Origin of the sequence: Neoakkermansia glycaniphila (genome assembly GCF_001683795.1) — a bacterium.
Lineage (GTDB): Bacteria > Verrucomicrobiota > Verrucomicrobiia > Verrucomicrobiales > Akkermansiaceae > Akkermansia > Akkermansia glycaniphila.
Genome location: NZ_LIGX01000022.1, coordinates 1 through 57,671, shown reverse-complemented (window position 1 = coordinate 57,671; position 57,671 = coordinate 1). Strand labels below are relative to the sequence as shown.

Genomic DNA, 57,671 nt, shown 5'->3' with positions numbered 1-57,671 from the left:
CGCGGCAAGGGTACCGGCATGTTCCAGTTCCTGCTGACGGTCGGCCTCGTTTTCGCGGCTCTGATCGGCCTCTTCACGGCGCAGCATGTGGATAGCGTCGTTGCCGATCCGGAAGCCACGAAGGAAATCGTGACAAGCACCAAGGCCCATGCGTGGCAGGTGATTTTCTGGGTGTCCATGGTTCCGGGCATCATTCTCTTCTTCGGCGCATTCCGCCTTTCCGAATCTCCCCGCTGGCTCTTCCGCCGAGGCCGCAAGGATGAAGCTCTGGCTTCCCTCGCCCGCAACAACGGCGAAGAAAACGCTCAGGCCATTTTGAAAGAAATGGAAGAGACGGAAGAAGAAGAACGCAGGCAGGCCGAAGCCAAAAAGGCAGCCAAGCAGGCTGCCAAGAAGGGCGGCGACAGCATCCTGCAGCGCAAGTACGTGATCCCCTTCATTCTTGCCGTCGTCATTCTCGCGTGCAACCAGGCCACGGGTATCAACTCCGTGTTGAACTACTCCGTGAAGGTCTTCCAGCAGGCCGGTCTTGAAGGTACCTACGGCAACTGGGCCGACCTTTCCCTGAAGATCGCCAACTGCGTGATGACCGTCGTGGCCGTCGCTTTGGTGGACAAGAAGGGGCGCAAGTTCCTGCTCAAGCTCGGTACTTCCGGCGTGATCGTCGGTCTTGCCGGTGCCGCTACGCTGTTCCTCACCGTCGAGAAGGAACGCAAGGACGTGACCGCACAGGTGCAGGCCATGTTGAAGGATGACGCCTCCAAACTCAATGTCGATCTGGCGGACACGGACGTCCAGAAGAAGCTCGGTCTTGATTCGATTACGCCCGGCACGCAGCTCATCGTGACCTACAAGTACAAGGAAGACGGTGAATCCCTGCTGACCGTGGGCGAATTCTTCGGCGAACAGAAATATGCCGATGCGAAGAAGACCCAGCACAACCCCGTCTTTGCCGTCTATGCCAAGGACAAGCAGGATCTTGCCATCAACAAGGCGACATGGAAAACCGTCGAAGGCACGGAAGTGGATGTGACGGAGCAACTGTCCAAGAAAGTCAAGGACGGCGGTGTCAAGGTCACCCTCAACGATGTGGACTTCCTGATGGAAATGAAGCTGGCGACCGACAAGAAGGCCGCCCAGAAGCTCGCCGAAACGAACGATACGGCCAAGGCCGGTCAGCATCCGACACTCGCCGTCAGCTACAAGCAGGGCGATGTGGAGAAAACGGAAGAAATCGCCGCCGCTCCTTTCCAAGGCGTCAGCGTGACTCCCGGCATTGTGCTTGAACCGAGCAGCTTCGGCAAGTGGTGGGACGATATGTGGGGCAAGAAGCAAACGGCCAAACCCGGCGATCTGAAGACCGTCGAAGTCGTGAAGGCTGAACTGGGCCAGAAGCCCAGCGCCACGACCGGTTGGCTGGTCACTCTCTTCTTCGTCGTGTTCATCGCCTTCTACGCCGTGGGTCCGGGCGTCTGCGTCTGGCTTGCCCTCTCCGAACTGATGCCCACCCGCATCCGTTCCAACGGCATGGCCATCGCACTGCTGATCAACCAAGGCGTCTCGACCGTCATCGCGGGCACCTTCCTGCCGTGGGTCAGCGCATGGGGCTACTCCGGCGTGTTCTACACGCTGGCCGGTTTCACCGTCATCTACTTCATCACGGCGGCGTTCTTCCTCCCGGAAACCAAGGGACGTACGCTTGAAGAAATCGAGGAATACTTCACCAACGGCAAGATGCCGGACGAGAAGAAAGCCTGATTCCGACATTGAACGAATAAGCCGGGAGAATCGGAGGAAGGCGAACCGCTCGGGCGGCCCTTCTTCCGGTTCTCCTTTCGCATCTCCCGAAAACACCGATGGACACGCATGCCATACCGATGGAATGGTACTTCTTCGGAAGTGCCGCCCTCATTATTCTGGGCATTCTCGCGAGCAAGATCTCGTCGCGGGTGAATACGCCCGTATTGCTGATGTTTCTGGCTGTGGGCATGCTGGCCGGAACGGACGGTATAGCCCGCCTGTCCTTCATCGACTGGGGCGGCATTTCCTTCACCAATTACAGAATAGCCAACTTCTTCGGCTCCGTCGCCCTGTGCTACATTCTCTTCTCGGGAGGCCTTGGCACGAACTGGCAGAGCATCAAGCGCTGTACCGTGACGGGCGGCATCCTTGCCAGCCTCGGCGTGTTGCTGACGGCACTCGTCGTCGCTCTGGCGGGCATGGCTTTCTTCGACCTGCAATTCGAATACGCCATGCTGCTCGGCGCGATCATTTCCTCGACGGATGCCGCCGCCGTGTTTGCGGTGCTGCGTTCGCGCGGAGTCAGCCTGAAAGGGCAGCTCAAGCCCCTGCTGGAGCTGGAATCCGGCAGCAACGACCCGATGGCCGCCTTCATGACGATCTTCATGATCGGAATGATCGGCAATCCCGGCGATTCCTATTGGACGGTGCTGACCAGCTTCCTGACGCGCATGAGCCTCGGCATCGCCTTCGGTCTGGCGATCGGTTATGCGGCGGCGCGTATCTTCGACCGCGTCGGGCTGGAATACGATGGCCTCTACCTCGTACTGGGAATCGGGCTGGTACTCTTTTGCTACGGCATCTGCGAGATAGCCGGCGGCAACGGGTTCATGGCCGTGTACGTCTGCGGCCTGATGATGGGCAACCGGAAATTCCTGTACAAAAACGGGTTCATCCACTTCAACGACGGCATTTCATGGCTGATGCAGGTCACTATGTTCCTGATGCTCGGCCTGCTGGTCAACCCTCGGGAACTGCCCGGCATCGCGGTGGAAGGCCTCGTCCTCTCCGTCGTACTCATGCTGGTCGCCCGCCCGGCAGCCGTGTATCTGTGCATGCTGGGCAGCCGCTACACATGGCGGGAGCGCACCTTCGTCTCGTGGGTCGGATTGCGCGGAGCCGCCCCCATTGTGCTGGCCACTTTTCCGGCCATCTACGGCGTGCCGAATGCGCATGAATACTTCACCGTCGTCTTCTTTATCGTCATCACCTCCGTACTGATTCAGGGATCGACGCTGATGCCCGTCGCCAAGCTGCTGAAGCTCGACAAACCCTTCGTCGTCCGCCGGAGGTCCCCGCTCCAGTTCGAGCAGACCAACACCATTGCCGGGGAAATGATCGAATACGAAATCGAAGCGGGCACAGCGGCGGAAAACTGTCTGATCCGCGACTTGCATTTGCCGAAGGAAACGCGCATTTTCCTCATACGCCGCGGCGACGGCTTCGTCGTGCCCGAAGGCAACACGCGCATCCTCGGGGGAGACGGGCTCATGTTCCTTGCCGAACCCCGGCAGTTCGACGCAGCCCGGCGCATCCTTTCCCACCGCAAGGAAGAAGAACCATCCTGATATTCCGACATGCTGATCGATACCCATTGCCATCTCGCCTCCCACCATTACGCACAAACATCCATGCAGGAACTGGCCGAACGCTCGCGCGAGCTGGGCGTGACGCACTGCATCTCCCTCGGCACGCACCGTCCGGACTGGGAAACCCAGCTCGAACTGGCGGCGGCGATGCCGGATTACGTCTCGGCCTGCCTGGCCATCCATCCGACGGAAGCCCATCTGGCTACCCCGGAGGATATGGAGCTGCTGCAGGCACTGGGCGGGAAGCATGCGCTGGCCGCCATCGGCGAAGCGGGGCTGGATTACTTCCATCCTGCGCCCGAAGGATGCGATGAAGCGGGCTACCATGCCCTGCAGCGCGATTTGCTGGAGCGCCACTTCGCCATTGCGGAAACGCTCGGGCTGAACATCTCCATCCATACGCGGGATCGCAAGGGCTCCGCCAGTTTCGACGATGCCGTGGCCATTGCCCGCAACTTTCCCCGCGTGAAGCCTGTATTCCACTGCTTCATCGGCGACCGTGCGCAGGCCGAAACCATCTTTTCGGGTTTGGACGGGATGATCTCCGTCACGGGTATCGTCACCTTCAAGAACGGCAGGCAGGTGCAGGACGTCGCCGCCTGGTGCCCTCTCGACCGCCTGATGGTGGAAACGGACGCCCCCTACCTCTCGCCCGAACCATACAGGGGCAGCCAGAACGAACCGGGGCGCGTGCGCTACGTGGCGGACAAAATTGCCGCGTTGCGCGGGTTGCCCGTGCCGGAAATCGAGGCGGCGACCACGGCGAATGCCCGCCGCTTCTTCCGGCTGCCTGACCATGTGTGAACACCGCATCTCCCGGCATGGAAAAAGCGAGGCTGTGACGCGATAAAAACTTGAGTTTGCAGCCTTCAGCTGTTATGGAATTGGCGACATGCGTAAAAAATTTTTACTCCTCGGCGTGAGCGCCTGCCTGGCTTTCGTCGTAACATCTTGCCAATCTACCCAAAATGCCGGAGAGTTTTCTCTGGACGATCTTGAAACGGCGACTCCGATCGCCAACGGCGAAATCCCGCCCTGGATGCAGGAAGACGGTCCGCAGGTGGCCGCCGGTTCCCGCACGCCGGACTACTTTGCCAACAACAGCGTGACCATTCCCGACGAGACGGGCGGCAACATTGATGGCGTCGTGAATACGGCGAAGACGCCGAGCGACCGCCAGCTCGGGCCGGCCGCCTCCACGGCGAACCGCGTTTCCGCCAATGGCTACAAGCTGTATCGCTACACCTTCCGCAAGGGTGACGACCTGAGCCGCATCGCGGCCTTGAGCAACACGACGGTGGACGACATCATGCGCCTGTCCAGCCTCACCTCGTCGCAGGTGAAGCCCGGCACCTCGATCATCGTGCCCTTCAAGGCGCAGAAGGCGGAATCCTCCCGCACCGAATCCCGCCGCACGGTCAAGAGTACGCGCACCTCGTCCTCCGGCAAGAGCAGGGTTTCCTCCTCCTCGTCTTCGCGCAAATCCTCCTCGTCTTCCAGAAAGACCGAAACAAAGCTCAAGCCTACGGTCAAGCATGCCAAAACGGTAAGCTATACCGCGAAGAAGGGCGATACGGTTGAAAGCATTGCGAAGAAATTCGGTTCCACCTCCAAAGCCGTCCGCGGTGCAACGGGGCTTTCCTCCAGCGCCAGGGTCAAACCGGGCCAGACCGTCCGCATTCCCAAATAACCATCCTTATCCACCCCCAAAAAATCCAAAACCAACATGAAAATGAAAAGAGCTTCCCTCCTGTGCCTGATGGGCCTGTCCCTGGCGCTCGTCTCCTGCCAGTCCAGCAAGGATACGGCCGGCATCGATGAACCGATTATCGAACTTCCCGCGGATGCAGTGCCGCCGTGGGTGAAAGGCGATGTCATTGCCTCCAACGACACGGTGCCTTCATATCTGACTGAAACGCCGGATGTCGGCTCCTATGACGAACCCGTCATCAACACGCCCAAGGTGAAATCGAACACCGGCGGCAAGACGGGTACGACGAAGAAGATCGGCTCGACGAAGAAGCAGCCTGCCAAGCCCGCTGTGTACAAGTACACCGTCAAGAAGGGCGATGTGCTGGAACGCATCGCCCGCAAGAGCGGCACGACCGTTTCGCAGATCATGAAGGACTCCAAGCTCAAGAACGACAAGATCTATCCCGGCGATGTGATCTATGTGCGCTACAAGGGTGATGCTCCTTCCTCCGGAAAATCGTCGGTCTCTTCCAAGTCGAAAACGAAGAGCGTGACGCACGCCAGCACGATGAGCTACACCGTGAAGCGGGGCGAAACCATCGAATCCATTGCCAAGAAAATGGGTTCTACACCCAAGGCCATCCGTTTGGCATCGGGCCTTTCCTCGAAGGCTCAGGTGAAGCGCGGTCAGACCGTGCAGATCCCCAAGTAACTGCCGCTGAACGCATAAAAGCGCCATGAACAACATTTTCTCGACTCTTGCCTGCCTTTGCATCGCCGCCATCGCGGCCTTTGGAGGTACGGCGTCCGGAGAGACTGCTGTTGCCGCGCTGCATGCGGGCAAGCAAAGTGGCGTTTCCGCAGCAAAGCCGAAACGCCACCTGCATACCTACGCTGTCAAGAGAGGGGAAACTCTCGAATCCATTGCCAAAAAATTCGGTACGACTGCGGATGAAATCCGCAAGGACTCCCGCCTGAACAAGAAAGCCCGTATCAGAACGGGGCAGACGATCAGGGTGCGCATGGAAGATACACATTAGGACCTGATGAATCAGCGTCCGCCTTTTGCTATGAATAAAATTTTTCTGAGCCTTCTGGGTTGCTCCCTGATACTGGGATCCTGTACGTCGGTCAAGCCGGAGAAAAAGGATGATGCGGGATTGCCCGCATCCCCCCGCTCCGTGAACAAGAGCGATCCCCTGTACAAGAATCCGTATCCGGCCAACACCTATAACCATTTCGTCGCACGCAAGGATTATCCGAAAACCTACGATGTATTTTATGACAATGCATTGCTGGCTCAGGCGAATGGCGGCAACTCCAAAGTCGTCGTCAGCCTGAAGGAACAGCGCGCCCGGCTTTATGTGAACGGCAAGGTGGGCATGGACTGGCCTGTCTGCACGGGCGTGCGCAGCCGCCCTACGCCCGCAGGCAGTTATAAGGTGCTGGGCAAGGAAGTCAAGCATGCGTCCAACCGCTATGGCCGCTTTGTCGATGCCTCCGGCAAGACGACGAACGGCGATGCCGATGCCTTCACCGAAACGCCGCCCGAAGGCGGAGCTTTCGTCGGCTCTCCCATGCCGTACTGGCAGCGGCTGACCAACTGCGGCGTCGGCCTGCATGTCGGCAAGGTGGGGCGTTCCCCCCGTTCGCACGGCTGCATCCGCATGCCGAAGGCTCCGGCTGAAAAGCTGTTCCGCATTACCTCCGTCGGTACGCCTGTCATCGTCACGAACGGCATCGAGGACAGCAGCGGCCATGCCTCTGCCTCCGACCTGAAGCCTGTGGCGGCGGTGAATCCTCCGGTGCCGAAGAAGAAGCCTGTCGCGCCGAAACCCGAGCCCAAGCCTGCTCCTGCGGAAACGCCAGCCGCTCCTGCTGCTAATCCGGCCGATGCGACTCCGGCACCTGCTCCTTCCGCCGTTCCGGCTGTTCCGGAAAAGGCTCCCGAATCCATTTCCGACCCGAGACCCGTTGTGCCGGCCGCCTCCCCGCTTGCCCCTGCGGCGGGAACTCCGGCTGCAGTCTGACGGCTCATCCTGCACATGGAAAGCAAAACCTACCGTGCGCCCAATCGCGCTTTCTTCGGCATGGCGATTGCCGCCATCGTTCTGATGGCCGTGTATGCATGGATGAGGGCGGAAGATACGGCGAGGCTCTGGCAGATCGTTCTGGGCAGCGGCGTCGTGCTGATCGGCGGATTGCTGTATATGACGTATGCCATCCGCGTTTCCGAACAGGGCGTGCGGATCACCGTCTGCGGCATGGTGAAAAAGGATTTGCCGTGGGAAGAGGTCGTCCGCGCCGAAGTGGACGACAGAACCCAGGGTGCTGCCGAAATCTTCACTCTCACTCTGTGGGACGGGAAGAACCGCGCCTGTAAATTGTCTTCCAGCGCGATTCCTTTGGAGGATCTGCACGCGATCGCCCGCTTCGCCAAGGAACGCGGTCTGCTGGGCGAAGAGTGATTCTCCTTCTGGCGGCGGTCTACCGGGCCCGTTTGGGCAAGCCCTACTCCGGGATTGACTTTGCCTGTGGCTCCTGCCATGATGTGCGCGCTTCCGCAGGACGGCAGCCGCTTTTTGTGTATGAAAATTTATCGCGAAACAGACGAGGATTATGATGTGGCGTTGAGCCGGATGGATCGCCGCGCCGTACCCGACCGGAATGTGCGGGAGACGGTAGAGAAGATCATTGCCGATGTGGAGGCCCGGGGCGATGAGGCTCTTGTGGATTACGCCGAACGTTTCGACCATGTGCATCTGACGCCCGATACTCTCCGTGTGACCGATGAAGAGCTGCAGGAAGCCCGCGCAGCCGTGTCGGACGAGGTGAAGGCCGCCATCGAGGCATCCCTGCACAATATCGCCTATTTTTCCAAAAACAGCATGCGCCAGGACTGGAGCGGCGTGAATGCCCAGGGCTGCGAAGTCGGCGAGCGTTTCGTTCCCTACCGGCGCGTCGGCATCTATGTGCCCGCCGGAAAGGCTCCCCTCGTTTCCTCCGCGCTGATGACGGGCGGCTTCGCTCTCGCCGTCGGCGTGCCGGAGATCGTCGCCGTGTCCCCCTGCGGGCCGGACGGCAAGATGAATCCCGCCCTGCTGTATGCCCTGCAGGAAGCGGGCGCAACGGAGATTTACAAGGTGGGCGGCGCACAGGCCGTGGCCGCCCTTGCCCTCGGTACCGAGACGATCAAGCCCGTCGAAAAAATCTTCGGTCCGGGCAACCGCTTCGTCGTCGAGGCCAAGCGCCAGCTTGTCGGTGCCGTTTCCATCGACCTCCTTCCGGGGCCGAGCGAAGTGATGGTGCTGGCGGACGAGACGGCCAATCCGGCCTTTGTCGCCGCCGATCTTCTGGCGCAGGCCGAACACGGGCCTGACAGCGTGATCGTGATGGTGACGACTTCTTCCTCCCTGCTGGAAAAGGTCGAGGAAGAGATCGAGAAGCAGGCGGCTACGCTGAACCGCGGCGCCTACATCTGCGAGGTGCTGGACGAACACGCCTTCGGCTTCCTCGTGCCGACGCTGAAGGACGGCGCGAAACTCGCCAATGCCTTCGCTCCGGAGCATCTCGTTCTCGTCGTCAACGAAGAAGACGAAGAGGAAACCCTTGCCGGCATTCATACGGCAGGTGCGATTTATGTAGGCAATTATTCGACGGTGGCTTGCGGCGATTTCCTCGCCGGGCCGAGCCACACGCTGCCGACGGGCGGCAGCGGCAAGTCGTTCTCCGGCATCCGCGCCGACCAGTTCCAGCGCCGCACGAGCATCGTGCGCATGGATAAGGCCGCCGCCGAACGGAGCGTGCCGTTCGTGAAAGTCTTTGCGGAAGTCGAAGGGCTGGATGCCCACGGGCGTTCGCTCGAACTCCGCGCCGAAAGCTGATGCGGCGGAAGGCGGGCGGCGGCAAGCCTCCCGCCTTTTTTGCCTTCCTGCGCCCATGTCCATGACGACCCTGCTTTCGCCGGAGGATGAGAGCCGTGTGCTTTCCCTTTTCGGCAAGCCTTCGTTCCGCCCCGTGCAGCGGGAGCTGATTGCCTGCGCCCTGCGGGGCGAGTCGTGCCTCGGCGTGTTGCCGACGGGCCACGGCAAGAGCCTGTGCTATCAGGCGGCCGCCGTGCTGTTCGGCGGTACGAGCGTCGTCGTTTCGCCGTTGATCGCCCTGATGCGGGATCAGGAGGATTCCCTCCATGCGTTGGGCATCGCCGCCCGCCGCTGGGAATCCGGCCTTTCTCCCGCCGAGCGGGCGGAGACGCTGGAGGCGCTGCGTGCCGGGGAGCTGGCGATTCTGTTCGTGGCTCCCGAGTCGCTCGACAATGCGGAGCTGGCGGATGCCCTGCGGGATGTGCCGAAGGGGCTGTTCGTCGTGGACGAGGCTCATTGCGTTTCCGAGTGGGGGCACAGCTTCCGGCCCGATTATTTGAAGCTCCCGGCGTGGGCCGAGCCGCACGGTTTCCATGCCGTGATGGCTCTGACTGCCACGGCGACCCTCCGCGTGCAGGAAGACCTGTGCCGGGCGTTCGGCATTGCCGCCGGGCATGTGTTCGCCCTGTCGCCGTACCGCCCCGGTATCGACCGCCGCGTTTGCAGCGTTTCCGAAGAGGGCAGGGACGGGCTGCTGGAAGGCTTCCTGCGCGAGCCGGAGCATCTGCCCGCCATCGTGTACTGCCGCACGCGCAAAAGCACCGAGGAGGTGGCGGACAGGCTCGGGAAAGCGGGTTTCTCCGCGCGAGCCTACCATGCGGGCCAGCCGACGGATGTGCGGGCGAGGATTCAGGACGATTTCCTTTCCGGGAGCTGCGATGTGCTCGTCGCTACCATCGCCTTCGGCATGGGGATCGACAAGCAGGATGTCCGCACCGTCGTCCACTACCATCTTCCCGCCAATCCGGAATCCTACATTCAGGAGTCGGGCCGTGCGGGGCGCGACGGCGGGCCGTCGTGGAGCCTCGTTCTCCTGTCTCCCGGCGATCTCGTGACGGCGCGCAACCGCATACGCGGCGAGGTGCCGGACGATGAGGGGCTGATGCGCTGCGTCCGCTGGCTGTTGCCCGCCGCCCGCCGCGTCGTTTCCCTGTGGGAGCTCGGCACCGAGTGCGATCTTCCCGAAGAGGTGATTCAGCGCATTCTGCAGCGCATGCAGGATGAGGGAATCGTGGAGGTAGCCGCACGCGGGGCGAAGTATTACAAGGCCCGGCCCCTGTTCCCGATCGGCACCATTCTCGACGGCCGCAGCGAGGAAGAGCGCAAGGTGCTGCTCTGGCTGGACGGCCATCGCGAGGGCGAGGTGGAGGATCTGGCGTTCGAGTTCGATATGGACTGGACGGAGGCTCGCGCCTGCCTCGACGAGATGGAGCAGTCCGGCGAGTGGAAGATTGCATTCAGGCAGAGCGCGCTGCAGGTCAGGACTCTCGATCCCGCGGCCTCTCCCCGCGATGTGGCGGATCTGCTGGCGGATTATTATGCGGGCCGCTGCCGCGCGGCGCAGGAGAGGCTGGATACCGTACTCGGCATGTTCACCGGGCATGATTGCCTGAACCGTGCGCTCGGTGCGTATTTCGGTTTTCCCGGCGAGGAGCCGTGCGGCCATTGTTTCCTGTGCAGGGGCGAGCGCATCGCCTGCCCTGAAGATATGGAATCGGCGTTCCCGGACGATTTGAGGGAGCAGCTCGACGAGCTGGCGGACAGGGGGCTTTCCGCTCTGAGCCGCCCTTCGCAGTGGGTGCGCTTTCTGCTGGGCATTTCCTCGCCTGCTTCCCTGCGCGCCCGTTTGTGGGCGCACCCGCTGTATGGAGCCTGTTCCGGCTGCGGCTGGGAGGATGTGGCGCGGTTCTGCGGCCGGAGCTGAGGTGCGGACAGACTCGGGGCTTGTCCCTTCCGGTGTGAGGGTGCATACTCCGTTGTACGCCATGCATCCGTTGCCTGCGAAACCAGAAGCCCTGCGGTGGCTGCCGTTGCTCGTGGCGGCTGCGTTTTTCATGCAGCTTCTGGATGCGACGATCCTGAATACGGCGATTCCTTCGATCGCCCGGAGTTTCGCCTGCGATCCTCTGCAGCTCCACTCGCTTGTGACGGCCTACATGCTGACGGTGTGCGTGCTGATTCCCGCTTCGGGCTGGGTTTCCGACAGGTTCGGCATGAGGCGCACGTTTCTGACGGCCATTTTCCTGTTCACTCTGGGGTCGCTGCTTTGCGCGCTGTCCACCTCCGTGGAGATGATGACGGCATGCCGCGTCGTGCAGGGGATCGGCGGTGCATTCCTGATGCCCGTGGGCAGGTTGGCCATTCTGCGCTCCTATCCTCGGTGGATGTTCGTGAAGGTGATGAACTTCGTGACGATTCCAGGCTTGCTCGGCCCGCTGCTGGGACCTGTGCTGGGAGGCATTCTGGTGCAGTACGCCACATGGCACTGGATTTTCCTGATCAATATTCCCGTGGGCATCGCAGGGTTCTGGGCGACGCGCCGTTTCATGCCCGACCTGCACGCCGTGAAGGCGCAGAAGTTCGACTGGAAGGGGTTTCTGCTGTTTTCGGGTTCGGCGGTGCTGTTGTCGGTGAGTCTTGAGAGCGCACACGGCATGCCGGACAAGCTGCACATGGCCGTGCTGGGTTCGGCGGGCGTGCTGCTGCAGCTGCTGTACTGGCTGTTCGCATGCCGCAGCGGTGCGCCGCTGTTCAGTCCGGCCTTGTTCCGCATCCGCAATTTCGCCATCGGCATCGCGGGCAATCTGGTTTGCCGCCTGGGTGGGAGCTGCCTGCCGTACCTGATGCCTCTGTTCTTTCAGGTTGCCCTCGGTTTTTCCGCGTTCAAGTCCGGGTTGTTCCTGCTGCCGCTGGCTCTCTCGAACCTGCTGGCGAAGACGGTGGCGACGCGGCTCATCAAGACGCTGGGCTACCGGACGATCATGATTCTGAATACGGTGACGATCGGCGCGATGCTGGTTTGTTTCGCCTTCATCACGCAGTCGAGCGACGATCTGACGCTGCTCGCCCTGCTGGCGGTGCTGGGCGCGGCAAACTCGGTGCAGTTCACCTGCATGAATACGCTGACCCTGATCGACCTGCCGGACGAGTACGCAAGCAGCGGCAATTCTCTACTTTCGATGATCATGCAGCTTTCCATCGCCATCAGCATTGCGGCGGCTTCTCTGCTGCTCGATGCGCTGGGAGGGCAGGATGCCGGGCGCAGCTCCGATGATGTAATGACGGCGTTTCATGCCACTTTCGTGACGATCGGCTGCCTGTGCGCGCTGAGTTCGCTCGTTTTCTCCCGCGTGGACAGGAACAAGGGCAAAGGCGGCATCCGTCGCAGCGCTTCCCCGGAAAAAGCGGACGGCACCGGGCCTGAAGAAGCCTGATGCCGCCGGATGAGAGGGAGCTGTTGCCGCGTCAGGACTGGGAGGCGGCAAGCGCCTGGTCGAGATCGGCGATGATGTCCTTGACGTCTTCGAGGCCGACGGACATGCGGATGAAGTCTTCCGAGATGCCGCAGTCGATGAGTTGCTGGTCGGTGAGCTGCTGGTGGGTGGTGGACGCAGGATGCGTGACGACCGTTTTCGCATCGCCGAGGTTCGTCATGTGGGAGAGCATTTGGACGGCGTCCATGAATTTCCGGCTGCCTGCGCGGCCGCCCTTGATGGTGAAGCCGATCATGCCGCCGAAGCCGTTCTTGAAGTAACGGGCCGCCATGGCGTGGTCGGGATGGGCGGGCAGGCCGGGATAGTTGACGGAGGTGACGGCGGGATGTTTCGAGAGCCATTCGGCGACGGACAGCGCATTGTCGGCATGAGCCTTGAGGCGCAGCGGCAGCGTTTCCATGCCCTGCATGATCTGGTGGGCGTTGAAGGGGGAGAGGCAGTTGCCGAAGTCGCGGAGGAGTTGTGCGCGCGCCTTGAGGACGTAGGACATGCCGGGGAAGCTTTCCCAGTAGCTGACGCCGTGGTAGGAGGGATCGGGTTCGCAGATTTCGGGGAATTTGCCGTTGTTCCAGTCGAAGGTGCCTTTTTCGACGATGGCACCGCCCAGTACTGTGCCGTGGCCGGAGATGAATTTGGTGAGGGAATAGACGATGATGTCCACGCCGTGTTCGAAGGGGTTGAACCAGTTCGGAGGGGTGACGGTATTGTCGATGATGAAGGGGATGCCGTGCCTGTGGGCGATGTCGGCGATGGCTTCGTAATCCTCCACAGTGTTGCGCGGGTTCGGGATGGTTTCGGAGAAGACGAGGCGAGTGTTTTCGTCGATGGCGGCTTCGACGGCGGCGAGGTCTTTTGTGTTGACGAAGCGTGTTTCGATGCCGAGGCGTTTGAGCGTGTAGGCGAAGAGGTTCATCGTGCCGCCGTAGAGGGCGTTCGAGGCGACGATGTTCTGTCCCGCGCTGGTGATGTTCAGCACGGCGGTGGTCGTGGCGGCCTGCCCGGACGAGAAGACGAGGGCTCCCGTGCCTCCGTGCATCGCGGCGAGGCGTTGTTCAAGCACGTCGTTGGTGGGGTTGTTCAGGCGGGTGTAGATGTTGCCGGGCTGCTTCAGGGCGAACAGGTCGGCGGCGTAGTCGCTCGTCGGGAAATTGTAGGCGCTCGTCAGGTAGAGGGGGACAGCGCAGGCGTTGGTCGCAGGTTCGTTTTTGTAACCGCCGCGAATGACGATGGTGCTCAGGCCGGGAGAATCGGTAGGTTTCATGATGGCCCATGCTAACAACCTTGCCGCGAAACGTCAACGCCTATCTTGCCGGGTGGCGGGGATTGGGGCGGTGAGGAGGGGTTGAGCCACAGATTTCACAGATTGGCACAGATTTTTCAAGTAAGAATCCGGCGATCAGCCGGATTGCAAGAGATGAATGAAAGATGTATTTCCTGCATCTTGCTATTGTTTGATGCAATATTGATCAAACAATTCGATTTGCCATCCGGCAATCAGCCGGATTCAATCATCCAACATCTGTGCCAATCTGTGAAATCTGTGGCTGAAACCCTTTCATCCCTCGTATTCGAGGATATCGACTTCGGGCGGGCAGAAGAATCGCATGCCGCCGATGTTGCCGACGCCGCGCGTGACGAAGACCTGCCGGTTGTCGCATTTGCCGTCGAAGGGGTACAGCCCGGCGACCATGTCTCCCCGGAAGCTGAGGTATTTGCCGGTGAAGGGGATGCCGATCTGGCCGCCGTGGGTGTGGCCGCAGAGCATGAGGTTCCAGTAATAGTCTTCGAGGGCGAAGCGGCTTTCCGGGTTGTGGGAGAGGACGATGACGGGCTGGGGCGGCGTGCCGGCAGAGAGGGGTTGCAGGCATTTGCCCGGGTCTTCATCCCCTTCCGTCCAGTCGCCGATTCCGGCGATGCGGAGGGTTCTGCCGTCGGGTGCGGTCCACAGCGCACTTTCGTTGCGCAGGATGCGGATTCCGGCCGTCTGGAAGATGCGCTCCACGCTTTCGAGCTTTTCCATGTCGTGATTGCCGTAGCAGGCGTAGCAGGGGATGCTCTCCGCGAGGTATTTCAACGGTTCGATGTAGCTGCGGGTGCGCGCCAGGCGGGTGAAGCTGGTGACGAGGTCGCCCGTGAAGGCGGCGAAATCCGGCTTGGCTTCGATCCCCTTGTCGATGGCCCGGCGGAGCATGGCGACATCGTCGTGCATGTCGGACAGGTGCAGGATACGCAGCCGGGGAATGCCGGGCAGCAGTCCCTTGGGAAGCCGGATGACGTTGCATTCCAGCCGGTCGGCTTCCCACCATCCGTAGGAGGCCGTGCCTGCCGCTGCTAGCAGGCCCGCCGTCAGGAAGCGGCGGCGGGTCCAGAATCGGCGCGGCTGGCCGGGTTGCGGCGTGTCGTCGGGCGTATCCATGCCGGAGGGGGTCAGGCTTGCGGCTCGGGGTTGAGGCAGGCGAGGGCGGGGTCGAGGAAGAGGCCGTCCTTGCGGATGAGTTCGCCGTCGAAGCGGATTTCGCCGCCGCCGTAGTCCTTGCGCTGGATGCAGACGAGATCCCAGTGAACCTGCGAGTGGTTGCCGTTCGGCGCGACGTCGTAGGCTTCGCCGGGGGTGAAGTGGAAGGAGCCTGCGATTTTCTCGTCGAAGAGGATGTCGCGCATGGGCTGGAGGATGGCGGGGTTCACGCCGAGGGCGAATTCGCCGATGTAGCGTGCGCCTTCGTCCGTGTCGAGGATGTGGCGGAGGCCTTCGTCATTGCCGTTGCAGTGGGCTTCGACGATGCGGCCCTTCTCGAAGCGGAATTCGATGCCGTCGAACGGCGTTCCCTGGAAGACGGTGGGTGCATTGTAGCGGAGGATGCCTTCGACGGAGTCGCGGATGGGGGCGGTGAAGACTTCGCCGTCCGGCATGTTGTATTCTCCCGCGCAGGGGATGGCGGGCATGCCTTTGATGGAGAAGCGCAGGTCGGTGCCGGGCCCGGTGATGTGGACCTGGTCCGTGGCTTCCATGCGCTTGGCGAGGATGTCCATGGCGGCCTTGAGCGGGGCGTAGTCCATCAGGCAGCAGCGGAAGTAGAAGTCCTCGAAGGCTTCGGTGCCCATGCCCGCCTGCTGGGCCATGGAGGGGGTGGGCCAGCGGAGGCCGCACCAGCGGGTGTGGGTGACGCGCTGGTTGACGACCGGGCGCATGTGCTTCATGACGAGCTGCATTTTGTCCGGCGGCACGGAGGAGTTCTCGAAGCTGTTGTTCGCTCCGCGGATGGCAATGTAGGCCTGCATGCGCTTCATTTCGTGCATCAGGTCGTCCGCCACGGCGGCGTATTGTTCTTCCTGCGCTCCGGCCATCATCTCGCGGGAGACGAGGCCGTGGTGCAGCCGGATGTGGGGGAAGCCTCCGGCTGCACGCACGGCGCGGATGAGGGCGACGGCCATTTCATCGGGCGCATCGGAAAGTTCGAGCAGGATGTGGTCGCCTTGCTGCAGGCGGGTGGAGTAGCCGACCAGTTGCCGGGCGAGCGCGTCGAAACGTGGGTCTTTCATGGCGCTATCCTATCACGAACCTTGAGAGTGCGACAAGTGCAATGTCCGTGCAACGTCCTCCTTACTTGAGCTGGGTGTCGGTGATGTGTTTGTCCCGGTGGGGGAACCGGAGGTCGAAGACATCGGCTTCTTCCTGTGAGACATCGAAAGCGGCGTCCGGATGGAAGGTGCCGCGTATGCCGTCCAGTGCGCCGGGGTAGAGTTCGACGAGCATCATTTCCGGGAAGCAGCTGCCGTCCGGCATGGTGATGCCCCATTCCTCCGTGCAGCGGAATCCGAAGCGCCCGTAGTAGGACGGATGCCCGATCAGGACGATGGCCCGGTAGCCGAGCGCGCGGGCCTTGTCCGTCAGGGCGCGGATGAGGCTGCCGCCGATGCCCTGGCCCTGGCGGGAGGGATCGACGCTCAACGGGCCGAGGCAGAGGACATCGTGGGAGGTTCCCTGAGCATCCGTCACGGTTGCCCGGGTGGCGATGCCGTGTCCGGCGATGACCCCTTCGTCTTCGGCGACGAGATCAAGTGCGGAAATGAAGCCGGGCGACTGCCGCAGCCTGTGGAGAATCAGATGCTCGGTGCATCCGGGTTGGTAAACATCCCAGAAGGCGTTGCGGGTGAGGTCTTCGACGAGATGGAAATCCTGATCGTTTTCAGGGCGTATTTGCAGGTTCATGATTGCGTAATCTTTGAAATGAATGGGTAGGCAACCGTTCCGTTGCGATGGGAACGCTATTGCCGCGGTGGTTCAAAATCCTTCCGTGCGTCGGGCGCGAGAAGGCGGAGGGCAGTTCCATGGCCCGGTTTTCGGGATCGCCATGGAAATCCCTTGTTACGCAATGTCCGTCATGTGGACTGTTTATAGCAGGATGCTCCCCGGTGCGTCAAGAGCGGAACCGTGCATGGGGAGGGAATGGAGCTGCGTTTTACGCGGGCCGTTGCAGCAGAGCAAGCGCTTCCTTGAGGTCGTCGATCGTGATATCGTCCGAGATGGTCGGCTGTCCGAGCGCTCCGAGCAGGACGAAGCGGATCATGCCTGCCTGGAATTTTTTGTCCGTCAATGTCTTTTCAAGCGCAGTCGCGGGGTCGATTCCTTCGGGCAGGACGAGGGGAAGCTCAAGCGCCTTGAGTGTGGAGAGAACATCTTCCGAAGCATGGGCGGAAAGCCCGGCATATTTTTCGCTGAGGAAGAGGGCGGCACGCATGCCGAGGCTGACGACTTCGCCGTGCAGCAGCTCGCCGTAGGGGACGGCGGCTTCGATGCCGTGGCCGAGGGTATGGCCGAAATTCAGGAAGGCGCGTACGTCCTTGGTTTCCTTTTCATCTTCTTCGACGACGCGGGCCTTGATGGCGATGTTGCGCGCGATGAGGTCGGGAAGGCGTTCGATGGTCGAAAGGGTGAAGCCGAGTTCGGTTTCTTCTGCGAGCGCGCGGATGTCGTAGAGCATGGCGGCATCGCGGATGGCGGCGTGTTTCACCATCTCGGCCATGCCTTCGCGGATGACGCGGGCGGGAAGCGTGGTGAGCGTGAGAGGATCGACGACGACGAGGCGGGGCTGGTGGAAGGAGCCGACAAGGTTTTTCCCGGCAGGGATGTTGACGGCGGTTTTACCCCCTACGGAGCTATCCACCTGCGCCATGATGGTGGTGGGTACCTGAACGAACGGGATGCCGCGGTAATGGATGGAGGCCGTGAACCCGGCGAGGTCTCCGACGACTCCGCCGCCGAGCGCGACGATGAATCCGGAGCGATCCACTCCGGCCTTGACCAGTTCGGAGGCCAGCGTTTCGACAGTGGCAAGGCTCTTGCTCTGCTCGCCGGCATCGACGACGTGCAGGGAGGTCGTGTAGCCGGCCTCTTCAAGAGCGAGGCGGGCGCGTTCACCGTAGTGGCGTACGACCGTCGTATCCGTCACGATGGCGGCATGACCCGTCAGGCGGCTGCGGTGAACGAGGTCGCCGAGGCGGTCGAGAGCGCCGTTCATGACATGGACATCGTACGAATCCTTTCCCAGAGACAAAGTAACCGTCGGCATGGCGGGATTGTACCCGACATCGATGGGCGGTTCAAGGGCAATCTCCCCGCAGCGGCGACATGGTGCATGTCGGCCGTTGTGATGCAGATGAGATCGAATTTCAGGTTGACTTCATGTGCTGCCGGCAGTATGAAGGGCAGTGTGATGAATCGCTTCGTTTCTTTAATGCCGGGGTGCGGGCTTGCCGCCGTGGCGGGGCTGTCCGCCTTTGCATCTGCATCCGGCCCGGCAGCGGGGGATCCGAGACCGTATATTTATCTGGAGGGAGGCTTGCCGGAGGGCGCAGCAGCGGCGGTGCAGGTGATGAAGGAGTACCAGTACGGGAAACTGATCGGTATGAGCGTGACGATTCGGCTGTTCGGAAAAACGGCTTTTTTGTCGCTGCCGGGGGAAGCTTCGTATCAATCTCCGCCCGCTGTGCCTGCCGAAGCCCCTCCGGCGGGAGCAAGCGCGGCACATACGTGCAGGAGGACGGCGGATTGGTTTGGGTGGATGATCCCGGGATGGAGGCGGTGCGGCAATATCGCGTGCCTGTTGCCGTATCGGCGAATTTTCTCCGGGACTGGGTGCGGAAAGTGCATGAGGATCTGGGCGTTTCGGAACAGAAGGCACATTCGGGCATGACGGTGCATGATTCGGGTGAGATCAGTATCGGCATTGAAATGATCTTGGGAGACGGCTCTACCCGGATGATGTCTTGTCTTTGCCGATGGATCGACGGGAAATGGCAGGTTTTTATCAGTGCGTGTTGATGGATGTTTTCGGTTGACTGGAGAAGACCCGTGTGATAGTACAGGATTATATGAATATACATACTACCCTGATGCTGGGTTGTACCGCTGTTGCTGTATCCTCCGCCTTCGGTGCAGAGCGTGCGGCTGAATCCAAAGTAGCTCCCGATATTGCCGAAGTGCGGCAGATGATGGGCAGCCTGCTGACGGAAAAGGCGGAGACGGATGTTTTTCAGATTCTCGACGGTGAAACGCTGCGTCTTTTCAGCAAGGACGCCGAGTTTATCGTGAAGGTGGAGGACGGTGCGCTTGAGGTGACGGAATACGGTGTGGAAGGCAAGCCTGTTCGGGCGCAGAGAGGCAGCCACAAGCGTGTGGATGGGCGGAACGTCTGGACGGATGATTCGGGGTGGGTCGCCCGCTCGCATGTGCGCATTCCTGCCGAGGTGAAGAAGGAAACGTTACGAAAGGTATGGGACAGGATTGTCGGAAATCTCGAAAAAGGGTCGGATTCGCCGATTCCCATCAGTTTGACGATGCAGCCTAGCGGTGGTATTTGGTGTATAAGTGATGACCGGATTAGTCTCGGTATCTGGTTCGAAAGCAAAGATTCCGATGGAGAGGCACGCAAGGATGTGATGTCATGCTCTTTCCGGTATCGCGATGGGAAATGGCGCCTCGAAATGATGGCCTGTTGACGAGGCGGCCGATAGGACCGGCGGCAACGCATGGAATCAGCGCGGGACTATGCTTGCATGAAGGCTTGGGCTTGCGCCCTGCCGATGGCGTAGATCAGGTGGGGCATGTCCTTTCCCCGGTAGGTTTTGACGAATTGGCCGGTTACGGTCATGCCGAGACGTTCGGCAACCCGGCGTGAAGCCGTGTTTTCGGGGCGTATCTGGGCAATGACCTGTTCGGCATGCAACTCCTCGAACGCGTATTGCAGGCAGGCGGCGGCTCCTTCGGCAGCATAGCCGCAGTGCCAGCAATCCCGGCGCAGAATATAGGCGATTCCGATATGCCGGGTGTCTTCCACCTCCTCCATCAGAGGTCCCATCACACCGATGAGTTCGCCCGTATCGCGCCGGATGGCGGCGAAATAGCTGAAGCCGTCCGTCTCGTAACGGTGCAGGTTTTTATCAACCCATGCGCGGACTTCTTCGGCCGTAAAGCCGTGTTCCCATGCATACATGGTCCGTTCATCCTGAAGAATGGCGCAGAGTGCAGCGAAATCACCCTCCGCAAGCTTGCGGAAGTCGAGGCGTGCGGATTGGAAGAGGCAAACAGGAATGTGGGAAGGATGCATCGTTACAGGTTTGAAAGACGATAACATATTCCACTATTAATGCAACTTTTGTCATGATGGTTTTTCATTGAGAGAGGGTAGAGAGCAGATCCTTTATGTGCCGAATACGCTATTTAGAGTAATACCATCGAAGACAGTTATTTGGGCGACGGCTTCAAATGCTTTCGTTTCTCCCGCTTTCATATTGAGGCAACAGCCATATGCCATGGAGACGACATTGCCATTTTTATCCCTTATAGCGAATGAGGCGTGTACGGATTGATAATTGGTGCCGGATTCATTTTTGATTTGGGCATATATATAAGTGAATCCGAATTCATCTGTAGAGCTTTGTATAGTGCCGACCAGTTTGAAATTTTGAGGATGTGAGGGAGATGGAATGGCTATAGATGAGTTGGATGTATGGCTGATGGCTTCGGTGATACTTGAGAGACTTGATTGAGACGGCTTGGGATTTCGAAATGTATAATATATCAATGATGCACTACCAATGATAAATATGCAGATTTTTAATATCAGTAAATCGTGTGATTTAGGCGTATTATTGGGCCGATATTTTTGCGGGATATTTGCTGAACGGTGTTTGGTGCTGCTTACTTGTTGCCTAGGTTGTGCCGTAATGAAACAGGCCAATGGTTTCCATGTTTGCTCTTCTTCTATATATACTTGGCATTGTGGATTCAATTGTCGCCGATCAAGCATTTCCTGCAACGAATCTGCGGTCACTGGGCCGCAAACGATTCCTTGTGTATTTGTATAAAAGTAAAGTTGCATGGTATGCGGGAGGTTATAAGTCTTTCAAGTTACTACTTGTAGAGTTCTGTGCCGTCACGTCGAGCGACATATCAATGAGCCATATCCCTAACTCGGTGCCAAGCGCATCGTATGAGTTTAAATATACCGATCGGAAACGACCATCTTCTGAAATATGAATGATAGATTTATTTTTAAAAAAGAATCTATTCGGATGAGGTGTTCCCGTACCATAGGGAAAATCTTTTTTGTCTTGCGCCTTTCTCTTTTTTTTCTCTTGCTCCGAAAGTTGTGCTTCGGTCCAAATTTCATTAAATTGCGCTTGTGGGATAAAACGCTTTTCCATGGACGGTAAAATGTCGGCAGGGAATCCGCTTGATTGGCGGGCAATAGGGTGGATGACAATTTTGAAACAAGGGCCTGTTTTACCTGCAAATATCGCTGTAATTTCGTATCCTTGTTCAATCCATGTTGCGTTAAATCCGTATGTACTCAATTCGGTTTGATATGACTTCCCCCATTTATCTTCAAATGTTTTATAAGTGGCACCTATGGTAGCAGGTTTAGTTTCTGTTTGTTGATATTCGGCCCATTTTTTGGCAATACCGGGATTTTTGGTGTTTTTATCTGGTCTTGTATCTCGGAGCATTAAAATATTGCCAGTTGCCGTTTTTGTAAAAACGGATTGGTAAGTTCCATCTTTGGCAAATTCCAATTCTCCATTGGTGAATTCTCGCTGGAAATCAGCTAATGGAGTGAAAACATGGTTTGGGCACAAAAATGCTCTAATTTTTATTGCCTCTTCCTTGGAAAACTCAGTATTCGCCTTTTTCCTAATTAATAACTTGGTACAATTTCCATAAGGATGAAATGTCGCTTGGATGGTATAGGCTCCTTTTCTCCAGATCTCTACCGTCCCGTTTGAATTCGGTTGGTTTTGGGTAATCGCTGATCCTAGAGCTTGTGTTATTTGCTCCTTTGTTTCACCCAAGTGTCCCTGTGCTTGTGTGGTACAAGCCAAAAGCATGAGTGCGGGGTACAACAAGCTCCATCGTTTTGACTGTTCGTATCGTTTCATTTTTGTTCTGCTGGATGTGAGGGTTCGATTGATATGATAAATGAAGTACTGGAGGGTATCTATATGTTGCGGTGTTCAGACTATACAAAATAATGTTCGGAAATGCGAACATTATTTTGCGTCAGACGGCTAAAATGTTCGACTTATGGAACAAAAACGAATCGGGTTGAATATTATCGGTGAAAATTTAAGGCGTATCCGCAAGTCGAAGAAGTGGACGCAAACGGCGTTGATCGCTCATTGCCAGATTATGGGGTGGCAGTTGTCGCGTGAATCGCTGGCGAAGGTGGAGACGGGCTTGCGCCGTGTGAACGATGCGGAGGTGTGTCTGTTCGCCAAGGTGTTGCGGTGCCCCATCGATGCTCTTATGGAAGGTGCCGATGAATTTTTGCTGGCGGTAGCGCGTCACGGTCCTGATGTTTCATAATGACGAATGGATTGATAGGAGATTTACCTTTCCTAAAAATTGTTCTGTCCTTTGTCGCATTTTACAAAAGATGGGGCAAGACAACATCCCGGCGTAGGTCTAGAGTTTACATTGTGGTGCGAACTGGCAATATCTGGGAATGTTTATCTCAGTCTGAAGTATTCTTCCGCTCACGTTTCTTGTTTTGAACTGCGGCTTCGTCTTGTTTGCGGATAGGAGGCGGAGGACAGTTGATGTATTGATTGGGTTTGTCGGCGGTGCATGAAAACAGATGTCGACCATGCGATCACCTCATAGAATGTCTGACCGCATAGGGGCACTTGTTCATTTCCCTGATACGTCTTTTGCGGTTGGGTTTTCGTTTTTTATCCGAAAGAGAAGAAAAGAATAATAACAATCTTCGAATTTCGTATTTTGCTTTATTTCAATAAATTGTTTTATATTTAAAACCCAATAATAAATTTGTTAGTATAAAATGTTTGAAAATAAAATAATATTGCATACAATGAAGAGAAGGCTGAAAGATTTTCATATCGGTGCATGGAATATATTCAAATGAATAATTGCGCATGAAGATATGAGGTTTTTGGCACTTTCGTGCGGGTAGACACATGAAGCATATCTGGCTGAAAGCTGGATAAGATGTGTGTATCTAGCGTTTTAAAGCAGGATCAAAAAACCGATTTTACATATCGACAATCAATCATTCAAAATAAGTATGATCAAAAGGATCCTGACATCTTATGCTGCGCGTTTAGATGAATACCTTCGCCGTGAATTTGCCCGACCGGAAGGTGTGGCGGAGGTCGGTTTTCTTGGCAGTCGCACAGGGGAACCTCCCTGTAAACTGATTGTTTCTCTCATCAATATCGAACGGGAGGCGGCCGGGGGATACGCATCCGGCATGCGGCGGGATTCCGGCGAGTATATCCGGAGCTATCCTCCCCTGTTGTTGAATCTGGATTTGATGCTGTCGGCCGTTTATGACGATCAGAGATATGCGGAATCGCTGGCGGTTCTTTCCTCGACCTTGCATTTCATCCAGTCGGCGCCGACTTTCGAATTTGAAAAGAAAGTGTATTCGGTAGAGATGGCGGGGTTGTCTTTGCAGGATGTACACAATATCTGGACGACATTGGGAGGGCAGTATTATCCGTCCGTGATGTGCAAATTGCGGAGGCTTGCGATTGATGCTGCCGAAAGCTCCGGAAGCGGAAGAATTGTCACGGATCCTCCCCTCGTTCATTCCGGCATACGAAAGGAGGAGGCATGAGCGAGTGGGTAAGCCTGGGTCGCGTAGGTGTGCGCCACGAGTATACCAATGGCGGTGACATGGTTGAGCTGATGCCTTTGCCGTGTACCGCCGAGTTGATGCGCCGCCGTGGGGTACTGTTCCGGAAACTGTCGCATGGCATGTGGGAATGGCTGGCTCTCCGGGAAGGTTTTCACGGATTGATGGACGGTGACGAATTGATCTTGTCCATGCGCATATGCAGGCCGGATTTTTTCCCGTATACCGTATGTGACGGCTACGACCCGCGCAAGGTGTATCGAATCGATGTGGAAGGCAGCGGAGAGCTGGATGTGATGTCCCTATTAAGGCCGATCGATGGGGAAGAGAAACGGTATGGGAATGATTTCTGCCGGATTGTCTGGTCACCCAGCAAGCAATGGCTTGAAGAGAAGATGGTTCCCCCAGCCCAGGATACAGCAGGACGCCCCGGCGGCAAAGGAGCGGATGCTTCACGGATGGATCGGGAATCCTGCGATGTGACGCTGCGGTTTCGTGCCCGCAGTTATGTCTGGGAGTATTTCTTTATTCTCAGGCATCCGGACGATGACCGCGGGCCGCGGCTTTTATTGGAAGATGCTTCGCAGTGTGTTTCGTTCGGAACACCTGAAGCGCAAAAGGATAGCATCTTCGGACCAAACGTTTGGAGAATTGCATCTTTGGAACCCGTTAAATCTTTCGAACAGGATGAATATCATCTGATTCTTTCAGAAATTATTCAGAGAGTTCCGCCCAGAAAAAGAATAGTCGCCCGGTTTTTGCCGAGTCCTCAGGCCGGAAGATATTCTTCCGGCAGCGAGGGAGCCATCCGACAAATCTGTTATATATAAAATAATGTTAAAATAGAATAAATACTATGGGAGAATACAAAACACCAGGTGTGTATATTGTGGAAAAGAGCGCTTTTCCCAATTCGGTCGTGGAAGCGCCAACGGCGATTCCCGCCTTTATCGGAATCACGCAGAAAGCCGAAAACGGAGCGGATTCCTTGCTGATGAAGCCGTGGAAGATTTCTTCCATGACGGAATATGTGAAGTATTTCGGAGAAGGACCTTCCCTTGATTTCAAGGTCGATATCAAGACCTATGATCCGGGAGCTTCACGTGACTCGGAAGGAGCTATTACTCCTAAAGACGCTGTGATGAAGCCGGATCCGGGAATATTTCAGCAGGTCGTGGAGGTTGTTGAAACCAATGAGAAGAACGAGTCGGTCAAAAAAGGGTATGCCTTTTGCGTTACAGGGGATAATAAATACACGCTGTACCGCCAGATGCTGATGTTTTTTGCCAATGGCGGCGGCACGTGTTATATCGTGTCCGTAGGTACATACGGTGCGATGCTCAGCAAGGAAAGTGTTGCAGGCGCCTTATCCGCTTTGGAGAAGGAGCAGGAAATTACGATGGTCGTCGTTCCTGAAGCCGCGTATTCCGCGAGTTGCAGCGATATGCAGACGCAGATGCTGAATCACTGCGTCAAGATGCAAAACCGCTTTGCCATTTTCGATGTTCAACCCAAGAGCGATGAAAATGAGCCGATGGCCCTCCAGATATCAAAATTCCAAACGGGTATCGGCGCCAATGGTTTGTCCTATGGCGCGGCCTATTATCCGTGGCTGAATACTTCCGTGCTGTCGGAGATCAAGCCGGGCATGGTGGAGCTGGGAGAAGGATTCCAAACGCATTGCCGCCGCTTTTTCGGTTCTGATCCCCATTTGGCTCAAGCGATTGAGCAGTGCATGGCGAAAAAGATTACACTCAGTGTAGGGCAAAGCCAGATCATCAATGGAGTTTTGTACAAGTATGACGATAGTGGAGCGACTCCGGAAGAGAAGCAAAAGAAGAATACCATTGAGATTAGCCCGGAGTCGCAGACCGTGAACCGGGTCAATCTGCATTACCTGCTCGTGAAGAGTTCCCCTCTTTATCAGACGGCTATGAAAGCGCTGAAAAGCCATTTGAATTTGCTGCCGCCATCTGCTGCGATGGCCGGTCTTTATACGATGGTGGATCAGACGAAGGGCGTTTGGAAAGCTCCGGCCAATGTTTCCGTGAATTATGTGCAAAGTCCTTCGGAGATTATCGACAATGCTGCTCAGATGGATTTGAATGTACCCATGAACGGAAAAGCCATCAATGCGATCCGCTCGTTTATCGGTGAAGGTATCAAGGTATGGGGCGCCCGCACGCTGGACGGCAATTCTCTGGATTGGCGTTATATCAATGTGCGCCGTACGATGCTGTTCCTTGAAGAATCCATCAAGAATGCAGCCCGCGCTTATGTATTTGAAGCTAATGATGCGAATACATGGCTGAATATGAAGTGCATGATTGAGAATTTCCTTCGTGGCGTATGGAAGCGTGGCGGATTGGCCGGCTCTGTGCCCGAGGATGCGTTCAGCGTGCATGTCGGGCTGGGAGATACCATGGCTCCCGAAGATATTCTGGAAGGGATGTTGCGGATTACCGTTCTGGTCGCCATTTCCCGCCCTGCGGAATTCATTGAAATCACCTTCCAGCAACAAATGCAGAAGAGTTGACGGATAGTCGTTATTATTTGGATAAACAATTAACCATTAGATAAAAATATTATGCCAGGAGAAGCACAGGATAAAGAAATATGGCCGTTGCCCGAATTTTATTTCAAAGTCAGTATAGACGATATAGGAGATATGTCGTTCAAGGAGGTTTCCGGCCTCGATATGGAGTTTGATGTGATCGAATACAGGGCGGGCGACAGCAAGGATTTCACGAAGGTCAAGATGCCGGGATTGAGGAAGAGCGGGGATATTACCTTGAAGAAGGGTATTTTCGTCTCTGACAAGCGGTTCTGGGATTGGATCGGAGAAGTCAAGATGAATACGATCAAGCGGCGCGCCGTGACGATCAGTCTGCTGGATGAAAGCGGCTCGCCTGCCCAAAGCTGGAAGCTGACCAATGCCTGGCCGAAGAAGATCACGGTAGAAGGCTTCAAGGCAGATGGAAACAATGTTGCCATGGAGACGCTGATACTTGTTCATGAAGGCATTACGTTGGCCTGATGTAGATCCTTATGTCAAATGAAGATTGGAGCTACCCCCTGGGGTTTATCTTTCACGCTGAATTTCAGTGGGGTAGCGACCATGCTGCGGCTTCATTCATGGAGATAAGCGGTCTCGATCAGGAAATGGTTTTTCAGGAGACTCAACAACAGGGAGATGACGGCGCATGGCTGAAGCTGCCCAGACAGGTCAAACACGGCAATCTGGTGTTGAAACGCCCTTTGGAACCGCTTTCCGAAAAGATCACGGAATGGGTGAAAAGTTGCCTGGCTTTTTCCCGGAACGGGTGGATCAATCCCAGCCTGCTGGTGATCACTCTGTGCAACGAGCGCGGGGAGGTTGCAGCCTCATGGGAATGTTCCAGAGCGTTTCCGATCAAATGGGGCTTGTCCGCTCTGGATTCTCAGAAAAGCGGACTGGCCATCGAGACGCTGACATTGAATTATAATATCCTGGAAAGAAAAATATAATGGCGATTGTCATCAAGGAGATCCGCGTAAATACGGTCGTGGAGAAAAAGATTGTCGGGAAGACGGAGATTTCCGATCAGTTGTATCGCAGACTCAAGGAGGATGTGATCCGCGAATTGTCTTTGAACCGTCAAAGATTGCAACCTCTGCAAAGATCAAAAAACAGAAGATAGAGAAGGAGCGTCCCAATGGAATTCTTGTCATTGTTTTCATACACCGATGTGAATTATTCACAGGAGCACAAGGCAAAGCTGACCTTGCCGCTCAATCCCGAATCGTTGAAATTCGAGAAAGGGATCGTGTATCAGGAAGACAAGGCTCTGGGGACGACCAATGGAAACAATGTTTTCGAGAAGTATAAGCCGGAGATTCTGGCTTTTGCTTTCATTGTGGATTGTACGGGCGTGGTGGAAGGCACACGGAAGGAGGACCGGGTGTATGATAAGATCAAGGCGCTGGAAGACAGTGTGTATTCGTACAATAGCGAAGGGCATCGCCCGTCTTATGTGATAATCGTGTATGGAACGCTGGTGTTCAAGGGCCAGCTTGATTCCATGAAGGTGGAGTATACACTCTTCAATACGAGCGGCATTCCTCTGCGGGCAAAAGTCGAGTTGTCCTTTTCAGGGTTCCGAAGCAGCGGGGAAGACAAGAAGATGTTTACGAAGCTGTCTCCCGATATGTCGAGGATTATCGTGATGAAGGAGAGCGATACGCTGGCCTGCCTGTGCTACCGGATTTACGGGGATTCCCTGTTTGCGGGAGAAGTGGCCCGGTTTAATAACCTCAACGGATTCAGGGACATTCCAGCCGGAACGTCTATTCTGTTTCCTCCTTTGAAGAAAGAATGATATTATGGAGAAATCACCATCGGTATATAAAGACAGAGTGCTCGCATGGAGCGTTTACAGCAACGGCAAAAGGCTGGATGATTCCCATGAATTGATATCCGCCTCCATCCGGCTGGAGTTGAACAGAATCGGGATGGCCACATTGAAGTTCAATGCAGGCGATTTGGATAAGCAGGTATTTCCGGAGACGGATGCCGCTTGTTTCAAGCCGGGCAGTACGATACGGTTCGATGCTGGCGATGTGAATCATCAGGATACCCTTTTTGAAGGGATTGTCACGGAGGTAGGTATTCGTGCGGGGCGGGGAGAACGCGCCCATATGGTTGTGGAATGCCGCGATTGCGCTTATCCCGCCACGCAGGGGCGCAAGAACCGTATTTTCGAGAAGAAGAAGGATAGCGAGATGATCAAGGAGGCGCTTTCCGACTATGGGAGCGTGAAGGCGGATGCGACGGCGTACCAGCATCCAGAGATGGTGCAGTATTATTGTACGGACTGGGATTTTGCCCTGTCTCGGGCGGATGCCTGCGGCCTGTTCATCTGTGTGAAGGGGAAGGAGATCATGGCGATCAAGCCGAAGGTGTCTTCTTCTCCCGTGCTGACTGTGACTTGCGGTTTGGATATGATCGCTTTTGACGGTTCCCTGTCGGGCGGAGAGCAGTTTGCCCGCTATTCCGGGATTTCATGGGATCCGTCGCAGCAAAAGCAGGTGAAGATCGCTTCGGCGGCTCCGGCTCTGAATAAACAGGGTGATTTGCAGCCGGGAGATATTGCCTGCGGCGGAGATCTCCTGCTGCAGACGGATGCCCCGATAGAAGGCGACGCCCTGAAAGAATGGGTGAACAGCATGGCGTTGAAGGCGGGGCTGTCCCGCTATCAGGGGAGTTTCAGTTTTTATGGATCGCCCGAAGTCGAACCCGGCTGCCTGATTGCCTTGAAGGGGCTGGGCAAGCGGTTCAACGGGAATGTTTTTATCGGTTCCGTTCACCATTCCATCGAGAATAACGAGTGGGTGACCGAGGCGGGCATCGGCGTGCGCCCTTCCATGATTACGGAAGAGCCGGATGTGGCGTCTCCTCCGGGAGCCGGGTTTCTTCCGGGGCTGGAAGGCCTGCATACGGGAGTTGTCACGCAGCTCCATGACGATCCCCGGCAGGAGTGCCGTATTCGTGTGGAATTGCCCTGGATGGATGGTTCGAAGAAGGCGCTTTGGGCGCGATTCTCTTCGCCGTATGCCACCGCTGCGGCTGGTGGCCTGTTTCTGCCCGAGAAAGGTGATGAGGTGCTCGTGGGGTTCATCAATCATGATCCGTGCCACCCCGTCGTGCTGGGCAGTCTTTACGGGAAAAAGCACCAGCCCCCGTTCGGGTTCGAGCAGGATAATGACATCAAGACCGTGACGACCCGGGAAAAACTGGAGCTGAAGTTTGACGAAAAACAGAAGACGATCATTCTGCATACTCCCGGCAAGAATACGGTGGAGATCAATGATGAGAAAAAGTCCATCAGATTGTGCGATGAACATAAAAACGAGATTTGCATGGACAAGGACGGTATTTCTCTTTCGTCCGCAAAGGATATTTTCTTGAAGTCGAAAGGCGATATTGTCGCGAAAGCCTGCTCCAAGGCTGAAATCAGCGCCAATTCGGATATCGTGATTACCGGAACCAATGTGAAGGCTTCGGCAAAGGTTTCTTTTACGATCAAGGGGAATGCCTCGACGGAGCTTTCCGCTTCGGGGCAGACGGTCATCAAGGGAGCCATGGTTATGATCAACTAGAAAAGAAAGGAAAAACAATGCCTCAACCAGCAGCAAGAATAAGCGATATGCATGTCTGCCCCATGCAGACGCCGGGGCTTCCTCCCATACCTCATGTGGGAGGCCCTGTGGCGGGGCCGGGCGTGCCTACGGTGCTGATCGGCAAATTGCCGGCAGCCGTCATGGGAGACATGTGCGTGTGCGTCGGCCCGCCGGATACTATTGTCAAAGGTTCCTCTACTGTGTTAATAGGGGGCAAACCGGCAGCAAGGATGGGGGATACGACGGCGCACGGAGGCTCCATTGTACTGGGCTGCCCGAATGTTTGGATAGGATGATAACGATAATCATATGAATGATAATGCGTTTTTAGGCAAGGGCTGGAGTTTTCCTCCGGAATTCGGTAAGAGGTCTCATGGTGTGAACATGGTCGATGGCGACGAGGACATACAGCAGAGTTTGTGTGTTTTGTTGAGCTGTTCTCCGGGAGAGCGGGTACACCGCCCCGATTATGGCTGCGATCTGCGCAGATACGCCTTTGAAGCGATGGATACGGCGGCACAGACTCTTCTTCGGAATGAAATAGAGAGGGCCGTGATTTTGTTTGAACCCCGTATCAGACTGATATCGGTCGAATTCAAAATCGACCATGAGCAGGGGATACTGCGTATTCTGCTGGATTACACGATCAATAGCGTCAACAGGCGCAGCAATATGGTGTACCCGTTTTATCTGAATGAAGGTACGGATTTGATTCTTTAGAAGCTATGGCCGGGGCAGATGTCTATGTGAATAAGGGTATGTCTCAATCCGATTGTCGGTCGGGTCGGGCGGTTCTTGGCGGGTTCGATGCGATGGAATGCGATTGGCGGGAGCTGTTTCGCTGGATTACATCCGTAGGCGGCGCTGCCTCTTCGGAGTATACTCACAACCAAGGGGTTGTGATGCCGGCGGATCTTTGGAAGGATCATATTCTGACTATTCTGATTGAAATCGTCCAGAAGGATGTGCGGAGCTACAAGGCTTCTTTTGTACAGGGGAAAGGTACATCCCGGCAACAGGAATACGACGATGATTTGCGGAACAAGGTTTTGGACTGGCTGCAACGAATAGGGCGTTTTCTGAATTCGCGCTACCATGAGGTTGGGGCGGAATATTCGCGGACTTCCGATGTGCAGGCGGCGCGGCTCATCGAGAAAACGTTGCGTGAATCACTGGATTTTCCGGACAGCCAGCCCGCCGGGCGCAAGGAAATCGGCATTCGCTCCAATCTGCCGTATTACAGGATGCTGAATGCCGTCCACTGTATCAAGGAGCGGAGTGACGAGTATATCCGGATGGTGGAGGAAGGGTGTGATATGGAGCCGTCTTTGGCTCTTTTGCTGACGTTTGTTCGGAATTACGGCGAGATTGTCCGAAAGTTCAACAGGACGATCGAGAGGCTGCCAGATTTTTACTTCCGGGAGATTCTCAAAGCCCGAGCCAGAGCGTGCATTCAGGATAGAACCTTTGTCTCCATTGAGCCTTCCGGGGGATGCTCGAATGGTTTTTTCCTTGAAGCGGGTACCAAGTTCAAGGCCGGAGTTTTGGCGGACGGCAGGGAGCTGCTTTACGGCACGTTATCGAGGGAGTTCATGACAGCCATGAAGCTGGAGGCCGTCCATTCCGTATTCGAGCGCAGAGGGGAAGTTTATCGCCTGCCGGTCGATTTTTCCGATCCGGCTTTTGAGACATGCTTGTTCCCTGAAAATACCGAGGCTGTTTTGAGGGCGCCATGCGGCTGGATGGTCGAATCCCGTGTGCTGCTCTTGGAAGAGGGGGAGAGGAGTATTCGTCTTCTGTTCCGGCTGGATGGGATGCAGGCCTCTTCCACCTTGGGGCAGGGTATGCAGGATGTTGCCGTAGAGGTGAGCGGCGCTGAAGGCTGGATCTGCAAAACGGCGGTTCTTTCTCTCGATTCCTCCGAGGATGTGGAGTTGTCGTGTTCATTTGAGCTGGATATGCAGGACGCCGCTATCGTGCCATGCACGGATGCGCTGCATGGCCTGGAGTCCCGTGACCCGATTGTCCGTATTCTGGTTGATTGCGGAGTTCCCGGAAATGAATGGATGACGGGCGCCGTGTTTTCCGCTGTCAGAATCGAGGTGCAGGCGAGCGGTATTCGTGCGATCAGCTTGTATAATGAACTGGGAGAGCTGGATGCTTCCCAGCCGGTATATCCTTTCGGTACTCAGGCGGAACGGGGGGCGTGGTTGATGTTCGGACACAAGGAGTTGAGTTTCAAAAAATGGACGGAAATCGAGCTGCGAGGGGTATGGAACAGGCTGCCTCAAACGGATGGGGGATATGCCGATGTTTATAAAAATTATCCGGCGGCTTCGTCGATTACCAATGCTTCTTTCCGCATCAAGACGGAATGGCAGAAAAACGGGCAATGGCATCCGTGCCTGCGCGACGGCGCGACCGAACCGCTTTTTACACTCTCGCCGGAGACGGGCCGCTTGCAGGAAGATGCCGTCATTCCTTTTCGGAGGCAGGCGGCAAGGGAGATAGCCCTGGATGGTGCAGCCTGCGAGGCCTTTGAGTACCACCGGGATCGTACGGGCTTTTTCCGGATCGTACTTCAGGAGCCGGGAATGGGGTTCGGCATGGAAGCGTACAGGCGCCTGTTCGCGGAAACCATGATCCATAACAGCAGGAATAAGGAAAAGCGGCAAAGGGCGCTTCCTGTCATGCCAGTGGTTCCCGTGCTGTCGGATCTGTCGCTTTCTTACAAGGCCACGGCGGAGATCAACCGCTTTCGGTCGGAGGGGGTGGAGTTGTCGCGCATTTCCGTGGTGTCCGGTTTTGTGCCTGTGGATATGAAGGAGCCGCAGGCATTCGCCTGGAATCCGGCCGGGGAGCATCTGCTTTATTTCGCTTTTCGCCATGCTCCGGGAGTGCGCAGAGTGCGGATGTATTTCGATCTGGGTTCCGGAGGCCATGTCGTTTGCTGTGCGGCGGGTGGCGATGGAGTTTTGCCGGTTCTTTCCTGTGATTATGGGGTGGGAGAAGGGTTGTGGAACGATTATGATGGTGTGGCGGTGATTGAAGACGGGACGGGAGGATTGACCAGAAGCGGTTTTATGGAGGTCGAGCTGCCGGAGGATGTGAATGCACGCTGGCTGGACAGGGATGGGCTGTTCTGGTTGCGGCTGCGTGTAAGCGGAGATGTGGGGCAGTGCCTCGCCGTGCGCTGCATTTACATGAATTGCGTGGTGGTCGAGGCCGAAGGCGGCGACGGACATTCCCTGCCCGCCGGGACAATACAGGAGCTGCTGGAGGCCGATGAGAGGATTGGCGCGGTGTGCCAGCCTTTGCCCGGATGCGGGGGGCAGCCGGAGGAGACGGAAGATATGGTTGCCGTGCGGCAGAGCGCCCGCATGGCGGACAGGCGCCGGGCCATTACGCCGAAGGATTATGAGCGGCTGGTGTTGGAGAGGTTTTCCGAAATCGAGAAGGTGTATTGTTTTCCGCAGAGGAAGGAATCTGCGCCTGCGGAGGTGCGTGTCGTTGTGTTGTCCCGACAGGCGGACAGCCCGTATCCGTGGACTCCGGCGTGGAAACTGTCCGCAATCGGGAATTGCCTTGCAGAATATGCTTCGCCTTTTGCTCCCCTGCGGGTGTGCAATCCGGAGTATCCGCAGATCAATGTGGCCTGCGCGGCTGTCATGAAAGCCGGCTCTGTGGATGAAGAGGCGGTCGTGCGAAGAATGTGCAGGCGCATCAACAGCTATTTTTCCGGATGGATGGCATCGGGTTCTCTGCCGGAGCTTGGGTGGCATTATTCCTATCGGGAGTTGCATTCCCGGCTGGTCAATGATGAGGATATCGTGCAGTTGCACCAATTGTCCATCAGCGCGGGAGAAGGCTGGGAAGATTATGTAGACGTTCAGTCCGACGGGCAATACATTGCCGCGAAAAAACCATGGTACGTTCTCGTTCCTCATATTACCCGCATCAGGCTGCTGCCGTTGAATGCGGGGATAGGCAGGGCCGAGATCGGAGCCAATTTCATTATCAGGAACAGTTATGAAAGACAGGAACACGCTTAAGGAATATTTCAAGTCGGGCAATGCTCCTACGGAGGAACAGTTTGCCGAATTGATCGACTCGATGCCCAATATACGGGAAGACGGCGTCGTCCGCACAGCCCGCGACGGTATCGCCTTTTACTCTCGGGAGGGGCATGATACATGGGCCTCGTTCTATGGAAACGCCCCGGAAGGCGCGGATGCTTTCGGGGGGGAGGGAAGCGGTGGTGCGCTTCCTTGCTGGACTCTTGCTGCGGGTCAAAACAAGGAATTGATTCTGAAGGATGAAACGGGAAAATCGGTGCTTGTCATTGCGCAAGGGCGTACCATTTCCCCTGCCGTAGAGCCTGATGCCGGGGATGCCTGCCGGATGATGCCCGCCGACGGTTATTGGCACGATTTGCCGATTGAGGCGAAAGCCGGCAGGGAAAGCCACGGATGCAGGGTGTACCGGATATTGGCCGTTTACCATCGCGGAAAGACGTGCTGCCGCATGGCCGAGGCCGAGGCCAGCCATTGCGGCGGGGGGCAGTTGAGGCTTTCTTCTCCCCAGAAACGGTGGGGGATATGGCGCGGTCCCATTTGCCTCCGGTGGAAGAGGAAAAACGGGGGATTGTTTCTTCAAATGCGGGGCAGGCGAATGTACGAGGGAACGATACGCTACCGGATGACGGAAGTATGGAAGAATAAGGCTCCGGGTCTGAACTAATCAAGAAGGGATAAGGATAATGGATACCGACGGCCTGTACATCGAGCAGAAGCGCAAAGAGGATTTTTTGTATTCTGTCCTGCAGAAAAAGACGCTGGACGAGATACAGCGCCTGTCGGGCAGCGTATGGACGGATTTCAACGCGCATGATCCGGGAGTCACCATTGCTGATGTGGCCAATTATGCCCTGACAGAGCTGGATTACAAACTCGGTTTCGATTTGCAGGATTATTTGACGGGCGAAGCGGAAGCCTTTTCTCCGGAACATTTCGGATTGTTCTTTCCGGAAGATGTTTATTCAAATGCGCCTGTGACGCCGGACGATTATCGGAAACTGCTGTATGCCGAATTTCCGGCTTTGGAATGGATCGGGATTCAGTGCGATGCGGCGACCGGGGCTTACAATATCAATGTGCGGTGTTCGCCTCTGGATGAATCACCGGATATTCTTGAGAAAGTGCAGGCTCATTTTCAGGCTCACCGCAATTTGTGCGAAACCTTGAAAAACGTCCGGCTGCAAAAGACGCTGCCTTTGTTTTTCCATGCGGAATTGGAAATCGAGGCAGGAGCCGATCCTGCAGAGCTGCTGGCGCTGGTTTATTGGCATATCATCCGTTATCTGTCCGGCTCCGTGCTGGTGGAGCGGGCGGGAGAGTGCATACCCGGCGGATTGTCTCCGGAAGAATGGCTGGAAGGCCCGACCGGGAAAACGAGGGTGACGATACCCCGGCAGGACAATACGGAACACGAATTATACAAGCAGCTTGCCTCTCTCCCGGGCATCAGGGGCTTCAAAACCTGTTATTTTCTGGATCAGAAGGGCCGCATCATCACGAATTTCAGCCCGGAGTATCAGGTTGCGATACCCCGGCAGCAGCAGGATTTCCGGGTTCGAATGACTGTGGATGAGCTGGAAGTTTCTTTTGATGCGGATCAATTCATGGAAAACCTGCAGGTGTTGCATCAATCCGATGTGTTGGCCCGCCTGCGCCCGGCTGCCGCAGAGGGTGGTGAAAAGGGCGCCGATGCCTGCCGTTTCCTGCCCGGGGGCGTGTATCGCCGGGTGTTCGGGCATAAGCCCATTGCCGCCGATATGCCGGGCTGCTATGGCCTGAGGAATGGAGCTCTGCCTTCATCGGCAACGGACGCAGGGAAGGGATGTTCCGCCCCCTTGTCCTCCTATCTGGATTTGTATGATCGTGTGATCCGAAGAGGATTGAGTGAACTGCGCCTGGTCAAGGATCTGCTTTCCCTTGAGAACGGGCATGCTGCGGTTTTGTCGACCATGGATATTTTGCCGCAGGAAGGGCAGATCCGGTACAAGACGAATGATCGGTTTCGGGATGTCTTCGGCGTCAAAACGCGCTATCTGGATTTTCTCGATCGTTTGTTCGGCGTGGAAAGTTGCCCGGACTGGCTGTCCGAATTCAGTGCGGATGGTGAAACGGAAGACGAATTGCTGAAAAGGAGAATGGCCTTCTTGCGGCAAGTGCCGCATCTTGTGCGCAATCGTTTTCGCGCCTGCGATATCGAGGGAGGTTTGTCGGCAAGCAATATTTCCGGTATCAAGGCTTATTTGTCATGGCTGCTCGGCATGAATGCGGATGAGACGGTGTCGGTGGGCAATATCCTTCCCAGCCATAATCTGATTCTGATGGGGGATGATCCTGAATACAAGCCGTTCAGGGACAGGATGACTTCCATGCTGATCGATGAAAGCCGGATGGATCGGGCCAATATCGGGAATATCGAAAAAATCGGCTATTCGCCGATTGAGGAAAACGAGTGGCGGCAATGCGGGAGAAAGGAGCGCGCCGGGCGGTATGAAGCGTTGCGGCGGGAATTGGGCTTCTTCCATACCAATATGATCAGCGGTGGCTTGTTCCGGGGGGGCGTCTGTCTGGATAACTATAAATTGGTTCATCTCGGAGAGGGGGAATATTTGCTCGCTTTCTGGAACAATGAGGATCGGGAATGGTGTTGTCTGGGCCGCATGAACGATCGGGAAAGGCTGCTGGAGCTGGCCCGGACGCTGCGCCATTATCTCCGGGAGCTGAATCTCAAGAGTGAGGTGGTGTATGTCGTGGAACGCCAGTTGCTGAATCCGCCTGAATACTTCACCGTTTCATTCGTCTTTCCCGACTGGACGGCGCGGTTCAAATCAGCCCGCTTCCGGGAAAGATGCAAGCAACTGGTCAGAAGCCTTCTCCCGGCTCACCTGAATGCGCGGTTGCATTGGCTGGATGTTCTTCAAATGCAGAGATTCGAGGAAAATTACCGCAAGTGGTGCGTGAGTTTGCACCGAAGCGGCAGTGAAACGTATGCGGACGGCATTCTGCACATTCTGAACCACTCCAAATCTGTTTCCGATGTATGATTACCGTAGACCGGCTATCGTTTCAATTCGTTGCGGACAATGAAACGTTCGCTGCCGATCTGTATGCCGGGTGGGATGATTTTTGCCGTCGGTGCTTCACGGAGGTGCTGGACGATTTTCTTTCCGGATTTGACGGAAGGGACGAGTTGATCGAAGTGGATTCCCTGACCCTGAATCTGGGCCGTATGGAGGAAGAAGAATTGTTGACGGTTTTTCCTGTGCGTGTGCGGGAGGAGCTGGAGCGCGTCTTCCGTCCCGGCACGATGCAGAGAATTTTCGGCCGGGAATTGGCGAAGAGACGTTTGGAAAATCTTCTGTTTTATTTGTCCTGCGGTGTTTGCAAGCCGGAATGGCACGACGGCCGTTTTGATATGCGGGAAGAGCTGGCGTTCATCATCCAGCATGCGCCGGATGCGCTGGCTCTCTTGATGCGGAGCTGTTTTCAGGAAGCGCGCCGCATGGAGCGGCTCTTATCCGGTGCGGACGGGCGGCAATTCGGCATCTTGGCGACGGCATGGAATGATTGCCGACAAATCGGTCAGGATGACCGGCAGAGGATGCTGGCCTCTCTGGCAACGGCCCGGCCCGGCCTGATGGCCGGTTTTCTGGAGGCTGTGCAGGGCGACGCGGAGTTGCTGCGTCGTCTGGCGGCCTGCTTGAATGCGGGACTGGATGCCGATCGTACCCTGGCGGAATCCACCCGTACCGCCGTCAGGATGAAATTGGTGGAGAGGATGCCGGAAAACCTGCGCCCTCTGCTGTTGGCGCAATGGGCGGGCAGCATGTTCTGGCTGTCCAGCCCGGCCATCAGCCATTTTGAAAAGCAGCGGTATCTGGCGGCGGTTCTGGAATCCTCGCCGGAAATCGTCGTGCGCTTCATTCATGAATCCGGCGGCGATATGCTGCCCGCATTGGCGGAGTTGCTGGATTCCCTGACGGTGAAGAGGATCATGGTGGAAGAATGCGAGAGCCATGCGGAAGTGGATGTTCCGCCCTACTGGCATTACCTCTACAACTGGTTTCTGGAAAATTATCCGTTCAACGGCGTGTATTCGTTCGGCGACAAGAAACAGTTTCGGCAGCACTTGAATGTCAAATTCCTTTCTTTTATCAGAAAAAGAATGGATGCCGCCTATTTGTCGAAGGCGGAATTGACCGTGCAATTCCTGTTGGAAGTCTTCGGGCGGGAATATTATCTGGATGTGCTGGACGTTCTTTACAGGCGGCAGCCGCTCCATGCGGACGGCACTCCGGTCGATGGAGGGTATTTCAACATGGAGCTGTATCATATGTTCATGAGGCTTTCCCTGCTGAGATTTCCGGCGAAGAGGAGCGGCGCGGTATCTTCTCCGCTGCAGGACGGATTGCCCCGGAGGCTCGAAACGCAATTTGCGGAGATGGTGGCGGATGAGTCCCTGCCAGTGGAACAACGCCGGCAATATCTGGCTGCCTGTTTCCGGGAAGAGCCTCGCGGCACGGAAGCCATGCTCTGCGCCTTGCTCCGCCGGAAAGGCATGTTCAGGCTGGTCGCCGAGTTGGCGGATCGGGAGATGCTGTATGTGCTGTTGTCCTTGTCGTCTTTGCGCGCTTGCGAACTGGCTCGGCAAACCGTGTGGGCGATGGAGCATCCGGCGTCCGGCACAGGGGCGATGGCTGCGAGTGGTCGGGAAGTTTCCGCATGGTCCGTCAAAAAAGGCTTGTTGTATTTTTGGCTTCATCATGCAGGCCGAAGCGCCGGCCCGGAAGAGGAGGTCGGAATACTGGTATCCGCTTTCCTTGATGGGTTGGATGAAGAGGGGAATCCTCTGCCTGAAATGAAATCTGGAGAGGAACATGTGTTCCGGTCGCTGCAAGTGGTGGCGAGAGCTTTGCATTTGAACGTGTTCAACGAATGGATTTATGAAAACGGCGGGAACATTCTGCCGCCAAGCGAGCAGGAATGGCCGGAAAATGCTGTGCCCGATGAACGTCTGTTTTCCCGCTTGCATGCCATCCTGACCCATGAACGACCAGGTAAAGAGGAACGCAGGATGCTGCTGGCCGCCTATCTCGAAGCCTGCCAGACAAGCTGGCCGCAGATGCTTCTTGAGCTGCGCAGGAATGGCTTGCTGCACCGTTTTGCGGAATTGGGCGGGCATCCCTTGATGATGTCGATGGCGGAGTTCCTGTTCGAGAGCATGGGGAATGAACGATTGCGGCAGGTGAAAGTTCTGTATCGGTGGATGTGTGCAAGCAGTGCGGTGCGTGAACTCATGGCGGATTCATCGCAGGCCGGAATGGATGCCCGCATTTTGGCGGTACTGGCCCAGTGGACGGAATCCGGTGTTTTTGCGACATTGGTGCCGGAAGCGCTGTGCAGGCGGTTCATGTGTGCTCTGGTGGGTGAAAGCGGGTATGAAGAGGCGCTTCTTCTTCTGGAAAAGCATTTGACGGGCAAAACGGCAAGAAAGAATGCGGATCGCGGTGTGGCGGATGGCGACTTATGGAAGATCCTGATACGGTCGCTCCATTCGCATACACAGGGCAATGCTTCCTCGTCGCAGGGCATTGTATCCGGCGAAAGCATGGGGATTGTGGAGGAATCCGGGGAAGTGGAATACAGTGTGGCGGAATGCGGCCATGATGTGCGGTTGATTGCAGAGATGTCCGGAACTTCGGAAGAGAAAGAAAGGCTCTTGCGAAAACTTGTGGATTCGGATTCAGCCGCCCTGCTTCCGGCTTTGGAAAGCTTCAGCAGGGATGAAGACGCCTTCCGGAGATTGGCCGGAGCGCTGCCCTATTCGGACTTGATGAAGGTTTTCGGCAGCATTGTGCCGGAGCGTAAAGAGCTGCTTTCGCGTGCTGCCGAGGCCATCATGCGGAGCGGCGGAAAGCAATACGGTGTGGCTGCGGCCGGACGTGCGGAATGGGAGGCCTGGCTCGGGCAGGCGTTGCTGCTGTGGCTTGTGGAAGGGAAAGCTCTTCTGCTGAGGACGTGGAGTCATGAAGAAATGGTCCGGCAGTTGGTTGGGAATCTTCACCGTATTGCCGACGGACGGATTGAGAGGGAAAAGAGCGGTTCGACGGATATGGAAGCATCCCGGCAGGATGTGGGCCGATTGCTGGATGAACTGAATCTCCGCCCGATCGATGGGCATGAATCCATGCTTTCGTCAGAGACTGCTTCCGTGGCTTCCTTGCATGCCGGGAGATTGCTGGCATGGCTGAAGGATGAAGAAGTTTCTGCCGGAGAGAAGAAGCGTATATTGGCCATTCATGCAGAAGAATGCCCTGGCGCTCTTGTGGAAGTCGTTTTGCAGTGTGTCGGCGGCAGCTCTGACAGAGGCATCTGCGAATGGATGGATACACGGTCTCTGGTGGGCCTGATTGCTCGCATTTCTCTGGCAAAGGCGGAAATGCTGAACCAAATCATCGAAAGGTTGAGGGAGAGGCATTCCGTATCGGAACAAACGTTGAAACGTGGATTGCTGGAAATGCTGTTGCGTATCAAAAACGATTATTCCCGCCAGATGACAGCCGATTCGCTTGCGAAGCTGTTTTTGCAGTTCATGCTTTCGGAAGAAGAAGCACAACCTTCAGAACAACAACCAATAAATAACAAACAAATGGATTCAAAGAACATAACAACGGAGTCGATTTTGGGTGAACTGTCCGTTTCCCCATCGGAAGATCAAGCGACAGTCAGCCCGACCATGGAAGATGTGAAGTATTTGACGGTGCACAATGCCGGACTTGTTTTGCTTGTGCCGTGGTTTCGCCGTTTATTCTCCATGCTGGGTCTGTTGAATGAAGAAATGGGGGACTTCAAGAATACGGAATCCCGGATACGGGCGATCTTCATCCTGCAGTATCTTGTCACCGGGCAAAACACGGAATACGAAGAACAGGAACTGGCCTTCAACCGTGTTCTGGCTGAGTGCCCTTTTTCCTGCCCTCTGCCCAAATCTCTGGAACTGACGCCACACGAGATGGAGACGGCTGCCTCCATGATGGAGGGGGTGATGGCAAACTGGGAGAAACTGAAGAATACTTCCGTGCAGGGATTTCGGAATGCGTTTATTGCGCGTTCAGGCCGTTTGGAGCAGTTGGAGGAAAAATGGCTGTTGACCGTGGATCAACGTGCTTACGACATGCTCTTGGATTCGCTTCCGTGGTCATATAAAATGATACGGTTTCCATGGTTGAAAAAAATGATTATTGTTGAATGGAGGAATGTCTGATGCTGATCGAATGGTATCGGTCATTGGGTAAAACGAAGAAGATGAAAAATCCCGGCAAGCAGGGTTGAATATGAAGAAGAGAGAAAATGATGAAAACGGAAAAAACATATCAGGAAAAAGTTGCGCGTACCATACAGCCGGTCAGGGATGCAGGCACCATGCAATTCGTCGATAACCGCCATACGAATGGAATACCGGAGCCAGCCGTTCAACGGCTGGCTTTGGACGAGGAAGATGTCCTTCAAGGTAAATTTTCAACCACTCCCGTTCAGATGGAGGAAGATGATGAAGAGCTCGCCCCCATCCAGCAAAGACCGAACCTCACAGGCTTGCCGGATCATTTGAAATCGGGAGTAGAGCAGCTTTCCGGGTTCTCTATGGATGACGTGCGGGTACACTACAATTCATCCCAGCCTGCGACTGTGCAGGCTCTGGCTTACACGCAGGGGACTGATATTCATGTAGCTCCGGGACAGGAACAGCACATTCCGCATGAAGCATGGCATGTGGTTCAGCAGATGGGCGACGAGGTGTCGCCGACGACTGAAATAGGAGGCATGCCGGTCAATGACGATGCGATGCTGGAACATGAGGCGGATGTGATGGGTAACAAGGCGAACGATATGATTTGACAATCGGGGTATGGGATATTGCTCAAAGAAGGTAAATCAAAGAAAAACATAAGATGAAATGCAGAATAGTAAAAAATGCAGTAGGAAGGACCTTGGATCCGTTGATTCCGAATAAGGTTGTGCAAAGTTACAGTATTCTTGATTGCAGAGACCATCGATTGTCTGGCAGTATACAACGCCGGGTGTCGGTCACCAGTGACAATAAGGATTCTTCTGCAGATTATGTGACGTTGAATTCTATTGCATTCGGCCAAACAATTGCTGGCGGAATCATTGAGAATTTCGAGGATTCGAATTTCAGTACACTGAGTTCTAAGGAGAAGATTGCAATGGTTGGGCATGGAAGCATTGGCTCATCCGGTGAATACTCGGGAGAGGAGATTGCGGACAAGTTGACCAAAGGTGAGGCAGCCATGCCGGACGGCGATCACGATATCATCTTCACGTCATGCGATGCGGGAACTGCCTTGACACGCGGTGGATCGGATGCTGTGATTGATACGGTCAAGAATGCCATTCTGGCGACTTGGCCGTCTGCAACTGCAACGGTGACGGGTGCGGAGGGTGCCAGTGTAAAAACTATTACAGGTACTGGGCAGGAAGCATGGGGAGTAGTTAAAAACGATCCTTTTGCAGAAAAAATAGCTGGTGACATTGAAGATTGCCTTAATACGGTGTATAAGGTGAAGATCAAAAACCCATATGGCCTTGATAGAGAAAATGATTTAATAGCAAGTGATTTGGTAGAAAAGGCTTTGGATGTGCAGAAGAAGAAGAAGGATTATTTCATGGATTTTATACATCTGATCAATGGCGAATGGGATCTCGTCAGTCTTGATACTCAAACTGCAATTTCCAAAACATTCGACCCCGTCCGCTTATCAACAATCAAGAACGGCGGTATTAAGGCTGGTGTGAGGCGTATTTGATAACGCTCTTGTAACGGACAAGTATGCATATCGTTGATATGTGGTTTTAATGATAGAAAAACAGAGTTCATGGAACAGCATATTCTCTGGTTCAATCGGCTTTTAAGGGTATCGCTTGCGCTTTATTTCCGGCAGGAGTGTGAATATTCCGATTTGGAAGAGGTGCAGGCTCCGGAGGATGGCTGGCTGGAGCGGATGACGGGGGTGGACGATTTGGATTTCCGCGAGAAGGTTGTCGTTATGCTGGCGCTGATGCCCCATGTTTGTCCTCAGGGGCTGGATATCCTGTTTGTGCAGAATACGGGCGTAGGCCGCCCCTATACGGAGTTCGGGGGGTGGAAGGGGCTTTCTCACGGAGGTTTTTTGCCGACGGGAGAAACGGCTGCCTTCATTCTGGCCGGGGAAAATGCGGAGAAGAGGCAGGATGTCATCAAGCTTTTTCATCAAGATCATCGGCTCCATGTCCGGAATATTCTGCATATGGAAGGCGGCGGAGAAGGAGAACCGTTTTTGAGCGGGCAGCTTCGTGCCTCGGATGAGTTGCTGAGCCGGGTTTTCTTCGGCAGGGAGTATAAACCGGATTATCGCATGGGTTTTCCGGCCAAGCGCGTCACAACGGCTCTGGAATGGGAGGATATGGTTCTGGATTATCGGGTGCAGAATGAGTTGGGCGAGATCAATACATGGATTCAAGGGCATCGAACCGTGATGGAGGAGTGGGGGTTGTCCCGTTTCCTGAAAGCGGGATACCGCACGCTTTTCTACGGTCCTCCGGGTACGGGCAAGACGTTGGCCGCCACGCTGATCGGCAAAAGGAACGGGATGGATGTCTACCGGGTGGATCTGTCCATGATTGTTTCCAAATACATCGGCGAGACGGAGAAGAATCTGGCGGTTGTTTTCGATCTGGCCGAGAACAGGAACTGGATTCTCTTTTTCGATGAAGCGGATGCCTTGTTCGGAAAACGCACGTCCGCCAATACGTCCAATGATCGCCATGCCAATCAGGAAGTCGCCTATCTGCTGCAGCGGATCGAGGATTTTCCCGGTACGGTTATTCTGGCGACGAATCTTCGCGCCAATATCGATGAAGCGTTTTCCCGACGATTCCAGTCCGTCATCTATTTCCCGATGCCTGAACGGGATATGCGGGTTGAATTGTGGAAGAAAATGCTGCCGTCAAACTGGCTGGGCAGCGATGCGGATGCGTTGATCAATATGGCGGCCGAAGCGGAGCTGTCCGGTGGCTCCATTTCCAATGTCATTCGCCGGTGTGCTTTGCATTTGCTGAGCAAAAAAGAAAATTGCCTGAGCAGGAATGTGCTGAGGGAAGCGCTGGATAAGGAAGAGCTGAAACGCTAGGAAGAACAGTCGCGCGAACAAAGCCACATTAAGAAGCATAACTTGATAGTGAGCATTCTATTTTGAAAAGATACAGTAGAGATATTCCGATGATTTTCTTGCTTTATGGATGTTCAAGCCGTAACAGCATGTAAAGAATTTCATTATATAGAAGAATAAGAACTTACTATGCGATCATGATATGAAAGAAAAAATTACGTCTAAAAAACAGATTTCAAGAACACTGGATTCTATCTCAGGAATATTGCAGACTGTCTCAATGGAGGATATACTGGGACAATACAGGCAGAGAGGGAATGGACAAGTGGTGCAACGAGTTCCTTCAAAGGAGCTGGCAGAATTGAATGCCAAAATTCAGGAATTCTTACAGGAATAGGAAAAGAATCAATCATAACCCAGGCTTCGCTTACTACAAGATTGGAATCCATCAATCAATATCTTGCCTCATTACAGCATCTCCAAGAAAAGGATGAAGATGGACAAAGCTTGCAGAATACCTTGGAAGGTGATTTGCTTCAAATGAAGCAGAATATTGAGAAACAAACCTTGGCATACGGCAGGATCTTAGAAGTGGTTTTGCTCGATGAATGGAACAATAGCGAATTGGTTCGGAGCATCGGAGAGATGCCATGGGAAATCGTCTTAGCACAGTGGAATCTATTGAAAGCGTCTCTTATTGGTCCCGAAAAGGAGAAGATGGATAAATTTGTTTTAGTCAAGCTTCGCAACCGGAATCAAGATGAAGCCGAGAAGAAAGAAAAAATGAAAAAAGGCGAAGCTGTAAGCGAATTTAGTTCTTATGCAGGTTGGACAGAGATGATTTCGGCCTCTCAGGAAGGATTCATGTGGGGAGTAGAAATAGAGGGAGGAGACATAAATGTGTATCTGAAAGAAAAATATCGATACAAACCGAAGCGAGAACCAAAGACAATCGAAAATCAAAACAGAAAATTTTTTTTAAAAGAAAAATTGAGTTATTTGAAAAGAACACCCTTATTGCAAACAAATTATGGTTATCTAGCGATTGATAACGTAATGGATGACAAAAAAGTGGAAGGCTTATTGACAGGAAACCTAGTACCAATTCCGCTTGAAATTGCTTCCAAGCCCATAAGTGGGGAACTTGATTCGGAAAGCAGGAAGGTGATTCGGATGCTAGAGAATAGAAAAAAGGAAACGTGGCCTGCCGTTAAGATGGATCGTGCTAATTCTCAATTGCAAGTACCCAGCGATAAATACACGCCGATAGCACTGGAGAAGTTCAATGAAATTTTTTTGACAAAATTTGTGAATAATATTAGCATGCATACTATGCCACAACATGCTACAAAGAGTGGAAAATCAGAAAACAGGTTGACAATGGCCGAGGAACTTGTTAAGACAGCCTGTGCTTTTAAACCTGGTACGTCTGGTAAGGTCGCATTGTCGAAAATGCCAAAGACTTCAATCGAATTGCTACGGCATGCTTTTATGTCTGGCGAAGAGGTGCGAAGGATGGAAGGGTATGCAGGTCAGGTTCGTGAGCAGCTCTTGAAAAAATTGGGAAAAGATACGAAATTTGCGGATGACCATCTGAATGCAATTATCATTCCTGCTTCCGGAGTACCACGCGAGATAGGGGGTTATACTCTTTTGACGCCAATGACCAATGCTCTACCATTAATTAGGCTGGGAAGAGAAGGGAAAAAAGAAGTTACTGTTCTTCGCGAAAACAGAGAATTAACACCGTGATGAATGGAGCAGGATGTGAATTTGTTCGAAAAAAAGCCTAGGTTCATGATTGGGCTTCATACAAACAACGAAGTAACCCATGAGAAATAAAATATACCTCGATTTGAACTGTAACAAGTAGTTATGAAAACAACAGCATCATACACTATAATGCTGTTCTACAAAATATTGGTACCGGCTGTGGGACTCGAACCCACACTCGTTAGAACTCGATTTTGAGTCGAGCGCGTCTACCATTCCGCCAAGCCGGCACTGGAAGGTGCGATGATTAGACCGGAAATAGGCTGCGTTGTCAAGGCGTTTTTACGCTTTTTCCAGCAGGTAGAGGTATTCCGTGACTTTGATGGGGCGGTTGCGGAGGTTGCGGCTGCCCCGGAAGGTGTTGTAGGGGATGGCGGAGACGGTGAGGGTGCCCATGGTTTGCAGGCGCGAACGGAAGGTTTTTTGTGAGATGAAGCCTTCCGAGTTGTAGGAGAGGAGGATGTATTTGGACGGGCAGTCGTCGATGAGGCGGAGGAGTTCGTTTTCCGCTTCGATGCTTTTGTTGTAGGCGGAGCGGTTCCATGCTGCCGGGATGCCGGAGACGGGGCTGATGTCTTCAGGCGGTGTGTAGTTGACGAGTAGGTTGAGCATGAAGTAGTTGGAGCCGTAGGGATGTTGGTTGTACGGCGGGTCGAGGTAGGCGAGGTCCGTTTCCGGGATGGCGCGGACGAGGGTGTTGGCATTTTCCTGATAGATGCTGTGGGTGCAGTCGTGATCGGAGAGGACGGGAAGCGCCGGTTCGATGGCACCCATGATGCGAGTGAGGGCGTGGCCGGCCCGGCCACCGAAGGCTCCGCAGCCGCGGTCGTTTTTGTAGAATCCTTTGAAGACGCCGGAGGTGTTGGCATGGATGGAGGCTTCGGCGAGGAGGGGGGCGAGGAGGTAGGGGCGCAGGGGGTCCGGTACGGTGCAGTGGATGTATTGCGCCGCAGTGTCGAGGATGACGGCGTTTTGACGGGTGTAGAAGACGCGGTCTTCGCGGGTGATGGCGTCGTCGTTTTTCGGCGCGTAGGTGGCGGCTATGAAGCCGGGTACGGGGTGGTGGAGGATGGCGTGGCGGAGTTGCTGCAGGTGGTGTTCCAGCGCAGGGAGGTCGAGGTCGCTTTTGTTGGCAAGGTAGCAGCGGTTGATGATGGAGCTGTAAGCCTCCAGGTCGTTGGCGATGATGTGGCTGGCGTGCTGTTTGAGGTAGCGGCTGACGATGCCGCTGCCGGAGAAGGCATCGAGGCAGGAGATTTTTCTGCCGCCGAGTTTTTGGCGGACGGTTGCTACGGCTTCTCCGATGAAGTGGAGGAGGGCGCGTTTGTTGCCCAGGTAGGTGACGATTTGCTCCCGCAGGTAGGATTCGTTTTCCACGCTTGGGGGGTGCTATGGGTTAGCCCGGGAATTGGTCGTCCCATTGTTTGCCGCGCAGTGCCGGGGGGATGTCGAGGTCTTCTCCGTCGAGGATGTTCGGGTCGTCGAGGCCGTAGGCGGCTGCGTTCGGGAGGTTGAGTTCCGGTTGTTTGACGATGGGGGTGTCGGTGAACGGGAGTTCAGGGGAGAGGGGGAGGTCGATCGGTGCTTCCGGTTCGGGCAGGGGTTCTTCTTCCGGGGCGGCGGCGGGGGCTGCAGGGAATTTGAAGTCGGCCGGGAGGAGGGAGCCTTGTACCTGTTGTGCCCGCGCAGGTGTTTTGACGGCGGGAGCTGCCACGGTCGCCGGTCTGGCCGCCGGAGCAGGTTCTGTTTTTTTCGCCGGTTCGGGGTTTTGTTCAGGTTCGGGTTGTACGGGTGTTTCCGGTTCCGCTGCCTGTTTTTCGGCGGTTGGTGATTCGACTGGTTGTTTTTCCTCTTTTTCGGGTTCCGGAGCAGGTTCGGCGACCGGGGGGGCGTCGGTGGATGTGGCGTCTTCAGCAGGCGTTTCTGCGATGATGGACGTTGTTTCCTCCTGTGGTGCAGGTTCTGCCGGGAGCTCAGGCGCCAGTTCCGGTTCGTCGGTGGGAGCCGGAGGGGTTTCCGGTTCGGCTGGCTGTTCCGGCGCCGGTTCGGGGATCGGGATGCGTTCCGGTTCGATGGAGCTGAGGATGGTGATGCGCAGTTCGTCGTTGAGGCGGGGTTTGACGGCTGCTCCGAAGAGGATGTTGACGCCGGGGCGGAGTTTGGCCTTGATGGCGTCCATGGCGGTGCGGATTTCCTCGAGGGTGAGGGTTTCGTTGCCGGCGATGTGGACGATGGCGGTTTCGGCGCAGGCGAGGGCGTTGTTCTGGGCGAGGAGGGGGGATTCGAGGGCGCGTTCTGCGGCGCGGGCGGCGCGTTCGCTGCCGCGTGCGGAGCCGGAGCCGAAGATGCAGCGGCTGTTTTTGCCGCGCAGGGCCTGGGTGAGTTCGTCGAGTCCGAGGTTGATGAGGCCGGGGGAGGCCGCGAGCATGGGGACGGCGGCGGTGGCTTTGGCGAGGAGCTGGTCGGCTTCGCTGAAGGCGTCGTGTACTCCTTTGTTCGGCGCAATGAGGGTGCTCATGTGGTCGTTTTCGAAGCAGAGGAGGACGTTGGCGCTGATTTCGAGTTCGCGGAGCGCCGTTTCCGCCTGCTGGCGGCGGCGGCGGCCTTCGAAGGTGAAGGGCATGGTGGCGACGACGACGAGGAAGATGCCGAGTTCGCGGGCGAGGCGTGCGACGATGGGAGCCGCGCCGGAGCCGGTGCCGCCGCCGAGGCCGGTGATGAGGACGAGGAGGTCGTGCCCTTTGAGGTGGTCGACGATGGCGGCTTCGCTTTCGCGGGCAGCCTGTGCGCCGATGGCGGGGTCGCCGCCGGAGCCGAAGCCGTGGTTGCTGGCGGCTCCGAGCTGGATGAATGTGCCTGCTGCCGATGCGCGGCCGATGCGTTCGTCGAGGGAGAGGGTGCAGAGCTTGATGCCGGCGTTGGTTTGCCCGGCGAAGCAGCTGAGGATGTTGGCACCTGCGCCGCCAAGGCCGATGATGGCGATGTTGCGGCTGTTTTCTTCGAGGTTGGCGCTTTGGTACGGGAGCATGGTGATGAGAGGTTATTTGCGGCGGAAGAGGGAGGAGAGGCGGCCGAGGAGGCCTGCGCGCGGGGAGTAGTCTTCATCCAGGCGCTGGGCGTAGCGGATGAGGCCGATGGGGGTGCAGTAGCGCGGGTCTTCGAGGTAGGCCGGGGTTTTGGTGTCTCGGGGCGGGGCTGGTTGGTGGACGGGTACGCCGAAGATGTAGTCGGCGAGGTTGTCGAGGCCGCGCATGAGGCTGGTGCCGCCGGAGAAGAAGACGCTGATGCCGGAGTTGGGTTTCCAGATGTCCGCCGGCAGGCGTTTTTTGATGAGGATGAGGGCTTCGGCGAGGCGGTCCCGGATGATGCGGTTGAGCATGCCGCGTTCGATGGCGACGTCGTGCATGCCGAGGTCTCCGGTGAAGCGGGCGAGGCTTTTGTCTTTGACGTCGCCGAAGGCGTTGCCTTCGGTGCGTTTGAGGATGTCGGCCACGCGTTTGGAGATGCGCTGTTCGGTGAGTTTTTCGATGTCGGCGTTGATGGTGTTGCCGCCGATGGCGATGCAGCCGGAGGCGATGAGCTGGCCGCCCTGGTAGAAGACGTAGTCGGTGGTGCCGCCGCCGATGTCGATGACGAGGGCCCCGGCTTCCTTGTGCTGGCGCGTGAGGATGACCTGTGCTGCGGCGAGGGGCGCGAAGACGAAGGATTCGACTTCGAGGGGGACCTGGCGGACGCAGCGGAGGGTGTTGGTGATGCGCGTTTTGATGCCGTGGATGAGGTGGCAGTTGACGTCGATGGTGCGGCCGCAGAGGCCGACGGGGTTGGCGACGGGGTCCTGGCCGTCGATGGAGTATTCCCCCCATTCGCGGTGGAGGGTGTACTGGTCCGGGCCAAGCTGGATTTCCGAGGCTTTTTCGTCGACGAGGTCGAGGTGTTCCTGTTCGATGACTTCGCGGTCGTCGGGCAGGCGGTAGGTGCCGGAGCTGTTGATGCAGGAGATGTGCTGGCCGGTGACGGCGACGAAGACGGAGATGATGTCTACATCCGCGTGGTCCTGTGCCATTTGCCAGGCGTCGCATACGCATTGCCGAGCCATGGATTGGTCGACGATTTCGCCTTTGCGTACTCCTGCGCTGGGTACTTCGCCCATGCCGATGATGGTTGCGGTGGCATCCGGGCGAACTTCCCCGACGACCACGCAAGTTTTGCTGGTTCCGATTTCAAGTCCTACGTGGATTTTAGTGCGGGCCATGGTGTGTGCTGGGTAAACTACTGGATGTTTGACTCGTTTTTATCATCTTTTTCCGCTGTTGGCGTGCTTCTAGCGCGTCATGCGGGAAGATGGGGCGGGTGAGGGTGCTGTGCCTGTGCGGAAGTCGGGAGGAAAAAATCTGCCCCATGCGGCGACATGGGGCAGAGGACGGGGTGAGGCGGGGCTGCCTTGTTATTTGGCTGCCTCAAGGATGCTTTCGACGGTCATGCCGAGTTCTTTCAGCACGAGGTCGCCGGGGGCGGAGAAGCCGAATTGGTCGATGCCGATGGCTTTGCCTTCGCTGCCGAGGTATTTCCACCAGAGGGCGGTGATGCCCGCTTCGATGGAGATGCGTTTTTTGCAGGAGGCGGGGAGGATGCTTTCCCGGTATTCGGCGCTTTGTTTGTCGAAGCGGAAGAAGCTGGGCATGGAGACGACGCGTACGCCGTCGCCGAGCTGTTCGGCTGCCTGCAGGGCAAGGGAGAGTTCCGATCCCGTGGCCATGATGATGGTGGTGAGTGCCCCTTTTTCCTTGCGGGCGATGTAGGCGCCTTTCAGGACTCCTTCGCGGCGTGTTTCTGCCGGGATGGAGTTGAGGGTGTCCACTTTCTGGCGAGTGAGGATGAGAGCGGTCGGTCCGTCGTTGCGTTCCATGGCGGCGATCCAGGCGCCGGCCGTTTCTTCGGGGTCGGCAGGGCGGATGACGTCGAGGTTCGGGATGATGCGGAGGCCGGAATAGGTTTCGATGGGCTGGTGGGTGGGTCCGTCTTCGCCGACGGCGACGGAGTCGTGCGTCAGGATGTAGGTGACGGGGAGTTCGGAGAGGGCTGCGACGCGGATGGCGGCGCGCATGTAGTCCACGAAGACGCAGAAGGTGCCGGCGCTGACGCGGAAGATGCGGTCATAGGCGATGCCGTTGCAGATGGCGGCCATGGCGTGTTCGCGGATGCCGAACCAGAAGTTGCGGCAGGCGGGGGTTTCTGCGCTGTAGTCGCCGCCGCCGCTGATGTAGTTTTTGTTGGAGCTGTACAGGTCGGCGCTGGTGGTCAGGAGGTAGGGTTCAGCCTTGGCCAGTGCATTGATGGCGATGGAGCCTGCCGAGCGGGTGGCATCGGCGAAGTCGGGCGAGAAGAAGGGGATGGCTTTGCCGGATTCTTTGGGGCAGACTCCCTGTTCGCATGCAACGATGCCGGAGGCGAGTTCCGCGGCGAGGTCCGGGTTGGCTGCGCACCATGCCTGGTAGGTTTCGCTCCATTCGGTGTAGGCGGCTTCGCGTTTGGCTTTAACGCCGGAGAAGTAGGAGCGGACGTCTTCGGAGACGTAGTAGCGTTCGCCTGCGGGGATGCCCCATGCAGCGTGGGCCTGTTCCCAGAATTGGGCTCCGCCTTCGCCGTGGCCTTTGGTGGTGCCTTCGACTTCCGGTACGCCTTTGCCGATGGTGGTTTTGGCGATGATGAGTTTCGGGCGGCCGTTGGTTTCGAGTCGGGCGCAGCGGATGGTGTCGGCTACGGCGGCCATGTCGTGCCCGTCGATGGTGACGGTGTCCCATCCGAGTGCGGTGAAGACGGCGGCGACATCTTCCGTTTGCGATTTGTGCAGCGGTGCGTCGAGCGTGATGTCGTTGGAGTCGTAGATGAGGACGAGGTTGTCGAGCTTGAGGACGCCTGCGATGGCGGCGGCTTCACGGGCGATGCCTTCCTGGATGCATCCGTCGCCGGCGAGGCAGAAGATGCTTTGGTTGAAGATGGTGTGTTCCGCCGTGTTGAAGCGTGCGGCGGCGTGTTTGGCCGAGATGGCGAAGCCGACGGCGTTGGCGATGCCCTGGCCGAGCGGGCCGGTGGTGCATTCGACGCCTGGTGCGCAGTTGTATTCCGGGTGGCCGGGGGTGATGGCTCCCTTGGTGCGGAAGGCTTTGACATCATCCAGAGTGAGGCCGTAGCCGGCCAGATGGAGCCAGGAATACAGGAACATGGACCCGTGGCCTCCGGAAAGGATGAAGCGGTCGCGGTTGAGCCAGCGGGGCTCGGAAGGGTTGACGTTGAGGAGGTCGCCGTAGAGGACGGCGCCGATTTCTGCACAGCCGAGGGGCAGCCCCAGGTGGCCGGATGCGCGATCGTGAATGGCGTCGATGGCGAGTCCGCGTGCCTGATTGGCGGCCTTCTGAAGGAGGTCGAAGTTCATGCGGGCGCGATTCTACCATGCCGGATGGCTGGAGGGAAGCCTAAAGTGCCGGGCTGGCGCGAAAAGGGATTTGCGTCCGGCCTTGACGGATCAAGGGTTGTTGGCTACGATGGGGGAGAGCGTATGAGTGCGTCCGAGTGTCCAGCCGTCAGTGTTGTTGTTCCCGTTTACAATGTGGAGCAGTATCTTGTAGAGTGCCTGGATTCTCTGCTGGCCCAGACGATGGAGGATTGGGAGGCGATTTGCATCGATGACGGGTCGCAGGACGGTTCCGGTGCGATTCTGGATGAGTACGCGGCGCGGGATTTGCGGTTCCGCGTGGTTCACAAGGAGAACGGGGGGGTGTCGCAGGCCCGCAATCTGGCGATTTCGATGGCAAGGGCGCCGTTTCTTTGCATGGTGGATTCTGATGATTGGATCGATCCTGCGATGATTGAGACGCTGTATGGTGCGATGCTTCGCGATGAGGTGGATATGGTGGTGTGCGGCCTGTGGGAGCATGATGAGGATTCCGGTGCGGTTCTGGAGCGGCCCCCGTTGCGGCACGGGAAGACGGATGAGGGGGTGCAGCCTGTGAATGCTTCGATGATCGAGTCGATGTCGCGCTATTCATGGGACAAGATGCTGAAGACGTCGATCGTTCGGGAGACGGGACTGGCTTATGCGGAGGATATTCCGTTCAGCGAGGATCATTTGTTCATTCAGCTTTATCTGCTGTATTGCAGGAAGGTGTCGGTGCTTTCAAGGAGTCTGTACCATTATCGTCGCCGCCATTCTTCCGCAACTCTCCGTTTCGTGCGCGGCGAGGCCCCCGCCCATTATTACGAGTGCGCTGTTTTTGCGCTTCTGCGGGTGCTGGATGAGCTGCCGGAAGGTATGCCCGGCAAGGAGCGGCGGATGTGGTGTACGGCGTTGTTCGCGCAGAATTTTCACCAGATTTATCTGGTGAAGCATGTGCTGAAGGGGAAGAATCATCCCGAGAGTGCAAGGATCAACAGGGCTGTGAGGAGGGCTTTCTGGGTTTTGTTCCGCAAGACGCCGAAGACGGCGGTGTTCCGTATCATGTGGTGTGATGCCGTCCGGTTGCTGCGCAGGATTTGCGGAAGGGGGTAGGAGGGATGGCTGTGGTGGAGTCCGTTTTCCTGTCTGTGCTTGAAGGTGGGGTGCCTTCCGTCGCCCCGGCGGGGGCGGCTCCACGGATGGCGCGGGCTTTCGAGCGCGGAGCCGGGTTCGGGTTGCTGGATTTGGTGAGGTTCGATGTGCCGTCCGATGCGGCTTCCGTTCTGCATTGGTTGAAGGAGAAGGCGCGGCTGGTGCTGGTGCGGTCGTTGCGGGTGCGGGGAGGGGGGGATTTCACGCTTGCGGCTCCGGATGCAGCGGAAGCGGCGCGGTGGTTGGCAGAGATGCCTCCCTGCCGTGGACACGGGTATGTGTCTGCCGGAAGTTTGCAGAGGTGGTTTGAGGATATGGGGCCGGCTTTGGCGCAACGGGCGAGGCTGGCGGGTGTGGCTGCCGAGGCGTGGCTTGCCGGGCTGGGAGAGGGGTGGGAGCAGGTGGGGCGGTTGTGTTTCCATTTGGCGGAGAACGGCCACGATGCGGACGGAAGCCGTCCGTTTGCCTTTCTGGCGACTCTGGTGCATCAGGTTTCGAAGGACCATCAGGCGAAGCATGTGCCTCTGGGGATGGCTCTGAAGCTGTATGAAGAGGATCGTGAGGCTTTGCTGGCGCTGCTTCGTCCATTGAGGGAGGTGGCGGAGGTGTCGCCGTTTTTGCGTGAGCTGGTGGATTCGCAGTCGGTGTATCGCCCGCAGGTGTGGACGGCGCGGCAGGCTTATGATTTTTTACAGTCGGTGCCTTTGCTGGAGCAGGCGGGTGTTGATGTGCGGATGGTGAATTTGTGGAAGTCTCTGCCTCCGAAGGTGGAGGTTGAGGTGAGAGTGGAGGGTGAGGCTGTGGATGGTCGGGCGCCGTCTTTGAATATTCATTCGCTGCTGACGTTTTCTGCGGCGGCGGTGCTGGGGGGGCGGCATCTTTCGGAGGAGGAGTTGGAGGAGCTGTTGTCCGGTGATGAAGGGCTGGTGCGGTTTCGCGGCGAGTGGGTGCGGGTGGATCGGGAGAAGGTTGCGCAGATTCTGGAGCAGTGGAGGAATGCTTCCCGCATGGCGTCTGTTTCAGGTGTGCCTTTGCTAGCTGGGTTGCGGCTGCTGCTGGGAGGGAGGAGCAAGGCTCTTCCGTGGTTGCCGGAGCCGGATGAGGAGGTGAGGCTGGAAGCGGGCGATGTGCTGGAGCAGGCTTTGGAGGCACTTGGCCGGAGCGGTCGCGATGCGGAGTCGTTACCCCTTGGGCTTGATGCGGTGCTGCGTGAGTATCAGAAGGATGGAGTGAGGTTCCTGTCCGGGGTGACGGAGGTGGGGTTCGGCGCATGCCTGGCCGATGATATGGGGTTGGGCAAGACGTTGCAGGTGATTGCCTGGCTGGAGTCTCTGCGCCTGCGGGGGGTGCTGGATGGGGCGGCGTCTCTGATTGTGGCTCCGGCGTCTTTGCTGGGCAATTGGCAGGATGAGTTGCGCCGTTTTGCTCCGGAGCTGGATGTGGCGGTTTTGCATCCTGATTATCTGGATGAGAAGGATTGTGTGCTTTTGCGTGAGAATCCCGGCTGGCTGTTGCAGCGCGGGCATGTGGCTCTGACGACGTACGGTATGGTGGCGCGGCTGGAGGAGCTGGGGCGGGTGGAGCTGCCTGCGGTGGTGCTCGACGAGGCGCAGGCGGTGAAGAATGCGGATTCGCGGCGATCCCAGGCGGTGCGGAGGTTGAATGCCGTGCGCCGGGTGGCGCTGACGGGTACGCCCGTGGAGAATTCCATGCAGGAATTGTGGAGCTTGTTCGATTTTCTGACTCCGGGTCTGCTGGGGAGTTCGAAGGAGTTTGCTGCGATGTTGCGGGAATCGGGAGCCCGGTACGAGAGTGTGCGAAGGCTGGTTCGCCCGTTTATGTTGCGCCGCCTGAAGAGTGATGAAGGGATTGCGCCCGAATTGCCGACGAAGACGGAGACTCCGTGTTTCTGCCTGTTGACTCCGGAGCAGGTGCGGCTGTACAAGAGGCAGGTGGAGGAGCTTCAGGCGGTGATTCAGGAACCGGATCCTGCCGTGAGGTTGGCGTTGGTGCTACCGTATCTTTCAAGGTTGAAGCAGATTTGCAACCACCCTGCCCAGTATTTGGGGACAGGGTATATGGCTCCTGAAGAATCGGGGAAGATGGTGCGCCTCCGCTATTTGGCGCGGGAGGTGGCGGAGGCGGGAGATTGTATGTTGGTATTCACGCAGTACAGGAGTATGATCGAGCCTTTGCACGATTTGCTGGAGTCCGTGTTCGGCAGGCCGGGGCTGGCGTTGCATGGCGGCACTCCGCTGGAGATGAGGAAGGAGCTGGTGGACAGGTTTCAATCGCCCGGCGGTCCGCCGTTTTTCATTTTGTCTCTCAAGGCGGCGGGTACAGGGTTGAATTTGACGCGTGCAAGCCATGTGGTGCATTTTGACCGGTGGTGGAATCCGGCGGTGGAGAATCAGGCAAGCGACAGGGCTTACCGTATCGGGCAGGTGAAGCCCGTGTGGGTGCATCCGTTCGTGTGCCGGGGGACGATTGAGGAGAATATCCACCGGATGCTGGAGGGGAAGCGGGCGATGGCGGATGCTCTGCTGTCCGGCGGGCTGGAGAAGCTGCTGCTGGCGATGTCTCCGGATGAATTGCTGGATCTGGTGAAGGCTGGACCCGCTACAGGGGTTTGATGTCCGCCATGACGGCGTAAGCCGCAAGTCCGGGGATGTAGAGTGTCGAGGAATGAACAGAGCGCAGCGGGGATGTGTATCCGATGCGGTGCAGTCGCAGAATGGGGAAGTCGGAAGGGCAGGTTGCTCCGTAGCCCACGCCGGATGAGCCGTAGGCATCGGTCATGACATGGAGGAACGGGTCAAAGACGGGAGATTGGGGCGGTGAGTAGAAGGCTCCGGCGCAGATGACGGGGATTTCTCCGGCACGGCGGCCCATGTTTTTGAGCGCTTCAAGAAGGGAGTCGATTTCTTTGCGGTGCGTGGCTCGTGTTTCGGCATGGGCTTTCCAGCAGTCCGCGGAGAAGAGGTTTCTGTTTTCGGGGCCGGGCGTGAGGTTGACGTTGACGAGTCGTACGGGAACGACGGTGCGGTCGGGAGACCAGTCGACGATAAAACTGCCGTTGCCGATAATAGGCCAAGCCTGAGCGAGCTGGCCGTGCCGTACGATGATGGCATTGTTGCCGTTGGTGCGTATTGACGGGTTGGCTCCGAAGAGATCGACAGCCAGAGTCTGCGCCTGATCAATGTGCTGCAGATTTTGGAGGAAGATGACGTCGGGATGGATAGGTTGGAGAATTTCCGCAGGGACAGAGGAGCCGTTGCGGCAATCAATTGAAATGATTTTCCATGTGAGGCGCTCATTGGCAATGCGTGCCGGATCCTGGTCGAGTCCGATGCGGCCGATGCCCTGAAAAACGTCGCTGACCATGATGGCGGTCAATGTCCACAGGATGACGGTGCCGAAGGCGAGCCATTCCCTTGCCCAGAGCCATGCGAGGAGGGCCGGGGCAACGGCTGTGATGGTCACGAGCCAGACCGGCAGCAGGAGCAGGGCGGCGATGCGATCCGACCCGCTCCACATGGCCATGATGAAGATCAGCCAGATCGCCAATGAAACACAGGTGAGGAACATGCCTGCCTTTTGGCTGGATGATCTGGGTTTCAGTGCGGAAAGTATGCTCTTCCAATGCTTCATGAGCCTGCGGAATTCTCCGGAGAATTCGTTCTGCGGCTTTGCCGCCGGATCTTTCCGGGATGGAGTGTCAGAGTCCGAGGCCGGTTGGGAGGCCCATTCCGCCTGTCAGTTTTTTCATTTCGGATTCCGCCATGGCTTTGGCTTGTTCGATGGCGTCCTGAATGGCTTTGAAAATGAGAGTCTGTACGAATTCCGCATCATCGGGATCCAGAATGGAAGGGTCGATTTGCAGATCGGTGATCAGGCCGGCGCCAGTGGCGGTTACTTTGATTTTGCCGCCTGCGGCATTGATGGTGAGCGTTTGTTCGGCAAGCTTGTTTTGTGCTGCGGCCAGCCCGGCTTGCATTTGCTGGGCCTGTTTCATCAGTTTTTGCAGATTCATGTCGTATGGTCGGTTTTGTAAGTTCAGGAGATGATTCGGGCGTGGAATTCGTCCAACGCTTTTTGAATGAGCGGATCTTTGTAGAAAATTTCGGGATCGAGTTGTGTGGAGGGAGCATCGCTCGGCGGCTCGGCGGCTGATGAGGGGGGCGGAGCCGTGTTGGGCTTCGGTTTGTTCTGGGGAGTAGGAGCGGGCGGCGGCGGGGGGGGCGGAAGCGGTTCCAGAGCT

The 57,671-nt window shown here is 56.5% G+C and carries 48 protein-coding genes, 1 tRNA gene and 1 pseudogene (1 of these 50 running past the window's edge); 34 read left to right on the top strand and 16 right to left on the bottom strand.

Going from position 1 to position 57,671, the window contains the following annotated elements:
* The 11 genes from AC781_RS06835 to mdtD all read left to right on the top strand — a co-directional run.
* On the top strand, window positions 1-1,758 hold the 3' portion of the coding sequence (locus AC781_RS06835; RefSeq protein WP_218107261.1) for an MFS transporter. It extends 411 nt beyond the left edge of the window; only the last 1,758 of its 2,169 coding nucleotides appear in the window; its start codon lies beyond the left edge, outside the window; the stop codon is at window positions 1,756-1,758.
* 98 nt (window positions 1,759-1,856) lie between these two features.
* Entirely contained in the window at window positions 1,857-3,368 is a 1,512-nt protein-coding gene (locus AC781_RS06830) for a potassium/proton antiporter (protein ID WP_067775568.1), read from the top strand.
* Window positions 3,369-3,377: 9 nt separating this feature from the next.
* Window positions 3,378-4,193 carry a TatD family hydrolase gene (locus AC781_RS06825; protein ID WP_067775563.1) on the top strand — a complete coding sequence of 272 codons (816 nt, stop codon included), beginning with the start codon at window positions 3,378-3,380 and terminating at the stop codon, window positions 4,191-4,193.
* An 88-nt stretch (window positions 4,194-4,281) separates the two neighbouring features.
* Entirely contained in the window at window positions 4,282-5,079 is a 798-nt protein-coding gene (locus AC781_RS06820) for a LysM peptidoglycan-binding domain-containing protein (RefSeq protein WP_067775560.1), read from the top strand.
* A 36-nt stretch (window positions 5,080-5,115) separates the two neighbouring features.
* Window positions 5,116-5,793 (top strand): LysM peptidoglycan-binding domain-containing protein, encoded by a 678-nt coding sequence (locus AC781_RS06815; RefSeq protein ID WP_067775557.1) that lies wholly within the window; start codon window positions 5,116-5,118, stop codon window positions 5,791-5,793.
* 25 nt (window positions 5,794-5,818) lie between these two features.
* On the top strand, window positions 5,819-6,121 hold the full coding sequence (locus AC781_RS06810) for a LysM peptidoglycan-binding domain-containing protein (protein ID WP_067775554.1): 303 nt from the start codon (window positions 5,819-5,821) through the stop codon (window positions 6,119-6,121).
* 30 nt (window positions 6,122-6,151) lie between these two features.
* Entirely contained in the window at window positions 6,152-7,111 is a 960-nt protein-coding gene (locus AC781_RS06805) for a L,D-transpeptidase family protein (protein ID WP_067775551.1), read from the top strand.
* Between the two features lie 15 nt (window positions 7,112-7,126).
* Window positions 7,127-7,549 (top strand): hypothetical protein, encoded by a 423-nt coding sequence (locus AC781_RS06800; RefSeq protein WP_067775546.1) that lies wholly within the window; start codon window positions 7,127-7,129, stop codon window positions 7,547-7,549.
* Window positions 7,550-7,669: 120 nt separating this feature from the next.
* Window positions 7,670-8,965, top strand: a complete 1,296-nt coding sequence (gene hisD, locus AC781_RS06795; RefSeq protein WP_067775636.1) for a histidinol dehydrogenase — start codon at window positions 7,670-7,672, stop codon at window positions 8,963-8,965.
* 55 nt (window positions 8,966-9,020) lie between these two features.
* Window positions 9,021-10,928 (top strand): RecQ family ATP-dependent DNA helicase, encoded by a 1,908-nt coding sequence (locus AC781_RS06790; RefSeq protein WP_071133336.1) that lies wholly within the window; start codon window positions 9,021-9,023, stop codon window positions 10,926-10,928.
* Window positions 10,929-10,998: 70 nt separating this feature from the next.
* Window positions 10,999-12,438, top strand: coding sequence for a multidrug transporter subunit MdtD (gene mdtD, locus AC781_RS06785; RefSeq protein ID WP_245741088.1), 1,440 nt, complete (start codon window positions 10,999-11,001; stop codon window positions 12,436-12,438).
* Between the two features lie 31 nt (window positions 12,439-12,469).
* On the opposite strand, the gene AC781_RS06780 is transcribed toward mdtD, so the two are convergent.
* From AC781_RS06780 to aroB, 5 genes are all read right to left on the bottom strand, one after another.
* Window positions 12,470-13,759 (bottom strand): O-acetylhomoserine aminocarboxypropyltransferase/cysteine synthase family protein, encoded by a 1,290-nt coding sequence (locus AC781_RS06780; RefSeq protein WP_067775538.1) that lies wholly within the window; start codon window positions 13,757-13,759, stop codon window positions 12,470-12,472.
* Between the two features lie 294 nt (window positions 13,760-14,053).
* Window positions 14,054-14,914 carry a phosphodiesterase YaeI gene (gene yaeI, locus AC781_RS06775; protein ID WP_067775534.1) on the bottom strand — a complete coding sequence of 287 codons (861 nt, stop codon included), beginning with the start codon at window positions 14,912-14,914 and terminating at the stop codon, window positions 14,054-14,056.
* Between the two features lie 11 nt (window positions 14,915-14,925).
* Window positions 14,926-16,038 (bottom strand): aminopeptidase, encoded by a 1,113-nt coding sequence (locus AC781_RS06770; RefSeq protein WP_067775530.1) that lies wholly within the window; start codon window positions 16,036-16,038, stop codon window positions 14,926-14,928.
* A gap of 61 nt (window positions 16,039-16,099) precedes the next feature.
* Complete coding sequence (locus tag AC781_RS06765) at window positions 16,100-16,708, bottom strand: GNAT family N-acetyltransferase (RefSeq protein ID WP_067775527.1); 609 nt, start codon at window positions 16,706-16,708, stop codon at window positions 16,100-16,102.
* 250 nt (window positions 16,709-16,958) lie between these two features.
* Window positions 16,959-18,068, bottom strand: a complete 1,110-nt coding sequence (gene aroB / locus AC781_RS06760; RefSeq protein WP_067775524.1) for a 3-dehydroquinate synthase — start codon at window positions 18,066-18,068, stop codon at window positions 16,959-16,961.
* 59 nt (window positions 18,069-18,127) lie between these two features.
* On the opposite strand from aroB, the gene AC781_RS06755 reads away from it, so the two are divergent.
* Entirely contained in the window at window positions 18,128-18,820 is a 693-nt protein-coding gene (locus AC781_RS06755; protein WP_141675797.1) for a hypothetical protein, read from the top strand.
* A 50-nt stretch (window positions 18,821-18,870) separates the two neighbouring features.
* Window positions 18,871-19,497: a hypothetical protein gene (locus AC781_RS06750; RefSeq protein WP_067775518.1), complete on the top strand. Its 627-nt coding sequence runs from the start codon at window positions 18,871-18,873 to the stop codon at window positions 19,495-19,497.
* Window positions 19,498-19,544: 47 nt separating this feature from the next.
* On the opposite strand, the gene AC781_RS06745 is transcribed toward AC781_RS06750, so the two are convergent.
* The 3 genes from AC781_RS06745 to AC781_RS06740 all read right to left on the bottom strand — a co-directional run bounded on the left by AC781_RS06745 (window position 19,545) and on the right by AC781_RS06740 (window position 21,936).
* Window positions 19,545-20,105 (bottom strand): GNAT family N-acetyltransferase, encoded by a 561-nt coding sequence (locus AC781_RS06745; RefSeq protein ID WP_067775515.1) that lies wholly within the window; start codon window positions 20,103-20,105, stop codon window positions 19,545-19,547.
* A gap of 93 nt (window positions 20,106-20,198) precedes the next feature.
* Window positions 20,199-20,879, bottom strand: coding sequence for an FxLYD domain-containing protein (locus AC781_RS13695; RefSeq protein ID WP_141675796.1), 681 nt, complete (start codon window positions 20,877-20,879; stop codon window positions 20,199-20,201).
* Window positions 20,880-20,892: 13 nt separating this feature from the next.
* Window positions 20,893-21,936 carry a hypothetical protein gene (locus tag AC781_RS06740; RefSeq protein ID WP_071133339.1) on the bottom strand — a complete coding sequence of 348 codons (1,044 nt, stop codon included), beginning with the start codon at window positions 21,934-21,936 and terminating at the stop codon, window positions 20,893-20,895.
* 145 nt (window positions 21,937-22,081) lie between these two features.
* On the opposite strand from AC781_RS06740, the gene AC781_RS06735 reads away from it, so the two are divergent.
* From AC781_RS06735 to AC781_RS06655, 19 genes are all read left to right on the top strand, one after another.
* Window positions 22,082-22,363, top strand: a complete 282-nt coding sequence (locus AC781_RS06735; protein WP_083076685.1) for a helix-turn-helix domain-containing protein — start codon at window positions 22,082-22,084, stop codon at window positions 22,361-22,363.
* A gap of 718 nt (window positions 22,364-23,081) precedes the next feature.
* Entirely contained in the window at window positions 23,082-23,636 is a 555-nt protein-coding gene (locus tag AC781_RS06730) for a Pvc16 family protein (RefSeq protein ID WP_067775509.1), read from the top strand.
* Complete coding sequence (locus AC781_RS06725) at window positions 23,633-24,484, top strand: hypothetical protein (RefSeq protein ID WP_067775506.1); 852 nt, start codon at window positions 23,633-23,635, stop codon at window positions 24,482-24,484. Before AC781_RS06730 ends, AC781_RS06725 begins: the two co-directional genes overlap by 4 nt.
* 26 nt (window positions 24,485-24,510) lie before the next feature.
* Window positions 24,511-26,190 (top strand): phage tail sheath family protein, encoded by a 1,680-nt coding sequence (locus tag AC781_RS06720; RefSeq protein WP_067775503.1) that lies wholly within the window; start codon window positions 24,511-24,513, stop codon window positions 26,188-26,190.
* 51 nt (window positions 26,191-26,241) lie between these two features.
* Window positions 26,242-26,691 (top strand): phage tail protein, encoded by a 450-nt coding sequence (locus tag AC781_RS06715; protein ID WP_067775498.1) that lies wholly within the window; start codon window positions 26,242-26,244, stop codon window positions 26,689-26,691.
* A gap of 11 nt (window positions 26,692-26,702) precedes the next feature.
* On the top strand, window positions 26,703-27,161 hold the full coding sequence (locus AC781_RS06710) for a phage tail protein (RefSeq protein ID WP_083076683.1): 459 nt from the start codon (window positions 26,703-26,705) through the stop codon (window positions 27,159-27,161).
* A gap of 188 nt (window positions 27,162-27,349) precedes the next feature.
* The gene (locus tag AC781_RS06705; protein WP_067775492.1) at window positions 27,350-28,012 is read left to right on the top strand and encodes a LysM peptidoglycan-binding domain-containing protein; all 663 of its coding nucleotides are present in this window, start codon (window positions 27,350-27,352) and stop codon (window positions 28,010-28,012) included.
* A 4-nt stretch (window positions 28,013-28,016) separates the two neighbouring features.
* A complete protein-coding gene (gene vgrG / locus AC781_RS06700; RefSeq protein ID WP_067775490.1) occupies window positions 28,017-29,792 on the top strand; it encodes a type VI secretion system tip protein VgrG in 1,776 nt (591 codons plus the stop codon).
* A 17-nt stretch (window positions 29,793-29,809) separates the two neighbouring features.
* Window positions 29,810-30,109 carry a PAAR domain-containing protein gene (locus AC781_RS13280; RefSeq protein ID WP_083076680.1) on the top strand — a complete coding sequence of 100 codons (300 nt, stop codon included), beginning with the start codon at window positions 29,810-29,812 and terminating at the stop codon, window positions 30,107-30,109.
* 13 nt (window positions 30,110-30,122) lie between these two features.
* Complete coding sequence (locus AC781_RS06695) at window positions 30,123-30,533, top strand: GPW/gp25 family protein (RefSeq protein ID WP_067775488.1); 411 nt, start codon at window positions 30,123-30,125, stop codon at window positions 30,531-30,533.
* Window positions 30,534-30,715: 182 nt separating this feature from the next.
* Complete coding sequence (locus AC781_RS06690) at window positions 30,716-33,865, top strand: baseplate J/gp47 family protein (RefSeq protein ID WP_141675795.1); 3,150 nt, start codon at window positions 30,716-30,718, stop codon at window positions 33,863-33,865.
* A complete protein-coding gene (locus AC781_RS06685; protein WP_067775482.1) occupies window positions 33,843-34,553 on the top strand; it encodes a hypothetical protein in 711 nt (236 codons plus the stop codon). Before AC781_RS06690 ends, AC781_RS06685 begins: the two co-directional genes overlap by 23 nt.
* 19 nt (window positions 34,554-34,572) lie before the next feature.
* Window positions 34,573-36,930, top strand: coding sequence for a hypothetical protein (locus AC781_RS06680; RefSeq protein WP_067775479.1), 2,358 nt, complete (start codon window positions 34,573-34,575; stop codon window positions 36,928-36,930).
* Entirely contained in the window at window positions 36,927-41,150 is a 4,224-nt protein-coding gene (locus AC781_RS06675; protein ID WP_067775476.1) for a contractile injection system tape measure protein, read from the top strand. The genes AC781_RS06680 and AC781_RS06675 overlap by 4 nt, the downstream gene beginning before the upstream one ends.
* A gap of 89 nt (window positions 41,151-41,239) precedes the next feature.
* Window positions 41,240-41,782, top strand: a complete 543-nt coding sequence (locus tag AC781_RS06670) for an eCIS core domain-containing protein (RefSeq protein ID WP_067775627.1) — start codon at window positions 41,240-41,242, stop codon at window positions 41,780-41,782.
* 92 nt (window positions 41,783-41,874) lie between these two features.
* Window positions 41,875-42,711: a hypothetical protein gene (locus AC781_RS06665; RefSeq protein ID WP_172801780.1), complete on the top strand. Its 837-nt coding sequence runs from the start codon at window positions 41,875-41,877 to the stop codon at window positions 42,709-42,711.
* A 69-nt stretch (window positions 42,712-42,780) separates the two neighbouring features.
* Window positions 42,781-44,073 carry an ATP-binding protein gene (locus tag AC781_RS06660; RefSeq protein ID WP_067775470.1) on the top strand — a complete coding sequence of 431 codons (1,293 nt, stop codon included), beginning with the start codon at window positions 42,781-42,783 and terminating at the stop codon, window positions 44,071-44,073.
* Window positions 44,074-44,254: 181 nt separating this feature from the next.
* A complete protein-coding gene (locus AC781_RS13690) occupies window positions 44,255-44,449 on the top strand; it encodes a hypothetical protein (RefSeq protein WP_071133344.1) in 195 nt (64 codons plus the stop codon).
* Between the two features lie 41 nt (window positions 44,450-44,490).
* Window positions 44,491-45,804 (top strand): hypothetical protein, encoded by a 1,314-nt coding sequence (locus tag AC781_RS06655; protein WP_067775465.1) that lies wholly within the window; start codon window positions 44,491-44,493, stop codon window positions 45,802-45,804.
* A 169-nt stretch (window positions 45,805-45,973) separates the two neighbouring features.
* On the opposite strand, the gene AC781_RS06650 is transcribed toward AC781_RS06655, so the two are convergent.
* The 5 genes from AC781_RS06650 to tkt form a co-directional block, all read right to left on the bottom strand.
* Window positions 45,974-46,055: transfer RNA gene (locus AC781_RS06650), tRNA-Leu, on the bottom strand.
* Between the two features lie 52 nt (window positions 46,056-46,107).
* Complete coding sequence (locus tag AC781_RS06645; RefSeq protein ID WP_067775459.1) at window positions 46,108-47,202, bottom strand: DNA adenine methylase; 1,095 nt, start codon at window positions 47,200-47,202, stop codon at window positions 46,108-46,110.
* Window positions 47,203-47,221: 19 nt separating this feature from the next.
* A complete protein-coding gene (locus AC781_RS06640) occupies window positions 47,222-48,853 on the bottom strand; it encodes a cell division protein FtsZ (protein WP_067775455.1) in 1,632 nt (543 codons plus the stop codon).
* A gap of 12 nt (window positions 48,854-48,865) precedes the next feature.
* A complete protein-coding gene (gene ftsA / locus AC781_RS06635) occupies window positions 48,866-50,077 on the bottom strand; it encodes a cell division protein FtsA (RefSeq protein ID WP_067775452.1) in 1,212 nt (403 codons plus the stop codon).
* A 192-nt stretch (window positions 50,078-50,269) separates the two neighbouring features.
* Entirely contained in the window at window positions 50,270-52,258 is a 1,989-nt protein-coding gene (tkt, locus tag AC781_RS06630) for a transketolase (RefSeq protein WP_067775449.1), read from the bottom strand.
* A gap of 123 nt (window positions 52,259-52,381) precedes the next feature.
* Between tkt and AC781_RS06625 the strand changes: the two genes are divergently transcribed.
* Both AC781_RS06625 and AC781_RS06620 read left to right on the top strand, forming a co-directional pair.
* Window positions 52,382-53,371, top strand: coding sequence for a glycosyltransferase family 2 protein (locus tag AC781_RS06625; protein WP_172801781.1), 990 nt, complete (start codon window positions 52,382-52,384; stop codon window positions 53,369-53,371).
* A complete protein-coding gene (locus AC781_RS06620) occupies window positions 53,356-56,043 on the top strand; it encodes a DEAD/DEAH box helicase (RefSeq protein WP_141675794.1) in 2,688 nt (895 codons plus the stop codon). The genes AC781_RS06625 and AC781_RS06620 overlap by 16 nt, the downstream gene beginning before the upstream one ends.
* On the opposite strand, the gene AC781_RS06615 is transcribed toward AC781_RS06620, so the two are convergent.
* From AC781_RS06615 to AC781_RS14020, 3 genes and pseudogenes are all read right to left on the bottom strand, one after another.
* Window positions 56,030-56,998 (bottom strand): exonuclease/endonuclease/phosphatase family protein, encoded by a 969-nt coding sequence (locus AC781_RS06615; protein ID WP_141675793.1) that lies wholly within the window; start codon window positions 56,996-56,998, stop codon window positions 56,030-56,032. The genes AC781_RS06620 and AC781_RS06615 overlap by 14 nt on opposite strands.
* Before the next feature lie 130 nt (window positions 56,999-57,128).
* Complete coding sequence (locus AC781_RS06610) at window positions 57,129-57,443, bottom strand: YbaB/EbfC family nucleoid-associated protein (RefSeq protein ID WP_067775437.1); 315 nt, start codon at window positions 57,441-57,443, stop codon at window positions 57,129-57,131.
* Window positions 57,444-57,466: 23 nt separating this feature from the next.
* Window positions 57,467-57,671 (bottom strand): annotated as a pseudogene (locus AC781_RS14020) (hypothetical protein); the annotation flags it as partial.

What these genes read in the sequence shown, in the direction of transcription:
- AC781_RS06830 (WP_067775568.1), top strand. Translation starts at nt 1,857, where the DNA reads ATGGACACGCATGCCATACCGATGGAATGGTACTTCTTCGGAAGTGCC.
- AC781_RS06825 (WP_067775563.1), top strand. Translation starts at nt 3,378, where the DNA reads ATGCTGATCGATACCCATTGCCATCTCGCCTCCCACCATTACGCACAA.
- AC781_RS06820 (WP_067775560.1), top strand. Translation starts at nt 4,282, where the DNA reads ATGCGTAAAAAATTTTTACTCCTCGGCGTGAGCGCCTGCCTGGCTTTC.
- AC781_RS06815 (WP_067775557.1), top strand. Translation starts at nt 5,116, where the DNA reads ATGAAAATGAAAAGAGCTTCCCTCCTGTGCCTGATGGGCCTGTCCCTG.
- AC781_RS06810 (WP_067775554.1), top strand. Translation starts at nt 5,819, where the DNA reads ATGAACAACATTTTCTCGACTCTTGCCTGCCTTTGCATCGCCGCCATC.
- AC781_RS06805 (WP_067775551.1), top strand. Translation starts at nt 6,152, where the DNA reads ATGAATAAAATTTTTCTGAGCCTTCTGGGTTGCTCCCTGATACTGGGA.
- AC781_RS06800 (WP_067775546.1), top strand. Translation starts at nt 7,127, where the DNA reads ATGGAAAGCAAAACCTACCGTGCGCCCAATCGCGCTTTCTTCGGCATG.
- hisD (WP_067775636.1), top strand. Translation starts at nt 7,670, where the DNA reads ATGAAAATTTATCGCGAAACAGACGAGGATTATGATGTGGCGTTGAGC.
- AC781_RS06790 (WP_071133336.1), top strand. Translation starts at nt 9,021, where the DNA reads ATGTCCATGACGACCCTGCTTTCGCCGGAGGATGAGAGCCGTGTGCTT.
- AC781_RS06780 (WP_067775538.1), bottom strand. Translation starts at nt 13,759, where the DNA reads ATGAAACCTACCGATTCTCCCGGCCTGAGCACCATCGTCATTCGCGGC.
- yaeI (WP_067775534.1), bottom strand. Translation starts at nt 14,914, where the DNA reads ATGGATACGCCCGACGACACGCCGCAACCCGGCCAGCCGCGCCGATTC.
- AC781_RS06770 (WP_067775530.1), bottom strand. Translation starts at nt 16,038, where the DNA reads ATGAAAGACCCACGTTTCGACGCGCTCGCCCGGCAACTGGTCGGCTAC.
- AC781_RS06765 (WP_067775527.1), bottom strand. Translation starts at nt 16,708, where the DNA reads ATGAACCTGCAAATACGCCCTGAAAACGATCAGGATTTCCATCTCGTC.
- aroB (WP_067775524.1), bottom strand. Translation starts at nt 18,068, where the DNA reads ATGCCGACGGTTACTTTGTCTCTGGGAAAGGATTCGTACGATGTCCAT.
- AC781_RS06755 (WP_141675797.1), top strand. Translation starts at nt 18,128, where the DNA reads ATGGTGCATGTCGGCCGTTGTGATGCAGATGAGATCGAATTTCAGGTT.
- AC781_RS06750 (WP_067775518.1), top strand. Translation starts at nt 18,871, where the DNA reads ATGAATATACATACTACCCTGATGCTGGGTTGTACCGCTGTTGCTGTA.
- AC781_RS06745 (WP_067775515.1), bottom strand. Translation starts at nt 20,105, where the DNA reads ATGCATCCTTCCCACATTCCTGTTTGCCTCTTCCAATCCGCACGCCTC.
- AC781_RS13695 (WP_141675796.1), bottom strand. Translation starts at nt 20,879, where the DNA reads ATGCAACTTTACTTTTATACAAATACACAAGGAATCGTTTGCGGCCCA.
- AC781_RS06740 (WP_071133339.1), bottom strand. Translation starts at nt 21,936, where the DNA reads ATGAAACGATACGAACAGTCAAAACGATGGAGCTTGTTGTACCCCGCA.
- AC781_RS06735 (WP_083076685.1), top strand. Translation starts at nt 22,082, where the DNA reads ATGGAACAAAAACGAATCGGGTTGAATATTATCGGTGAAAATTTAAGG.
- AC781_RS06730 (WP_067775509.1), top strand. Translation starts at nt 23,082, where the DNA reads ATGATCAAAAGGATCCTGACATCTTATGCTGCGCGTTTAGATGAATAC.
- AC781_RS06725 (WP_067775506.1), top strand. Translation starts at nt 23,633, where the DNA reads ATGAGCGAGTGGGTAAGCCTGGGTCGCGTAGGTGTGCGCCACGAGTAT.
- AC781_RS06720 (WP_067775503.1), top strand. Translation starts at nt 24,511, where the DNA reads ATGGGAGAATACAAAACACCAGGTGTGTATATTGTGGAAAAGAGCGCT.
- AC781_RS06715 (WP_067775498.1), top strand. Translation starts at nt 26,242, where the DNA reads ATGCCAGGAGAAGCACAGGATAAAGAAATATGGCCGTTGCCCGAATTT.
- AC781_RS06710 (WP_083076683.1), top strand. Translation starts at nt 26,703, where the DNA reads ATGTCAAATGAAGATTGGAGCTACCCCCTGGGGTTTATCTTTCACGCT.
- AC781_RS06705 (WP_067775492.1), top strand. Translation starts at nt 27,350, where the DNA reads ATGGAATTCTTGTCATTGTTTTCATACACCGATGTGAATTATTCACAG.
- vgrG (WP_067775490.1), top strand. Translation starts at nt 28,017, where the DNA reads ATGGAGAAATCACCATCGGTATATAAAGACAGAGTGCTCGCATGGAGC.
- AC781_RS13280 (WP_083076680.1), top strand. Translation starts at nt 29,810, where the DNA reads ATGCCTCAACCAGCAGCAAGAATAAGCGATATGCATGTCTGCCCCATG.
- AC781_RS06695 (WP_067775488.1), top strand. Translation starts at nt 30,123, where the DNA reads ATGAATGATAATGCGTTTTTAGGCAAGGGCTGGAGTTTTCCTCCGGAA.
- AC781_RS06690 (WP_141675795.1), top strand. Translation starts at nt 30,716, where the DNA reads ATGCCGGCGGATCTTTGGAAGGATCATATTCTGACTATTCTGATTGAA.
- AC781_RS06685 (WP_067775482.1), top strand. Translation starts at nt 33,843, where the DNA reads ATGAAAGACAGGAACACGCTTAAGGAATATTTCAAGTCGGGCAATGCT.
- AC781_RS06680 (WP_067775479.1), top strand. Translation starts at nt 34,573, where the DNA reads ATGGATACCGACGGCCTGTACATCGAGCAGAAGCGCAAAGAGGATTTT.
- AC781_RS06675 (WP_067775476.1), top strand. Translation starts at nt 36,927, where the DNA reads ATGATTACCGTAGACCGGCTATCGTTTCAATTCGTTGCGGACAATGAA.
- AC781_RS06670 (WP_067775627.1), top strand. Translation starts at nt 41,240, where the DNA reads ATGAAAACGGAAAAAACATATCAGGAAAAAGTTGCGCGTACCATACAG.
- AC781_RS06660 (WP_067775470.1), top strand. Translation starts at nt 42,781, where the DNA reads ATGGAACAGCATATTCTCTGGTTCAATCGGCTTTTAAGGGTATCGCTT.
- AC781_RS13690 (WP_071133344.1), top strand. Translation starts at nt 44,255, where the DNA reads ATGAAAGAAAAAATTACGTCTAAAAAACAGATTTCAAGAACACTGGAT.
- AC781_RS06640 (WP_067775455.1), bottom strand. Translation starts at nt 48,853, where the DNA reads ATGCTCCCGTACCAAAGCGCCAACCTCGAAGAAAACAGCCGCAACATC.
- ftsA (WP_067775452.1), bottom strand. Translation starts at nt 50,077, where the DNA reads ATGGCCCGCACTAAAATCCACGTAGGACTTGAAATCGGAACCAGCAAA.
- tkt (WP_067775449.1), bottom strand. Translation starts at nt 52,258, where the DNA reads ATGAACTTCGACCTCCTTCAGAAGGCCGCCAATCAGGCACGCGGACTC.
- AC781_RS06625 (WP_172801781.1), top strand. Translation starts at nt 52,382, where the DNA reads ATGAGTGCGTCCGAGTGTCCAGCCGTCAGTGTTGTTGTTCCCGTTTAC.
- AC781_RS06615 (WP_141675793.1), bottom strand. Translation starts at nt 56,998, where the DNA reads ATGTTCCTCACCTGTGTTTCATTGGCGATCTGGCTGATCTTCATCATG.
- AC781_RS06610 (WP_067775437.1), bottom strand. Translation starts at nt 57,443, where the DNA reads ATGAATCTGCAAAAACTGATGAAACAGGCCCAGCAAATGCAAGCCGGG.